A 57,671-nucleotide genomic window follows, 5' to 3' on the forward strand; every position below is an offset into this window, starting at 1 on the left:
GGGATGGGCGGGAACGGACTCGGACGCCCGGTCGGCGGGGTCGAGTTGTCCGGCGGCCGGGTGTACCCCGGAGGCACCTTCGGCGACCAGTTGCGCCCGCCGATGGCGTGGTCGATCGTGGCGCTCAGGTCCGGGTTGCCGCGCGCGCCGGGCAACGCCGCCGGGGCCTGGTGCGTGTAGAGCCTTTCCGGTTGGGCGTCACCAACCAGCCGGAACCCCGTGACCGCGCTGTCCCACTCGATCGACAGCGGCGCCGATGAGGGAACGAGCTCGGCGGTCAGGCCGGTGGGGTCGGCGAAGGTGACGGGCGAGTTGCCCGCGTACGCGTAGCCGTGCAGCTGTTGCGGCGAATCGACGTCCAGGATGGGGTCGACGGAGATGAACGCGCCGGTCTCCGGGTCGTAGTCGCGGGCTCCGAGGTGGGTGAGCCCGGTGGAGGCGTCGGTGGTGCCGCCCACGAAGCCCCGCTCTCCTGGCCAGCCGGACGGCGCGGCGCCGCGCGGGGCGCCGTAGGGCAGCCGGTGCGAGACGGTGACCGTGAGGTCGTCGGCGCTGATCGCCGCGCTCGCCGTGCCGGCGTGGTCGTCGGCGAGCCAGGCCAGCCCGGACCCGGTGCGCACGGCGACCGTGTCACCGTCCACCGTGTAGTACCGGGTGCCGGTGACCGCGCCCGTGGCGGCTTCCAGCCGTAGCTCGGTGTCGCCGAGATAGAGAGTGCTGCCGGCGGGGTCGCGCCGGATCAGCCGCTCGCCGTCCGCGTCGTACTCGAAGGTGGTGACCTTGCCGCCCGCGTCCAGCCCGGCGAACCGACCTTCCGCGGTCCAGGTCAGGGTCTGTCCCGGCCGGGTCACGGTGTTTCCGGCCGCGTCGTACGTGTAGCGGTCCACATCGGATCCGGTGGTCACGCTCTCCAGGCGGTGCGGGCCGGCCCCACCGGCCGCCGGATAGGTGTAGTCGCGGACGGTGTCGCCGCCGGCCGCGTGCCGGACCTCGCGGGTACGGTTGCCTGCGTCGTCGTACCCGTAGGAGTGCCAGTAGGGCGCCGGCCCGCCGAGCGCGGCGAGGCTGGGCCCGGCGGCACAGCCGTCGGCGGCGGTCCAGGCCTCCACCAGGCGCCGCAGCGCGTCGTGGCGGAAGCACTGGGTGTCGCCGGAGGCGGTGTCGGCGGAGGACACGACGTTGCCCGCCGGGTCGTAGCGAAGACCGAGGTTCACGGGGACCTCGCCGGTCTCCAGCTCCGTGCGCAGGCCGGTCAGCCGTCGGGTGCTCTCCTCGTAGCCGTAGGTGCGCATCACGCGGCCGTCGAGGATCCGGTAGCGGAGCTGACCGACCTTGGTGTACCCGGTCTCGATTACGTACTGCGTCAGGCCGGAGCTCACTGTGCCCACCTGGCCGAGCCCGTCGTACGCGGTGGTGACCGTCTCGGCCGGCAGGCCACCGGCGGCCGGCAGCGTGGTGGCTGTCACCTGGCCCACCTGGTTGTACTCCACGGTGGACTCGTACCGGCCGGCGAGGCCGTGTTCGCGACTGGGGATCGTCACCGCAGTACCGGTGGGCCAGCCGTGCGGGTCGTAACCGAGCGTCTCCGTGCGGTATGCCGCGCCGTCGACGTACCGGATGGCCGCCGCCGGCTCGCCCACGCCGCCGGGTGCCGTGTCGTACGTCCACTCGGTGAGCCGGCGCCCGCTCGGCGACCCCTCGAACACCCCGGTCCGCCGGTCGAGGGCGTCGTAGTTGTAGGCGAGGGTGACGCCGCGGGCGTCGCTGACCGACGTCAGCCGGTCCTTGTCGTCGTAGGTCATGGTTGCGGTGCCCTTGTCCGGGTCCTCCACCCGCACCTGCCGGCCCCGCGTGTCGTATCCGAAACGCCACACGTTGCCGGCCGGGTCGGTGATCGAGGAGCGCTGGCCGGCCTTCGTGTAGCCGTACGTGGTGGCGAGGTAGTCACCCTCGGGCTGGTCGCCCGTGTGCTGTCGCAGCTCGATCAGCCGGCCCCGCACGTCGGTGATCCGGGTGGTGGGCGTACCGCCGGCGGGCGGGTCCACACTCACCCGGTCGCCGCCGTAGCTGTAGCTGGTGCGGTGCCGCTCCGCCCCGTACCCGAGCAGGATCTCGGCGCTGGTACGCCCGGCCCCGTCGTACACGATCACCCGCTGCGACGGTACGGCGTCGTGGGCGACCAGCAGCAGCGACGTGCTGGGATCGTCGTCGTTGTGGTAGCCGGTGTTGGTGCGCGCGACCCGGCCGTGCGTGTCGTACAGGGTGTCGGTGACGATCCGGCCGCCGCCCGGCGCGGGTGCCTGGGTCTGCCGCTCCCGCAGCAGGCCGTCATACAGGATGTGGCTGGTGAGGTAGTCGCCGTTTCCGAGCAGCCGGTGGGTGGTGACCACGGCCGGCGCGTCCGTTCGGATCAGGTATTCGTGGCGCACCGTCGGGGTCTGGGTGACCGGCCGGCCGGGCTGCCACGCCGCGGTCAGCCGGCCCAGCGAATCGTAGGCGCGGGCGCCGCGGCGGCCGTTGGCGTCGACCGTGGCGAGGGTGAGGCCACGGGCGGCGTCCAGTTCGGTGACGCTCGCGTGGCCGAGCGGGTTGGTCACCGTCACCTTCGTCACCGGGCCGCCGGTCGCCGGTTGGTACGCCGTGGTCGTCTCCGCCCCCAGCGCGTCCTGCGAGGCGACGATCCGGCCGTGCTGGTCGTACGTCGCGCGCGAGACGGTCACGTATCGCGGTTGCCCGTCATCCCAGGTGGACAACCGCTCGGTCCGGGTGACGTCTCCCCTGGCCGGCGCGGCATCGACCGTGTCAGCGCCGTCGTAGTAGGTGCGCTCGTCGGAGACCACGTCGGCGGGTGCCGGCGTGACACCACACGGCACGGCGGCGGTGAGCACCCGGTTCGGCAGGTCGACCAGCCAGGCGCCGGTGTTGCGGGCGTACGACGTCGTGGTGCAGATATCGTCGCCGGGTACGGCCACGTCCCCGTGGTCGTGCACCTCGATCACACTGCCGTAGCCGTCGTACTTGGTGGTGGTCTTCGTTACCCGTGCCGCGCCGCCGGCGAGGACGGTGCGGGTCTGCACCGACTCCACTTTCAGGATGCGGGCCTCAAGCGGGCCGCTCTCGCGGTCGCGGACGGCGGTTGGATCGGACAGCCACGGCTCCTGGAATTCCGCCGAGATCTCCGCACCGGTCGCTGGGTCCCGGACGATCGTCTCGCGAGCGAACCCGGCCAGCCCCGGCTTGTCCGCGATGGGCTTGCCCTGCGAGTCCTCGACCGTCACCCGCCGGCGGGAGCCGTCCAGGAGCAGGTCGTCGTCCATGCCGCGCATGAACAGGTGTTCGGTGAGGGTCTGCTGACCATCTGGGGTGCCGGTGCGCACCCTCACCCGCTGGAAGCCGCGCCAGGAGCCCCAGGTCTTGAACCGCGCCGGCACCAACTCGGCGGCGTCGTAGCGCCAGGCGGGGCCGGTGTCCACGTACTCGTACTGGGTGACCTTGCGTGGCGCGTTGGTGACCCGGTCGACCTCGGCCACCTCACGCACCACGTACTTGTGGAACCAGCCCAGCTCGGGCGTTGTCGCGCCGTCGGGGAGCCAGTACGCCGGGAAGCAGTCCTTGGCGTTCGCGTCCTGCCGCGGCAGCGTCCCGGCGTCGCACCGCGCGGCCTGGTAGCCGACCTCGGTGACACCGCCCGTCTCGTTGTAGATCCGGGCCAGCCGCCACTTGTTCATCGGCGGCAGTCCGTCGACCGTCCTGATCCGGTTGGGCAGCCGCGCGCCGTCGAACAGCACCTCGGGCAGGTTGGTCGTGCCGCCGACGTGGCCGGTATGGAGGATCGACCGCAGCCACAGGGTGGGGCTGGTGTGGTCGCCGGTGTCCGGGAAGGTGTGACCGAGGGTCCACGAGTCGACGTCGGTGAACTGCCCGCCGGCGCGTACCTGGGTGGTGATCTTCGCGAGCCGCTTCGTCCCCCAGAAGCTGGGGCCGATCGCCGTACAGCTTCCGCCCACGCAGTTCAGGTCCCACGGGGTGTCCGGCCAGTCCGCCGGCTGGGCCTGCTGACAGGCCGAGCCCGGCAGGCAGCGCGGCGCGCTGGTGAAGACCACCCGCGCGGTCGGCTCGGCGCCGGTGCGCTGTCCGTAGTCGATGCGGATCAGGTGGCCACCCCGCACGTACGGCGTGGCGTTGCTCGCCACCCCGGCGCGGGCGTAGTGGTTCACTTCGGTGTCGTAGTGGTGCGTGATCTGGTCGCCGTGGGGGTCGGTGACGGTGTCCAGCGTCCATCGGTACGCCTGGTGGCACCACGAGGTGTCGAAGGACGGCCCGTGGCACGGCTCGCCGACGTCGTTGCCGAAGACCGGCACCGTCCACGTCGACTTCGCCGCGGCGACCAGGCCGAAGGCGTACTGGGTGCCGTCCGGCCCGGTCACCACCCAGTGCTCCCCGTCGTTGTCGCCGTTGCTGGCACCGGTGCGCAACTCCACCCGCCAGCCCTCGTCGTTGGCGACCCGCCACACCTTGCGGCCGGCGTCCCACACCAGTTCCCCGGTGATGCCGGGCAGCACCAGGTGCGCGGCCTGCCCGTCCCAGCACAGGTCTCCCTTGCCGGGCTGTCCGTCCTCGGCGCACGGTGTGTAGGCGCGCTCGATGAACCCCGGCTCGTAGCTGAACCCCTCCCCCAGCCAGGACGCCTGGTTGTTGGTGGACGCGGTCCGCCCGTCCACCACGCTCGAGGTGTACGACAGCGCCACTTTCGGGGTGAGGCCCGGCGCCGGCGGCACCCTCACCGGGTAGCTCCACGAGAAGTCGCCGGACTGAACCCCCACGGCCCAGGTGGCGGACGGCGCCAGCGAGGTCGGGGCGAAGCTGCCGGCGTTGCCGGACGTGCCGGACGTCACCGCGTACGTGGTGCCGGCGGTGGCCGCCGCCCGAAACCTGCCGGTGGCGGTGTCATGCTTCGCCGGTACGACCTTGCCGGTGCCGACGTCGACCACCCGCAACCGGGAGGCGTAGTCGCCGCCGAACGCCCGCCGCAGACCCGAGTAGTCCACCTCCACGGTCGTCGAGCGTCCAGCCTGGAAGGTCAGGCCGGTGGCGGTGCGGCGCAGCACCTTCACTTCGGGCTGTCCGGCGCCGACCGCTCGTACGGTCGGCGCGGTGGTCGCCGGTGCCCGCCGCACCGCCTTGGGGTCCAGAGCTTTGGCGTCCACTGCCAGCGCCGGCCGGGGCGCCTTCGGCGCCACGGTGCCCGCCACCGACCGCACCGGTGCCGGCTTGCGCGGTCTCCACTCGTCCGGTTTCGCCTGCGCGGGAGCCGCCACCGCCACCGAGGCCGCCACCCCCAACGCGACCGCCATCGCCAACGCCGGCCTCCGCCCGCGCACCGTCACTGTGCCCATCAACGCTCACCCACCAGGTTGTCTGAAGTGAAACCCGTACGCGGCAGTCGCCTACTTCCAGGCACTGTCGATCCAGCCGTTGGCGGCCTGACTCGCGAATATGCCGGCCACGGTGCCCGCGACGGCGCCTACGAACGCGCCAGCGGCCGTGCCGACGACAGGAAAGAAGCTTCCGGCTAGCGCGCCTAGGCCCGCGCCGGCCTTGGCACCAGCCCAGACCGTGGCCACGTCAACGCCCGTCTTGACCGCCGCCTTTCCGAGGTTGTCACCCCCGGCGACGTTGCTGTTAAACGTCATCGCCGCCCCGACAGCGCCCAGTCCGCGCCCGCTCCATTTGACGCTCGGCTTGTTCAGCGGGGGTTCCTTGCGATAGGTGTACGCGTCCCTCGAGGCCCACCAATCTTTCTTCCACTTGTCCGCCGTCTTGTCGTAGCTGGCGGCCCCGCTAGGGCCTGCACCCAGGGCTGCCGCAACGCTGCCGGCGGTGCCCAGTTTCTTGGCGGCATCGCGGCCCTTCATCTTCTTGACGTCTTTGGCGATCTTGGCGTTACTGCCATCACACTGACGCGGATTGCCGCACTTCCGCTTCGCCGCCGCGTTGCGGGCCTTCACCTTCTTTGCGTCCTTGGCGTCACATTGACGCGGGTTCGAGCAGTAGCGCTTTGCCGCCTTAGTCGCTCGAGCCTTCATCTTCTTAGCGTCTTTGGCGATCTTGGCGTTACTGCCATCACACTGACGCGGATTGCCGCACCTCGGCGTCGGCTTTGCGCTGCTCTTCTTGGTCTTGGTCTTCGGCTTTTTCGTCTTCGGCTTCTTATGACCCGGGCGGGGTTCGAGCCCATCCGGGTCACTCAGGCTCGCTGGATTGTTGTTGGCGTAGGCGTACCCGTGCATCTGTTGTGGATCGTCTACGTTGATGATCGGATCGACAGAGATGAAGCGGCCGGTCAGCGGGTCATACTCGCGTGCGCCGAGATGGGTCAGGCCCGTGGTGGCATCCATGGTGCCGCCGACGAAACCCTTCTCACCGGGCCACGCGGTAGGCGCTTGTCCACGAGGTGCGCCGTACGGCAGGTGAAGCCGGTGGCTCACCTGCTGGGTGTCGGCGTTGATGACGGTTTCGCCGGTGCCATGGTGGTCGTTGAACAGCCAGTTCAAGCCCGTGACGGTGCGAACCGCGACGGCGGCGCCGTGGAACGCGTAGTAGCGGGTGCCGCTGACACTGCCGGTCTTGGTGTCTAGGCGCAGCTCCGTCCCGCTTAGGTACAGCGTGGTCGCAGCGGGATCCCGGCGGATCAGGCGGTTTCCCTCCGCGTCGTACAGGAACGAAGTGACGTCGTCGCCCGCCGTGACCGACTCCAGGTTGCCCTCGGTGTTCCAGGTCAGGGTCTGGCCCGGGCGGCTGGTGGTGTTGCCGTCGGTGTCGTACTCGTAGGTGTCGGTGCGGGTGCCATTCGGGCCGGTCTGGGTGACCGACCGCAGGGCGTGCGGCTGCGGCGATTCCGCCGCGGGGTACGCGTACGTACGGGTCGTGTCACCTGTGGCGTCGTGCCAAGTCTCGGTGAGCCGGTTGCCGACCTTGTCGAAGGTGTACGAGTGCCAGTACAGTGCCGGACCGCCGAGCTTGTCCAGGCTCGGCCCGCCCGCGCAGTCGTCGTTGGCCGTCCATGCATCGGTGAGCCGTTGCAGGTAGTCGATCGCGAAGCACTGGGTGTCGGTGACCCGGTCCCGCGCCGCGGTCACCAGCTTTTTCAGGTTCCCGGCCGGGTCGTAGGTAAAGCTACGCTCTACCGGCGGTGTCTCGGATACCTCGTCCCGGGTCCGGGACACGGTCAGTCGCCGAGTGCCGGTCTCGTACTCGTACGACTGCTGCAGCCGCTTGCCGTCCTCTCCGCCGAGGATGTACTCGCCCAGCTCGGCCAGGTTCGTATACCCGGTCGACTCGACGTACGTCATCAGGCCGGACAGGGAGACCGGCAACCCCAGCTCGTCGTAGCCGGTCTGCAGGGTCTCAGCCGGCAGTCCGCCCACGCTGGGCAGGGTCACCGCGGTCACCTGGCCGACGTCGTTGTAGGACAATGTGGACTCGTAGCGGCCGGCGAGGGCGCCCTCGACGGCGGGTATGGTCACGGCCGCGCCGGTCACCTGCCCCCGGGCGTCGTAGCCGGTCACCTCACTGCGATAGGCGTGCCCGTTGACGTACCGATGGACGCGACCGGAAGGCCCTTGCCGCGGCTGTCGTAGGTCTGCTCGGTCAGCTTCGTCCCGCTCGTCGACCCCTCGTAGCCGGCGGTCATCCGGCCCAGCGTGTCGTAGCTGTAGGCGATCGTCCGGCCCCGCGAGTCCGTCGTGGTGAGCAACTGGTCCTCGTCGTCGTAGGTCATCGTGGCGGTTCCCTTGTCCGGGTCGTCCACGCGGATCTCGCGGCCACGCAGGTCGTAGTGGTGCCGCCAGACGTTGCCGGCCGGGTCGGTGACCGTGGCGAGTTGGCCGGCCTTGGTGTACGTGTACCGGGTTGCGTCGTACTCCGAGGCGTTCTTGTGCTGGCGCAGCTCGGTCACCCTGCCCTCGGCGTCGAACACCTCGGTGGTGGGGGTGTCGCCGGCAGGTGGGTCCTCGCGCTCCCAGTTGCCGCCGTACGTCATGGTGGTGCGCCACTGCTCGACGCCGTTCACCTTGAAGATCTCGGCGGTCTCGCGGTCGGCGCCGTCGTAGACGTACTGGGTCTGGGCGGGAACCGCGTTGTCGCTGACGGCCAGCAGCGTGGTGTCGGGGGCATCTGGGTTGTGGTACGCGGCATTGGTCTTCGCCACCCGGCCGTGCGAGTCGTAGATGGTGTCGGAGACGATCCGGCCGCCGCCCGGCGCCGGTGCCTGGCGCTGCCGGGGCCGCAGGAAGCCGTCCAGTAGAGCGTGCTCGACGCGGTAGCCGCCGGTACCGAGCAGCGTCTTGGTGGTGACCGCCGAGGGACCGCTGTTGCGGACCAGGTACTGGAACTCCACCTCGGGGTTGTCAGTCCGGGACCGGCCCGGCCCCCACGCCTTCACGAGGCGGCCGAGCGCGTCGTATGCCATCTCGGTGCGTCTGCCGTCCGCGTCAACGACCAGCACCGGCGAGCCGGTCGCCGGGTGCAGGCCGGTCACCGTCTGGTGCCCGAGCGCATTGGTCACCCGCACCTCGGTCACCGGAGAGCCGACCGCCGGCGCGTACGCAGTGGTCGTCTTGGCGCCGAGAGCGTCGTACTCTTCGATTACGCGTCCGTGCGCGTCATACACCTTGCGGCCCATCGTGGTGTAGACCGCGCCGTTCTCGCCCCAGGACGACAACTCCTCACCACGGGTCGCGTCGCCCTTGGTGGGGGCCACGCCGAGGGTGTTCGATCCGTCGTAGTAGACCCGGACATCGGCGATCACGTCTGTTGGGCGGTTCGGGTTGGTGCCGCAGGCGACACTCACCGTTTCGATGCGGTGCGACAGGCCGATTAGCCAATCGTCCAGATTGGGGGTGTAGCTGGTCCTCTGGCACCGGTCGTCGCTGGTAGTGGACAGATCGCCGCGGTCGTCGGTCATGATGTGGACGCCGTAGGAATCGTAGGAGTGAATCTCCTCGGTCTCCCGGTAGCCGCCACCGGCGAGGGCGGTGCGGGTGTAGGTCCGCTTCACCTCCGTGACGTAGGCGCTGAGATCACCCGAGGCGCGGCGGCGTACAGCGTTCGGACCGATGACCACCGGCTCGTTGAGCTCACGTTCGATCTCGGGGCCGCCGTCGCCGTTGTAGATGATCTCCTCGTGGGCGAACCCACGCAGCACCGGCAGGTCGGGCTGGCCGTTGACCTCGTCCTTCTTGGTGGTGCCGTCGAACTTCCTGTCTCCGTACATGCCCCGGAAGAAGCGGTGCTCGACCAGGGTACGGACGGTGCCCGGCGCGCCGCTGCGGACCTTGACGGTCTGGTAGCCACGCCACTGGCCCCAGGTCTTCAGCTCCGTGGGCACGAGTTCGGCGTCGTCGTGGTGCCAGGCGGCGTCGCCCACGTACTCGTACGAGGTGACCTCGTCCGGGGAACCGCCGACCCGGTCGATCTCGCGGACCTGCGTGACCAGGTACTTGTGGAACCAGTCGAGCCTGGGCTCGGTGGCACCCGGGGGCGTCCAGTAGGCCGGGAAGCACGGATGTCCGTTGGTATCGGCGGCGGGAATGCTGCCGGCCGTGCAGCCGGCCGGGGCGTATGTGACCTCGATCAGGCCGCCCGTCTCGGTCTGCACCCGGGTGAGCCGCCACTTGCGCATCGACGCAAGGCCGTCGCCGGAGGTGATCCGGTTGTCTCGCAGCACGCCGTCGAAGTTCACCTCCGGGGTGCTGAGCGTGCCGCCGACGTGCCCGGTGTGGACAATCGACTCGAGCCAGATGCTGGGACTTGTGCCGTCGTCGGTGGCCGGGAAGAGGTGGTTGAAGGTCCACGAGTTGACGTCGGTGAACTGCCCGGTGGTGCGCACCTGGGTGGTGACTCGCGCCAGGCGTTTGGTGCCGAAGAACACCGGCGACGTAGCGCTGCACACGCCACCGTCACACTGCTGGTCCCACGGCACGTCGGGCCAGTCGGCCGGCCGCGAACGCTCGCACGGCGAGCCGGGGACGCACCGGTCCGCAGCGGTGAACACGACCCGCGCGGCCGGCTCGGTCTGGCCCTCACGCAGGCCGTAGTCGATCCGGGCGAGCTGGCCGGCACGCACGTACGGGGTGGCGTTGCCGGCGGACCCGGATCGCCCATAGTGGTTGATCTCGGTGTCGTACGCGTACGCTATCGCGTCGCCGTGCCGGTCCACGACGTAGTCCAGCATCCACCGGTACGCCTGCTGGCACCATGATGCGGTGAACGACGCGGCGTTGCACGGCTCGCCGGGCTGGTTGCCGAAGACCGGCACCGTCCACGCCGACTTGGCCGGCTCGCTGCGGCCGAAGAAGTACTGGGTGCCCTCGGGGGAGGTCAGCCGCCAGTACTCGCCGTCGTTGTCGCCGTTGGGCGCACCGAACAGCTGCTCCACGCGCCAGCCGTCGTCCTCCTCCGCCCGCCAGAGCCGCTTGCCCGCGTCCCACACCAGCTCGCCGGCGATGCCCGGCAGCGCAACCACCGCGTTGGCGGACGCGTAGCACAGGTCACCGGTGGGGGCGGTGTTGTTGCCGCCGGCCATGTCGGAGCCGCAGGAGGTGTACTGACGCTCGATGAAGCCTGGTTGGAAGTCGAAGCCGTCGCCGATCCACGACGCCTGGTTGTTGGTGGAGGCAGTCCGGCCGTCGATGGCGCCGGAGGAGTACGACAGGGCCAGCGACGGCTCCATTCCGGCCACCGATGGCGCCGCCAGCGGGTAGGACCAGGTGAAGTCGCCGGACTGCAGGCCGACCTCCCACATCGCCGACGGCGCCAGCGAGGTCGGTTCGAAGCTGCCGGCGCTGCCGCTCGGGGTCGAGGCCACGGCGTACACCGCCTTCGGTCCCGCGCCGCTGGCGTTGACCGGACCGCGGATCCGGCCGGCCTTGACGTCGTTGCTGGCCGCCACTGGCGTTCCCGCCACGCACTCGGGTCGGCGCGGCGTCGACAGGGCGCAGTCGGGCATCCGGACCAGGGCCAGCCGGGCGGCGTAGTCACCGCCGAAGGCGTGCCGGAAGCCGGAGTAGTCGACGTCCACAGTGACGGCTCCGGGCGCGGAAAGGCCGTCGGTACGCCGAAGTCGGAACAGGACGCCATCCACTCCGGCCTGTTCGGCCACGGACCGGTCGAGCAGCTCCACCCGTACCCGGGCCGGAGCATCGGCGCCGCGCGGCGCGATCGAGACCGGAAGGCCGGCGGCCCGCGCCGCCGGGGCGCGCGTGCCGGCCAACGCCACCTCGGCGCTGCCCGCCTTGGGCCACGTCACAGCCGGCGCCTTCGTCACGGCGCCGGCCACCGCCGGATCGGCCGGGCGCGGCCGCGGGCGCAGGACGGTGCCCCGCACCGGCTTGGACTGCCGCACCGCCGACCAGTCCGGCGTGCGGGGTTCGGCGGCTCGGGCCGGTACGGCGAGCAGGCCGGCCACCAAGGCGAGCGTCACACCACCCGCAGTCGCCACCCGGGCACGGCTGGGCGTCGCGCGGGGTGCGAATACACGAAGACGGTGCAGCCAGGGCCATCGATGAGACGTTCGCATCCGTGGTCCTCTCCTCGTCCGCTCAGCATGGTGGGCGGCGTGGTCCGGGCCGGCGGAGGACGGTGCGGGGGGCAGCCGTTCTCCGACGACGCGGACAGTCAGCCCTGTCAATCTGAACGAGCGGCCTAGCCCAAACCTTGGGGAAAGCTTGAATGCGCTGGTGAACGGCTCTGCGCATAGTGCAGTGCCGATGTCGACCGGGCCGGGTGCACCGGTCAGGGCAGCTGGGTGAGCGCCGCCCGCACCCGGTCGGCTTCCGGATGGCGAAGCTGTTCGAGGATTTCCAGGGCCCGGCGCCAGGCGTCACGGGCCGCCGCGTGGTCGCCATCGGCCTGGCATGCCTCGGCTAGGCCACGCAGCGCGTCCGCCTCGCTGTACCGGTCGCCGAGTTCCCTGCACAGCGCCACCGCGCGCCGGTAGCAGGCGGTGGCCCGCCGGTACTCACCCCGGCGGTGGTGGACGAATCCCAGGGTGTCCCACGCGGCCGCCTCGGGATGCCGATGCGAGTCCTGGCCGAGCAGGTCCAGCGCCTCCTGGCAGTGGTCCAGCGCCTGCTGGTGGTCGCCGCTGTGCGCGCACACCCAGGCGGCGTTGTTCAACGCCATGGCCTGGCCGACCTTGTCGCCGGCCTGCCGGTACAGATCGAGGGCCCGCTGGTTGTGCGCGACCGCGTCCGCCCGCCGGCCGCGCCGCTCGCACAGCCCGCCCAGGCCGCGCCGGGCGTGCGCCTCGCCGACCGCGTCGCCAAGCGCGGCGAAAATGGCGATGGCCTGCCGGTAGAGGGCGTCCGCGTCGTCGTACCGCCGCAGCCGGGCATGGGCACGCGCGAGGCTGTAGCAGGCGTTGCCCTCCGCGGCCCGGTCGGACAACCGCCGGGCGGCCGTGACCGCCGCGCTCTGCACGGTGGTCAACTCGTCCCAGTGCCCGCCGTCCTCCAGGTGGTATCGCAGGGCGAAGGCGAGCCGGCACAGGTGAGCGTCGAACCCGGCGTCAGCCGCTTGGCGGCACAGCGCGATCAGTACGCCGTGTTCGGCCCGGAACCACGCCACCGCCTGATCGCGGTGCTGAAAGTCTCCCGGCTCGGCGGATCCGTCCGGGTCTCGCGTCCGGTCGGCGGCCTCGGCGAGCCGCGTGTAGTGCTCGAGCAGCCGGCGCAGCGCGGCGTGCCGGTCCGCCGGCGGATGCTCGTGCTGGGCGCGTTCGGCCGCGTACAGGCGTATCAGGTCGTGCAGCCGGTAGCGGTCGGGGCTGTGCTGCTCCACCAGATGCGCGTCGGTGAGCTCACCCAGCACCACCCGGCAGGTGGCCGGCGACAGGTCGGTCAGGCTGGCGATCGCCGGAGCGCTCAGATCCGGACCGGCTGGGACGCCGAGCAACGCGAACGCCCGGTCGGCCGCCGGCGTCAACGCGCGGCACGAGGCGGCGAAGACTGCGCGCAGGCTGGCCGTCAGATCGTCGGCGTGCAGCGAATCCAGCCGGGTGGCATCGTCGCGCAACTGCTGGGCCAGAGCCGCCAGCGGCAGGTGCGGGTGCGTGACCGCATGGGCGGCGACGACGCCGAGCGCCAGTGGCAGCCCGCCGCACTGGGCCAGGATCCCGGAGACGCTGTCCGGCTCGGCCGCGACGCGGCGCCGCCCCATCACGCCGGCCAGCAGGCTCGCGGCCTCCTCGTCGGCGAGCAGGCCCAGCCTGAGCGGAACGGCACCATGGGCGGTGACCAGGCCGGTGAGGTTGCGCCGGCTGGTGACCAGCACCGTGCACGTACCGACACCCGGCAGCAGCGGCACCACTTGGGCGGTGTCGCGGGCGTTGTCCAGCATGATCAGCATCCGTCGCCCCGCGACGAGGCTGCGGTAACGCCCCGCCAGCGCGTCGGCCTCCGCCGGCATCGACGCGGGCGGAACGCCGAAAGCGTCGAGAAAGCCACGCAGCGCCGTCGCGGCCGGCATCGGCTCGGCCACCGGATCAAAGCCGAGCAGGTTGACGTACAGCTGCCCGTCGGGGAACTCGGCAAGGCTGTCGCCGGCCCACCTCAACGCCAGCCAGCTCTTACCGATCCCGCCCGGCCCGCTGATTGTCACGACAGAACCCTGACCGTCCACACCGGCGGGCGGTAGCGCCACGCGCCCTAGCCGTGCGAGCTCACCGACGCGCCCCACGAACTGGGTCGGCGGCGCGGGAAGTTGCCGTGGCCCGGCCAGCCCGGGCTGCGGCGAGGCGGCCACGGAGGGGTCGGCGTTGAGAATGCGCCGGTACAGCTCCCGCAACTCCGGCTGCGGCTCGATGCCCAGCGCTTCGGACAGCTCACCGCTCAACTGGCGGTAGCGCTCCAGCGCCTCGGCTTGCTGGCCGCTGCGGTACAGGACGAGCATGAGCTGGCCGACCAGCCGCTCGTCCAGCGGGTACTCGATGCTCTGGCGGCACAGCTCGGGCAGGATCGCGCCGTGCCGGCCAAGCCGGAGCGCGGCGTCGGCGCGATCGCGCTGCGCCGCCACCCGCTCGCGGTGCAGGCCCTGCCGTTGCAGGTCGAGCCATGGCGTGTCCAGGTGCGCGAACGGCTCGCCCCGCCACAACTCCAGAGCCTCGTCGAACAGGCGTAACGCCTTCTCGTCGTCGTCTGCGGCACCGGCCCGCGCCACGAGGTCACGGAAGCGGTACAGGTCGATCGCGGCCGGGTCGACGGCGAGCAGGTACCCGCCGGACCGCCGCTCCAGGCGCACCTCGGCGGACCCGGCCAGCAGCCGCCGCAGCCGCGACAGGTACGTGTAGAGCCCGTCCCGGGCGCGCTGTGGCCCACGGCCGCCCCACACCCGCTCCAGCAGCTCGTCGGTGCGCACCACGTTGTTCGCATCGACCAGCAGTGCTGTCAGCACGCAGCGCTGGCGGGCGTGCCCCGGATCAATTAGTTGATCATGAAGGCGGATCTCGACGTCACCGAGCAGCCCGAACCGAACCGCCAACCCAGCAGCCTCCCCCGCACCGCCCGAAGCCACGCGCGCACCCTGCGAAAAGGTTCTCACAAGGCTTCGTCGCGGTGTACCCCATCGCATAGAGCGCGGTCTAACTCCACTACTCGTGCCCGCCAAACGGCGCGTCTACCCGCACCGGCGGGATGGCCGCGATGAGCGGGTGGAGTTGGGTGACGTCGTGCCGGTTACGGCCCGGGAGCAAGCTGGCGCTGTACCGGCGCCGTGCCCTTGCCAAGGACGTCGGCGTCGCTCCCGATGGCACCGGATCGCACCGGCTCACGATCGGCGGCGATGCCGGTCCTTTCACCGACCCGGACGGGTTTGCATGGGAGGCCGCATCGCTGGCACCCACGCCCTGATGTGTCACTGCTGCCTGCCCTACTGGCCGCCGATCACGCTACCTCGACCTACTGATCGGCTCCGCTCAGATCTGGGCTCAACGGATCGGTGCCGTCGGCAAAGTCGGCGACGAGCGAGTCCGGGGCACGCATGCGCCACGCGTCGGTGACGAGTTCCTTCAGGCGGTCGACGTTCACCTGCGCCAGCCGCAGCATGACCAGGGGCAGCCCGTCGTACGCGGGCGTGGTGAAGAAAGCCTCGGGCTCGCCGAGGAGTAACGCCTGCTTCTCCGCTTCGTCGCCGACGTACAGCACTGCGATATCGGTCCGGATACGGCGCGACGTACCGGGTCTGCGCTCGGGGTAGGACCAGACGAACCCTTTGTCGGCGACCCGGAAGTCGAAGCCCTCACTGTCGATCTCGACCACATGAGGCAGCGCCAGCGCCAGGTGACGGACATCGTCGGCGTCAGCCATCGCGGTTGCTCCTCGACACCGCCTTCTGCATACGCACAGGCTAACCGCTGCACCGGACCCGATCTCCGCCGGCTCGCAGACCCGACAGCGAGGCGAGGGAGGCTGGTAGCCCCTGGTCCTGCTGATCACGGAACGGTTCACGCTGATCGTCGTCGGGCAGGCATCCCTCCCCTGCGCGTTGTGGTATCGCTTGGGTACATCTGAATCTTCACTGGGCCGAAGTGGTAGTTCTGCCGCAGTTAGACAATCTTGTAGACCATGTCGGCGTGGGTGCCCCTCGGGCTGGCGACACGGCCGGCTGGAGCGGTCCCGCAGACCCGCAAGCCCCACCGATCATGACCGGCGATCGTCCCGGGGAGATCGATGAGGGTGGCGGTGCGGCGTGGCAATGGTCAGCAGGTAGGTGGAGTGAACCACGGTTGGTTCTAGTCGTGGTCGTTGCGCCTGGAGGTGTCCCGCCGTCCGGGCCCAGAATCCGGTGGCGGCGTCCAGCGTGGGGAAGTCGAAGCGTACGGCTGTTGTGGTGGTTGTGACGGTGGTTTGCTCCGGGCCGAACAGCCGGTATCCGGTCACCGGCAGTCCTCCCGCGATGTGGTGTCGGTGCTCGGCTGGAGGCGTTGCCGGGCAAGGTTCGTGGCCGCGGCGGCGGGTGTGACACCGGCCCGCGCCGCGTCGCGCAGGACTCGGGCGAGGGTGTCGCCGATGCGCAGGACGCGGGCGGCGGCTTGTTGGCTGGTTTCGTGGTGCAGTTCGACGGCGGTGGCGTGGATGATGCCCCCCGCGCTGACGACGACGTCCGGCGCCCAGACGATGCCGCGCCGGTGGAGCAGCGCGGCGGTGGCTGGCGCGTCGAGCTGGTTGTTGGCCGGACCGGCGATCGCGGCGCAGCGCAGCCGCGTGACGGTGTCGGGGGTGAAGACGCCGCCGAGTGCGGCCGGCACCAGCACGTCCACGTCGGACGCCAGGGCCTCGTCGGGAGGCAGCCAGGTGGCGCCGAGTTCGTCGGCGACGGATCGCTTGCTGGTGTCGATGTCGGTGACGACGAGTTCGGCTCGGGTGGCGGCAAGGTGCCGGGCGAGGCGGGCGCCGACCCGGCCGAGGCCGAGGATCGCGAAGCGGCGACCGGCCAGTTGCGGCGAGCCGAACACGGATTCGCATACGGCGTGCAGGGCCGCGACGACGCCGGTGGCGGTGTGGGTGGAGGAGTCGCCGCTGCCACCGGCCTCTGGTGGCCGGCAGAAGACGTACTGGGTGCGTTCGTCGATGACGGCCATGTCTTGTGGGCCGGTGCCGACGTCCGGGCCGGTCGCGTAGATGCCGTCCAGTACGGCGATCGTGTCCGCGACATCCAGCAGGACTGCCCGACGGGCGGCCGGGTCGAGGGTGTGCCCGGGTGGGATCGCGACGACGGTCTTGCCGCCGCCGTTCGGCAGGCCGGCGACGGCGCACTTGTCCGTCATCGCCGCGGACAGGCGCAGGGCGTCGCTGAGCGCATCGGTCCAGCGTGAGTAGGTGGTGAGCCGGCAGCCGCCGATCGCCTGCCCGAGGGTGGTGGAGTGTACGGCCACGATGACCGGTAGCCCGGATCGCGGCCCGCGCTGGATGTGGACTTGCTCGTGGTCGAGTGGCGTGGCGCGGTTGGCGAGATGTTGCTGGTTCACGATCGTCCTATCCGAGCAGCGGGAGGCGTTTGGTGAGCGCGGCGATCCTGTTGCGCGGGCCATGAAGGGCCACGGCGAGATACTCCAGGTCGGAGTCGGGAGCCGCGGCGAGGTCGTCGAGATAGGTGGTGTAGTCACGGGCGCGCTGGGCGATCTGCGTGAAGCCGACCGCCGTGATGTCGTCCCGGACTCGTGCCCTTGTATGCAGATCGGCTATCTGGTGCCGGTCGGCGGTGAGGATCGGGACGGGGTGGGTGTTGAGGCCGGCGTGGATGCCGCCGGAGGCGTCTTTGCCGTCGGCGCCGAGCAGGTGCGGCAGCCGGCCGCCGAGGCTCAAACCGAGCACGGCGGCGGCGTTGGTCGCGAGGTTCGGGGCGAGCCCGTCGCGGACCACTATCACGATCTTGGTTTCCAGGCCCATTAGCGATCTCCGTTACACGGTCGGCTGGCGTGCAAGAAGGTAGCCGCTCGCACGGCTAAAGTGATCACAAGCCGAACGATATTCGGCCTGCACGGGAAAGGAGTGGTCGTGGACGAACTTGATTCGGCGATCGTGCGGCACCTTCAGCGGGATGCTCGGCAGACCAACCGAGACCTGGCCAGAACCCTCGGCATCGCCCCTTCCACCTGCCTGGAAAGGGTCCGTGCGCTACGTGATCGCGGGGTGATCACCGGCTACCACGCCGAAATCAGCCTGCCGGCTCTCAACCGGCACGTGCAGGCCCTACTCCACGTCCAGATCCGGCCGCTCAGCCGACAGGTCATCGAAGGCTTCAAGCAGTACGTCACCGGGCTGCCCGAGGTGCTGTCCGTGTTCGTGGTCGCCGGCGGCGACGACTTCCTCGTTCACGTCGCCGTGCCCGGTGTCGACGCCCTGCACGCCTTCCTCATGGACAAGTTCAGCAAGCGGCGGGAGATCGTCGGCTTCCGCAGCTCGATCATCTACCAACACTCCCGCAACCACGTCATCACGCCCCTAACCAGGAGCTAACGTCGGAGAGGGTCGCCCCGAGAACTTGACACGCGTGATTGTCGACAGGAAAGGATGGGCAATGACGTCAGTCCTCTCGACGCCGCCCGCCATCTCCGCCGGCACGCTCGCCGACGGTCCGCAACCCGTGCTCTCCGCCACCGGGGGCCTGCTGCTGCGGCCCTGGGAGGCGACCGACGCCCCAGTTTTCTTCGCCGCCTATCGCGACTCCGAGATTCGGCGTTGGCACACCCGCCAACCCGTATCGGAGGACCAGGTCCGCGGATGGTTCGACCAGTATCGCCAGGACTGGGCACAGGAGAAGGGCGCGCATTGGGCGGTGATCCGCCGCGACGGTGAGGTGCTCGGGCGCATTGCAATGCGCGGAATAGATCTCGATGACGGTGTCGCTAACTGCGCCTACTGGGTACTTCCAGCCGCCCGCGGCGCAGGCGTGGCCTCCCGCGCGCTGACGGCCCTGAGCGTCTGGGCCCTTGGCGAGACTGGTTTCCACCGCCTGGAGTTGGATCACTCGACCCGCAACAAAGCCTCGTGCCGCGTCGCCACCAAGTCCGGCTTCCTGTTGGAGGGCACCAAGCGGAGCGCCGCCATCCATTCCGACGGCCGGCACGACATGCACCTGCACGCCCGCATCCGGGGTAACGAGAGGATGCCGCAGTGACCGACGGACGCCTCGGCAGGGCGCTCGACATGGGCACGCGCGCTTGGTGGTGTCTCGTCGGGCGCCGGGTGGACCTGGAAGGCGACCAGCGATGGCTGGACGCGCCTACCTGTGGTCCTGGACCGGTTGGGGCCTCCTGGCTCACCGCTGAGGCCGACCGGGTCGGCGGTGCCTTGCGCGAGAATGTGGCGGGCGGCGGGCTGTTGTCTTCCATGTCGGTTCTGGACGGTGCAGGGTTTCGCGCTGCCGATCTGGACCGGACGGTCCGTCACTTCTACGAGCACACCGCGTGCTGGCGGATGGAGGTCTGGGCGCAGTGGTCAGCCCTGTTCCAGCCGGGCGGTGAGTTGGTCAGTCGGCTCTTCGGCCGCCGCGTCCAGCAGCTCGCCCTGCCTACCCGTCCGCTCGACGTCGCACATGGCATGGACTCGCGTGTCGTGCACCTGGTCGACGCCAAAGGCGAGCAGCACGCGGCCGGCTGGCTGCGGACCCTGTCTGCCACCGGTGAGTTCGTCTACAGCGGCTGCTACTCGGCCCGGCTGCTGCCCGGCTCGGAGCAGCCCTCGGTGCACGTGGCGTTTCCGTTGGAGTCCGGCAACGTACAGGTCTTCCTGCGTCCCAGCGTCCAGGCCGACGGTTCGTTGGTGCTGTCCTCGCCTTCCGGAGTCTTCGGCGGCGACGGAGCCTATGTCGTGGTGCGGGGCGGCGGTGGCGAAGCCTACGCCGCGCGTGTCCCGATCCACGAGCGCTTCCACGTCTACCGGGATCGCCGAGGCGTGCTGCGCACCGACCACGAGTTGTGGTTCTACCGTGCGCTTGTGCTCCGCCTGCACTACCGGCTGGAACCGGTCTGACCCGTGCCGGAGGAACGGACGCCGGCGGCTCCATTGTGATCGCGGAACGGGAGGGAGACCGAGCGGGCGTCTAGCAGCGAAAACGCCTCTCGACATCTCCCACCACTCCCCCGGCCTTCCGTCGACCTCTTGCGGACCAGATGCGGACTGCGCAAGCCCGAGCGTTCGTGATCGAATACCCGTCTATGGGGTTGGACGAGTGCCTGACGGAGTTGCTGGTTCAGCTCGGGGACCGCCGTTAACGGCCCTGTAACTAGAAGATCGGATGGCTGGTTGGGTGGCTCAGCGGCCCGCGATAGGTTTCACGCTGTGACAGCACCTGAGATCACCGTCGCTACACCGGAAGACCGTGGACGCGTCATCACCTCGCTGGTCGCCGCATTCACCAAGGATCCCGTCCTGGGGTACTTGTTCCCAGACGAGGCGACCTATCCGCAGTGCGCCGCCGCCTTTTTCGGACACCTCTTCGACAAGCGGGTGCATAAGGGAACGATTTGGACGATCGAGCGCGGCGCTTCGGTCGCAATCTGGGATCCTCCCGCGGCCGAGAACGATTGGCCGGACGACATTCTTGTCGCCCAACTTCCCGCCGACGCACTGACCCGCGTCCGCGCCTACGACGAGGCGGTGCACGCCGCGCTGCCGGCTGCCCCTTTCTGGTACCTCGGCGTCCTGGGTACGCACCCTGACAACGCCGGCCGCCGATGGGGCCACGCTGTCATGAGGATGGGATTGCACCGCGCCGCCGCAGACGGCCTGCCGGCGATCCTGGAAACCAGCAATCCGGACAACGTAGAGGTGTACCGTCGCGCTGGCTGGGAGGTGGTGCACGCCCTTACGGAGCCCCTGCCTACCTGGATCATGCAGCAGTCGATTCGCTGACTTCGCGGACCTTGCGATGGCTGCGTTTGCCATCCCATTGCCGTCGGCCTATCCCCTGGTAGGCGGGCTGGCGGATCTCTGAGGAGGGTCGGGGTTCGGGGCGGAGCCCCAAGGTCTTCGTGGTCCTGGTTGTCTCAAGCGTGGCCGGCCAGCCCGGCCGATGCCGGCCGGAGGTCGCCAACAGGCCGGGGCCGGGCCGGCACGGCCCGCTGTGCGCGCCGCCTTGATCTGATAGTGCGCATTCGGCAGTTGAACGCCGTCGACGCTTGTCCTCCGTCGGCTGATGCGCGACAGTCGTCCGCCAACTGATCTGCGACGTCCGCGCGGATCGCGGCATGTGCGGACGTCAGATGTGGATGCCCGCTACCTCCCCAAAGGGAACGGCCTGGCTGCTCAGGCGGTCGGCCGGACCGCCCATGCGAGCACGTCTTCAGGTGAGGCATCGGAGCCGAGGTCGGCTTGCCGCAAGGCGGTGACCTGGTAAATCCGCCAGTCCCCTCCGGCGGCCCTGAGTACGTGTCCGGTGAAGGGACACTCACGGGAAACGAGCATGGCCACCCCTGGGGCCACCGACGCGGCGGTAAGTTCCTGCGGTTGCACGGCTCGGCGGAAGATGCGGGTGGCGGCCACCGGGCAGATGGCGTTGACCAGGATTCCCTGTGACCGGCCCTCGCCTGCGAGGGCGTTCATGAGGCCGAACTGTGATGCCTTGCTGACGCTGTAAGCAGCGACGTCAGCGCCGTCGATGGTTCGTAGCCCGTAGTCCGACGTGGTCAGCACGATCCTGCCGTAGCGTTGTGCCCGCATCAGCGGCCACACCTCCCGGCAGAGCCACCATGCGGCATCCGCATTGATCGCCATGGTCATGTCGTACTCATCCACAGGCGCTTCGCTGATGCCGTGGTAACGCACGATGGCGGCGTTGTGGGCCAGCGCGTCGATGCGTCCGTGTTCGGCGAGGACTTCAGCAATCAGGTCCTCGCAGCCACGGCGGGTCGCCAGGTTCTGCACGTGTACGGAGGCAACACCGCCCGCTTCGGTTATCGCACCAGCCACCGCACGGGCGGGGGCGGGATCATTGCCGCTGCCGTCGCGGTCAACGCCCGCATCATGCACAGCGACGTGCGCACCTCGGGCAGCCAACAGCCGGGCGTAAGACTCACCTAGGCCTCGTCCCGCGCCGGTAACCACGACAACGTGTCCTGCAAGGTCAATCACGCACACAGCGTGCCAGGACCGGCAAGCACCCGATTGCCCCCGGTGATCGGAACGAGAAAGCCTTCGCTCATCGGCGGGACCGGACGTGCCCAGATCTCGACCGTACGAAACAACGGCTTACAGGGAGTGACACGGCACGCCCCCGTCAGCGCGCCGTCGGCGGCATGAGCGGGTGTTCGCGCCGATCGCCGGCCAGCTGCACCAGTCGACTCGCGAAGGTGCCACGTTCGCGGCCAGTCAGTCGAGACAGAACTCGTTGCCCTCGATGTCCTGCATCACGAGGCACGACTCGTTGTTGCCATCGGCAGTCAGTAGTCGCACGCGTACCGCGCCGAGCGCGACCAGTCGTGCGCATTCGGCCTCAAGTGCGGCCAGGCGCTCTTCACCCACGAGCCCGGTGCCGACCCGCACGTCAAGATGCAGCCGATTCTTGACGACCTTGCCTTCGGGAACGCGCTGGAAGAACAGTCGCGGGCCCACACCTGAGGGATCAATGCATGCGAACGCTGAACCCTGATGCTCAGGCGGCAGCGCGCGATCGAAATCGTCCCAAGTAGCAAACCCTTCCGGTGGCGGCGGTACGACGTACCCCAACACCTCGCACCAGAAACGAGCGACGCGCTCAGGTTCTGCGCAGTCGAAGGTGACTTGGATCTGCTTGACCGACGCCATCGGTCCACCATAGAGGCGGGGTCTTTCGTCGTCTCCACGGGCCCGCCCCTGGCTAGTTGTGGCGCATGCGGCCCCTCGAGGGGGCGCCACGATCTTTGACGAGCCGGACCGGGTGGCCGAGGGCGCCCGCCGCTACGCCCGCCGTTACGCGGCACCACCGCCCAACCCGCCCGGCCGGGTCGTCGTGGAGATCGCGGTCGACCGGGTGTTGAGCCTCAACCTCTGACCGTTCACCAATCCTTCGGAGACAGACCGCCATGCCGACGCAGCACATCCTCGGCTCGACCATCTTCTACCGGGAGACCGGCACCGGCGTGCCCATCGTCTTCCTGCACGGCAACCCCACCTCCTCCCACCTCTGGCGGCACGTCCTTTCCGCGGTCGGCGACCGCGGACGGCGGCTGGCCCCCGACCTGTTCGGCATGGGGGACTCGGGTAAGCCGGACGTCGCCTACACGTTCGACGACCACGCCCGCTATCTCGACGCCTGGTTCGACGCGCTCGGCCTCGACAACGTCATCCTGGTCGGACACGACTGGGGCGGGGCGCTCGCCTTCGACTGGGCGGCCCGCCACCCGCGCCGGGTACGGGGGATCGCCTTCACCGAAACCATTGTCAAGCCGATGGCCTGGGAGGAGTTTCCCGAGGGCGGCCAGGCCATGTTCCGGGCCATCAAGACCCCCGGTGTGGGCGAGGCGATGATCCTCGACGACAACGCCTTCATCGAGCAGGTACTGCCCGCCACCGTCGCCACGCCCCTGTCGCCGGAAGACCTCGCCGTCTACCGCAGTCCGTACCTGACCCGCGACAGTCGGCGCCCCTTGCTGCAGTGGCCGCGGGCGATGCCGCTGGGCGGCGAGCCCGCCGATGTCGTCGCCCGCGTCGAGCGGTACGACCGGTGGCTGGCGACCAGCCCGGAGGTGCCCAAGCTCCTGATCACGTTCGAGCCGGGACCGGGCACCATGATGACGGATGCCATGCTTGACTGGTGTGTGGCCACTATCTCCGGCCTCGAGGTGGAGAAGTGTGATCTCGCCGCCGGTCACCACACGCCCGAGGACCAGCCCGACGCGGTCGGGGCCGCCATCGCCGCCTGGTTGGACCGGCACCACCTCCGGTGAAGGCGGCGGCCGACCGCACCCCGCCGATCTGGCGATGAGCGGAAACTCGATCATGCCAGCAGCGAAGCGCTTGCCCCTCACGCGGCGTCATGCCACATAGTCGTGGCGTGGAGGAGCACCTAACCGTGGGGCGTGTGGCGGAGTTGGCCGGCGTAAGCGTCCGCACACTGCATCACTATGACGAGATCGGCCTCCTGGAGCCGTCCACACGGACCGCGGCTGGGCACCGGGCCTACTCCGCCGACGACGTGGAGCGACTCCGGGAGGTGCTCGCCTACCGGCGGCTCGGCTTTGGATTGCGGGAGATCGCGGATCTGGTTGACGATCCGGCTACCGACGCAGTCGCGCACCTGTGCCGGCTGCGCGGCCTGCTGATGGACCAGCGCGACCGCGCTGCTGCCATGGTGACGGCCATAGACAGGGAACTGGACGCACGAGCAATGGGAATCAGGACGACGCCAGAGGAGCAACTGAAAGTGTTCGGCGCGCGGTTGTACGATGCCATCGGATCCGCTTACCCAGCGACGCGGCGCACTGAACCACGGATCGCCGCGCGCATCTGGCTTGCGCTGGGGGATGCACAAACGGTACTGAACGTCGGGGCCGGCACCGGCTCCTACGAACCCCCCGACCGCGACGTCACGGCGGTGGAACCTTCGGCGGTCATGCGGGCGCAGCGTCCCCCGGGCGCGGCGCCCTGCGTGGCCGCCGCTGCGGAGAGTCTGCCGTTCGAGGACCAGTCCTTCGACGCCGCGATGGCGGTCAGCACCGTTCATCACTGGCCGGACCCGGTCGCCGGGCTGCGTGAGCTGCGGCGTGTGGCCCGCCGCGTGGTGGTGTTCACGTACGACGCCGATGACACCGGCTGGCGTCAGCGGTTCTGGCTCACCCGCGACTACTTACCTGAGTTCGCAGACCTCCTCGTCGGCTGGCCGTCCCTGGCCGACCTGACCCGCGCGATCGGAGGACGCGCGGAGCCGGTGCTCGTCCCGTGGGACTGCGCTGATGGCTTCTTCGAGGCATACTGGCGCCGGCCTGAGGCGTACCTGGACGAACGTGTACGCCGCGCGGTTTCGGTGTGGACCAGAGTCGGACCGCAGGCTGAGCAACGGGCAGTCAGCACACTCCGCGAAGACCTTTCCTCAGGCCGGTGGGCCGAGCGCAACCGCGACCTCGTCGCCCTCGACACGGCAGAGCTCGGCCTCCGCCTGCTCGTAGCCTGAACCACCGTGCGCGAGAACGCCGCCAGAGAGCTGCACAGCGCAGCCATGGCTGCTAGGCCTGGGCGATTGCTTTTTCCCAGGTCACGACGTATCTAGCCGAGGCGGTTCGGGCACCGCCACATCCGGTTCCACGTTTTCCCAGCTCACGCGCTACAGGTGGACTCAATGTGGCGGAATCCGAACCGCATTTCCGCAGCTCAGGGGCCAGTCGTGACGGTTTCGCCGGTAGCCAGGCGGGTCGTCTGACGGGGGCCGGTTGGCAGGTCCATCAGGAAGATCGGTTTTTGATCTTCGCTGTGGCCAAGGGGGCGTGCCGGGTCGGGCACTGACGAGGTGCTGGTGGGCCGGAGGTACCACCATGCAAACCAGGCTGCGATCATCGTCGGTGAGGCGCTACCACTGAGATCGACCAGTTCAAGGGCCCGAGGTCGATGATCCTCGGAAAGCCGTCGTCAGGGGGCAGCGAGCAGTCGGATCTCGCAGCAGACGCCGCCGGCCTTGGCGAGCCGACCATCACCGGTCACCACCGGAGCGGCCATGATCACCGGAGTCCTGGCGCCGCCAGGCGGATCACCTCGATCTGACCGTCCAGGCGGAGCGGACCGGCGGCGTACGGAACCAGCAGCGTGTCCCCCCGCCGCAGCGACAGGTCGTCCTTCTCGCCGGTCAGTCTGCCCTCGCCTCCTACCACGACCAAGACGCTGAACCCCTGCTCCAGACGGTCGCCGCCGTGAAGTCGGCGGGCGGCGAAGAACTCGTCTGCGGCCTCGGGCAACAGCCGTTCCGCGCCCCGCAGGTGGTCGAGACGCTCCGGTGTCCACCGGCTGCGGTCAACACACTGCAGGGCCAGGTCGTAGCCGAGGCCCAGATGGCCGTCGGCGAGCCCGAAGCTCTCGTACTCGAGCAGCACGGAGAAGTCGGTCGGCTCCTGGACCTCGACCAGCAGGATGCCATCGCCGATCGCGTGTGGCAGGCCGGCGGGGCAGAGGATCGCGTCGCCGGCCGACACCGGGATCTTGTTGGTGGCGTCGAGCATCTGCTCGGTTCTCTGCCCGGTCACCCAGCCGGCCAGTTCGTCGGCGGCCACGTCTCGAGCGAAGCCGAGGTGGACGTACGCATCGGGGCGTGCCGAGACGATCACCCAGGCTTCGGTCTTTCCGTACGGCGCCGCCAGGTGGACGTTCGCGAACCGGCGGTCCGGGTGTACGTGCAGCGGCAGTCGCTGGCCGGCGTCGAGCAGCTTCACGAGCACGCCGGTGTCGGTGCGCCCCGGACCGAGCCACCAGCGCGGGTCGGCGGCGATCGCCTCCGCGAGCACGCGTCCGTCGGAGAGCGTGGACAGCCCGGACGGGCCCAGCCCGAACCGGGTGGTCACCGAGCCCACCCAGTCCTCGGGGCGATCGGGCAGCGCGGGAACGTTGCGGAATCCGGCTATCCGGCCGGCGCCCTGGTAGAACGTCTCCGGCTGGTTCGCGGGCAGCATGTCAACGGTCATCAGCCTTCCGTCCGATCGAGGGGGTGCGTGGCGTGGCTGGACGGGGGGTCCCGTTCCGAGCGAGCGCGGCGAGAAAACCGCCGACGAACGTGTCGCCCAGCCCGACCGTGGTGGGGTTCCTGACGTCGAGCGCGAACCCGGGGACGCAGTGGACCGTGTCGCCCATCCGCGAACCCAGCGCCGCGGCGAAGGCCACAGACTCGGGCCGTCGCGGTTGCCGACGCAGACGGGCGACGTCCTCGTCAGTGAAGTCGTCGCCGTGGCAGTAGCGGGTGGCGGCCATGACGGTGCCGGTGTCGAGGGCGTCGGCGTAGTCGGACGCCCGTGAGCCGAGCGCGATGGCCCAATACTTCGTGTGCAGGACCAGCGTCGGTACGGGGATGAGCGCGTGCAACGCCGTGAGCGCGGCCGCGACCTCCCCCGCCGAGAGCAGGTCGACCGGGTGCCCGAGGTACGACTGCAGCTCGTCCTCGTTGAGCCCGTACACGTCGATCGCGTCGAGCAGCGCGTCCCGGACGCGGCGGCTGAATGCGGGCTCGTGGTATGCCGCGTCCTCGAAGTAGGTCACCGCCCCGGGCGGCAGCTGCCGCATGTGTGCGCGCAGTTCGGCGAGCCGGTAGTCGAGCTGCTCCGCGGAGCGCATGGCGTTGAACCCGGAGATCAGGAACACGCCCGCCTTGCTGAGCCGGTTGCCGAGGTCGCCGCTGAGCAGCATGGCACCGTTGGCCGGGTCGTTGACGTAGATCAGCCGGTTCGGGAACGGCGCGGTGATGTCGAGTTCGCCGGTGCGGATCCGCAGGCCCTGGTCGTACTGGACGATCAGGTGCGGATAAAAGGTGTCCTCGACACCGCTGGAGAAGTAGTCGCCGTCCGGCGGCAACAGCCGGCGCACGGTGTCGTTGACGCTGACCAGGTGCAATGTCGATGGCACGTCCAGCCGGCTCATCAGGATCCCGGCCCGTACCGAAGTGCCACCCAGTGCCACCCGGTGCGGGAACCGGCCGGCGAAGGTCTCCAGCGCCGGGGCCGAGGCGACGAAGTGCTCGCCACCCCTGCCCCGGGCGACGTACCCGAGGATCGACACCACGAGGTCCCGCTCGCTGGTCACCGTCGCTGGCGACGTCAGTTCCGCGGCGGCGATGCCGTAGTTGACGACCAACTGTTCCAGGACGTCGGCGGTCAGCTTCACCTCGTAGTCGACGCAACCGCCGAGGCCGAGGACGACACGGGACGCATTCGCCATGTCAGTAGAGCGAGCCCTTGCCGGTGGCGCCGAACAGCTCGATCTTCTGGGCGGCGACCACCTTCATGGCCTCGATGCACGCGGGCTGGATGGCGTTGGGCTCGCGCGTCTTCGGGTCGTTGCCCAGCACCTCGCGCATCTTGGCGTGGTAGGCGAGCTTGATGTCGGTGGAGATATTGATCTTGTTGATGCCGATCCGCGCGGCCTCGCGGATCTCGTCGTCCGGGTTGCCGGAGCCGCCATGCAGCACCAGCGGGATCTCCACCCGGCTCTTGATCTCCTTGAGCAGGTCGAGCTTCAGCTCCGGCTTGAGGTGAGCCGGGTACATGCCGTGGAACGTGCCGATCGCCACGGCTAGGCTGTCCACGCCGGTCCGCTCAACGAACGTGACCGCGTCGTCGGGGTCGGTGTAGATGATCTCAGCGGCACCCGCCTCGGCGTAGCTGTCGTTCCCACCGATCGTGCCAAGCTCGCCCTCCACCGACACACCGAGAACGTGCGCGGAGTCGGTGACCTTCTTGGTGATCGCGATGTTCTCCTCGAACGGCTTCAGTGAGCCGTCGATCATCACCGAGGTGAAGCCGAACTGGACCGCCTGCAAGATTTGCTCGTAGGTGGCGCCGTGATCCCAGTGGATCGCGATCGGGACGCTCGCGTTGTGCGACCGCTCGATGATGCCAGTGATCATCTCGCGCCCGACGTGCCGAACCTCGTCCGGGTGAATCGCGACGATCAGGGGGGCGTTCGTCTCCTCGCTGATCTCCACGATGCCCTTGAACATCGCCCAGTCGCTGATGTTGAAGGCGGGCACGGCGAAGCTGTGCGCGTTGGCGACGTCGAGAATCGCCTTACCGGTCGTCAACATTTCCGAGTTTCTCCTTATTACTGGGTGTGTCAGGTGTTGCCGGTCAGGCCTTCACAGCGCCAGCGGTGAGCCCGCCGATGAACCGCCGCTGGAAGAAAAGGAAGAGAGCGAGGACGGGAATGGAACCGAGGATGCTCATCGCCATCATCTGGTTCCACTCGTACGAGTGCTGGCCCATGAGCAGCTGGATGCCGATGGGCACCGTGCGCATGTCGTCGGTGCGGGTCAGCGTGAGCGCGAACAGGTACTCGTTCCACGAGATCATGAACGTGTAGACACCGACCGCGATCAGGCCGGGCACCGCGGTCGGCACGAGGATCCGCCACAGCGCGGTCCAGCCGCTGCCGCCATCGACCTTGACAGACTCGTCCAGCTCTCGGGGCAGCGTGTTCAGGTACGCGGTGATCATGATGATCGCGTACGGGAGGGTGAACACCATGTGGGTGAGGATCAGGCCGAGATAGGTGTCGTACAGCCCGAGCGCGACGATGAGCCCGAAGTACGGAATGACGAGCGTGATCGGCGGCACCGCCTGGACGCTGACGATCACGGCGTTGATGGTCTTCTGGAAGGGGAAGGTGAAGCGGCTGAAGGCGTACCCGGCCAGGATGGCCACCAGCAGCGTCAGAATGGTCACCGCGAAGGCGACGATGTAGCTGTTGAGGAAGAACCGCAGCTGGGCACCGTTGCCCAGGATCGCGCGGTAGGCGTCGAGCGAGAAGCCCTCGGTGATGAGCTGCGGTGGGTTTTGGAAGACCTCACCGTTGCTCTTGACCGAGGTGGAGAGCAGCCACAGGATCGGCAGGCCGGCGAACAGTCCGCCGATGACCAGCCCGGTGACGACGCCGGCTTTCGCGAGGGTACGCCGAGTCTTGACGGTGGCCATGATCTACTGCTCCCTTTGTGAGCGTACGTAGAAGAAGGCCAGCACCATCGTGAGCAGCAGGACGATCACGGCGGCGGCGGACGCGGTAGCGAACTCGTACTCGCTGAAGGCCTGCTTGTAGGTGAAGGTGCTGAGCATCTCGGTGGAGTTCAGCGGCCCGCCGCCGGTCGTCATCCAGATCAGCGCGAACTGGTGCGAGGTCCAGATCAGGTCGAGTACCGCCATACTGATGATCACCGGCCGGAGCTGGGGCAGCGTCACGTGGAGGAACCGCTGGAACCAGTTCGTGCCGTCGACCGCGGCGGCCTCGTACAGGTCGGTGGGGATGCCCTGCAACGCGGCGAGCAGGCTGATCATGAAGAACGGATAGCCGGCCCAGATGTTGACGAACGTCACCGCCCAGAGCGCCATACCCGGGTCACTGAACCAGTTCACGCCCTCCTGGATGAGGCCCAGGGTCTGTAGCACGTGGTTGACCACGCCGGCCGGGTCGAGCAGCAGCCGCCAGATGACGGCGATCACCGCGATCGTGAACAGCCAGGGCAGGATGTAGACGATCCGGAAGATGGCCTTCGTGACGCCGCCCAGCAGTGGGGTGTTGAGCATCATCGCGAAGGCGAGGCCAAGGACCAGGTGGGCCATGGTGCTGACCGAGATGAAGACAGCGGTGTTCTTCAGCGCGGCCAGGAAGTTCGCGTCGGTGAGCACCTTGGTGTAGTTGGCGAACCCGGCGAACACCGAGTTCTCCTGGACGATGACGTTGTCTCGGAACGAGTAGCCGATCACCATGACGATGGGGACCACCATCAGGACCACGATCAGCAGCACCGTGGGGGACAGATAGCCGTACGCGACCAAGCGCCGGGCCAGGGTGGAGCGGGACCGCCCGGGGGCGGCCGGTGCGGACCGCGTCGAGGTCTCCGGTGCCGTCAAAGTCATGGCTGTCTCCTTGGTCGGGCGCCGCGCCGGCCCAGCGGCGCGGCGCCCGGGCGGGCTAACCGATTACCGAGGACCAGTTCTCCTGCGACTTGGCGAGGGCGTCGTCGACGCTCGACTTGCCGGTCAGCACGAGCTGCAACTGCTCGGCGAAGCTGCGCATCAGGTCCTCCGACTTGGGCAGGCCGACGAACTCGTTGGCCGGGTAGCCCTGCTGGTAGATGTCGAAGGCGGTCTTGAACAGCGGGTCGCTGTTGTCGAAGTCGGGCTCGGCGTTCTTGTTGCCAGGGAAGCCGTTCGCGATCGTGCTCAACTTCGCGTTCGTCTCCTGGCTCATCAGGTACGACACGAACTTGAACGCCTCGGCCTTGTGCTTGGTGGAGTCGGAGATGCCGATGCCCCACGACGCGTAGGGGATGCCGCGCTCGCCGGTGTAGCCGTCCTCGGCCGGCAGGGCCGCCACCTCGAAGTTCAGGTCCGGCTTGTTCTTCTTGATCAGGTTGATGTGCGCGAGCGAGTCGATCATCATTCCGACCTGGCCGTTGGTGAACTTCTCGACCTTGTCCTGCTCTTTCATGGTGAGCGAGCCGGGCGCGATGACGCCGGCGTCGTTCAGGCTCTTCACGTACTCGACCGTGCTCTTGACCGGCGCGCTGGTCAGGTTCGGCTTGCCGGCGGCCACCATGCTGCCGCCGGAGGCCCAGAGCCAGGACATGACGTCGTTCTGGACGCCGTTGGGCACGGCGGTGTCGAGCGGGAGCACCCAGCCCTTGACGTCGCCGCCGCTCGCGCTGATCTTCTTGGCCGCGTCGAGGAACTCCGTGCGCGTCGTGGGCACGTTCTGGACACCGGCCTTGGTGAGCAGGTCCTTGTTGACGAACAGCGGGTACACGAAGTTGACCACCGGGATCATGTACGTCTTACCCTCGACCTGCACCTGGCTGGCGAGCTGACTCGCGTCGTAGTTCGCATCGGTCATCAGCTTGGACAGGTCGGTGATCGCGCCCTGCTCGGCGAAGTCGTTGACCCAGGCGCCGTCGAGGCCCACCACGTCGGGCAGGGTCTTCGAGGCCGCGCCAGTGAGCAGTTGCTGCTTGGTCGAGGCGTACGGCGCGCTCAGCAACTTGACCTTGATGCCCGGGTTCTGCGCCGTAAAGTCATTGATGATTTTGTCGAACTCCCCGGCCGGCAACTCGGCCCCCCACCACTGGGCAAACTCCAGCGTCACGGTGCCGTCCGAGGTGGCGTCGTCCGAGCCGCACGCCACCAGGGACACGGCCATCGCCGCCACTGTCACCGTCCCCGCCAGTCGCCTCAGCCGGGTAGCACGAAACATCATGGGGAACTCCTTCTACATACAGATCTTTCTATTCTCTGCGAGGTTGGCGTCACGTTAGCAACGTGTTACAGGCAAGGACAAGAGGAGAACAGCAGAAAAACGCGGAGAGCAGCAGGGTGCCGCGTCAGGCAGTGAGCCGAACGTGCTCCTCGCGCGCCTTGTCACTGGCATGGGGAGCAGAAGGCGGGCTTCGTGGCACGCTGCTCGCCGACGCTACTCTGTGCTGTTCCATGCGGTCTACACAAGCGACCGGCGCGGGGTTATGGCATACTGCCGCATTGACAAGGGAGGGAGCATGAGCGTCGACAAGGACGAGCGGCAGCGCCACCTGCCTGCCGGACGCAAGGCTCAGCTGGCCGCGCACGTTGCCGACACCGGCCAGGTCACGGTGAGTGAGCTGGCCGAACGCTTCGGCGTCTCGATCGACACCGTCCGGCGCGACCTCGATCAGCTCAGTGCCGACGGCGTTCTCGTCCGCACGTACGGCGGTGCCGTCAGCCTCTCCACCGTCTTCCGCACCGATCGCGCCGTCGACCAGCGACTCACCCTGCAGGAGCAGGAGAAGGAAAAGATCGCGGCACTGGCCGCGTCACTGGTCCAGGACAGCTCGACAATCATGATCAACGGTGGGACCACCACCCTGGCGGTCGCCCGCAACCTCGGCCAGCACCGGGACCTCACGGTGGCCACGAACAACCTGCTGGTGCCCGGCGCGCTGCCGCCCACGGCGATCCGCGACATCTACGTCTTCGGCGGTGCGGTGCGCACCCTCACGCTCGCCACGATCGGGCCGGTGAGCTTCCGGGCCAACGGCGGCGCCGAACTCGACATCAGCTGCGACCTAGCGCTGATCGGCGTCGGCGCGGTCGCCGCGGACGCCGGTTACACGACGAGCAACCTCGCCGAAGCCGCGATGATGCAGGAGATGATCTCGCGCGCGGCTCGTGTGGCGATCCTCGCCGACTCCTCCAAGTTCGGCCGCCGGCTGTTCGCCCAGGTCTCCGAGCTGAGCAGCGCAGACTACCTGATCACCGACACCGCGCCGCCTGCCGACCTGCGGGAGGCCCTCGCCGCGAACGACGTGAAGGTCATCACCCCGGCGGCCTCACCGCGGCAGCGGGGAGCACGAAACGCCGGGTAGTCCCCTCACGTCCAGGGCAGTTGTGATCGCTCCTGCCAATACCGGGTGCCCGGCACGGCCAGGTCCGCCCATCGAGCAGGGTCGACGGTGAGCGTCTCCGCCCGCAGGTTCGAGGCCAGTTGGTCGCCGGTCGCGGCTCCGGACAGCACAATGGCCGCCCAGGGCTGACGGAGCGCCGCCGCGAGCGCGACCCCGTCGCCCACGCCCCCGCGTACGGCGAGACGGCCGTTGGCGAGCGCCTCCTTCACGAAGACCAGGCACCCCACGTCGTGCGCCTCGGCGAGCGCCGGACCGGCGCTGGGCTCCAGGAGATTCCAGGTGGCCTGCACGCTGCGGAACAACGGCTGACCGTCGACCCGTACGCCGAGCGCGCTGCGGATCACCTCGGCCTGCGCGGGTCCACTGGTGGACAGTCCGACCACGACACCCTGCTCGGCGAGATCGGCGAGCCGGCGGTGCAGGGTCGCGTCGCGCAGAGCCGGGCTGTCCGGGGTGACCGAGTGGATCTGGTAGAGGTCGAGGCGGTCGCCGAGCAGCGCACGGGTCTCGCCGTACTGCCGATCGAAGGTGGCGACGCGGTGATCCTTGACCTCGTGCGTCTCGGCCTCGACCCGCCAGCCGGCCGTGTAGGTGTAGCCCCACTTGCTCCCTACAACGACGTCGTCGATGTCCGGCCGGGCCTGCAACCACTGCGCCAGGAACTCCTCGGCCCGGCCGTACGAGCGAGCGACGTCGAAATACCTAACACCCGCCGCGTACGCCTGGTCGAGAAGTTCGCAAGCGCGGGCGCGCAGCGCCTCGACCGTCCGTTCGACCGGCAGGTCTGCGGCTCGCCCGAGATTGATGTAGCCCGGGCGACCGACGGCCGCCAGTCCCAACCCGATCCGGGAGGCGCCGGCCAGGCGGTCGATGATTGCCATGATCCCATCCAACACCGCGCGTCGCGCGCTGCCGTCGCCACCCCCGCGCAGCCTTGCCGGCCACGAGCTCTACCCGAAGCTGCTGCCAACCAGACGGGCGGAGCGCACACCGCCCGCCGGCGGACGAACTCACCGCGACGATAACCGGCCCTGCTGTCACGGCGCATCATGGCGAACTGGTTCGCACGAAAGATCAAGAGGTGGGGCGGGCGGGACTCGAACCCGCGACCGAGGGATTATGAGTCCCCTGCTCTAACCGGCTGAGCTACCGCCCCGGCACCGCGCGGATCTTAACCCTCGCAGTCTGGGCCGGCCAGGCCCGCGAGCCCCGCCAACCCGCTCCGTCAGGACTTCCGGCGCAGGAAGTTGACGAAGGGCACCGAGAGAATAACAGCGAGCACCCAACCAACCCCGATCAGGATCGACAACCCGGCCGGGTCGTCCACGTCGTCCAGGGCCGCGCCGAGGGTGCACAGGCAGGACAGGCCCGCGACCAGCAGGGCCAGCACGGCGGTGGTGATCACCGTGCCCTTGGCGGACCAGTTGACCGCGGGCGCGGAAGCCGGGCCGGCCGGAGCCGAACCGGCGGCGGCCCCCGGCGCGGCGGCCGGTTGCGGCTGCGGGATCTGCTCCGGGGACCGCGCCGGCAGGTCCACCCGCCGTCCCGCGCCGACGCGGTCGTCAACGAACCGCAGCGCCTCCGGGTGCAGGTCGAACAGGGTCGGTTCGACGCGCATCGAGATGGCGTCGTGCCCGATCAGCTGCCGGGCGCCGTCGGGCCAGGCGAGCAGCACGGCGCACTCGGCGTACCGGACGGTGAGCGGGCCGCCGGGGCCGACGTAGCTCACCCCGTCCGCGCCGATCCGCAGCTCGCCGTCGCCGTCCCTCTCCCGGTACGCGGTGCCGGTCACCGTGCCGGCGGAGCGGGTCGGCGCCTCGACGAAACCGGCCCAGTCGGCCGGGTGGCCCTCCGGCGCCATCAGCAGCGCGGTGGACATCGCCTCCTGCGCCACCTGGTGCAGGTCGGCGACGGTGACAGCCTTCAGCTCGGCCCGGTGCTCGTCGACGGTGAGGTTGCGCTCCCCGGTGAGCACGTTGCAGGCGTACGACGGAAGCCGCGCGGCGTCCACCTCGGCGGTGCCCAGGAAGTCCTCCCGCTTGGCGACGCACGCGTCCAGGTCGCCCTGCTCGATGCGCCCCACCCGCAGTTTGGCCAGCACGTCGACGAAGCCGCCGAGCACCGCGTCCTGCTTCTCGGCCGGCGCGTCGGCGAGGGCGCGCAGCGTGGCGTACCCGTCGCCACGCGGGTCGTAGCCGGCGGTGGTGGTGTAGGAGAGCCCGGCCTCCTGGCGCAGCGACCGGAACAACTCGCGCTCCAGCACGTCCGCGAAGACGCTCGCCGCGGTACGCCGCCGCACCACGGCGTCCAGCACCACGGCCCGCGAGCCGTTGAGGAAGTACGCCGGGGTCTGCGGCAGCGCCGACGAGGCGGCCGGGACGGGCTGCCGGACGCCGGTGGGCAGCGGCAGCCGCAGGCCCGCCGGCACCCGGTCACCGGCGATCCAGAGCACCGCGTTCTCCCGGGTGAAGAAGCGGCCGGCCCAGTACCGCAGATCATCCGGGGTGATCATGGATAGGCCGAACTCGGGGTAGCTGCTCAGCCCGTGGTCGCGGGCGCCGTAGCGCCACAGCGCGATCGCGTCGCCCGCCGAGCCGCCCCGGCTGCTCCACTCGGTGCGCAGGATGCCCTTCTCCACCTCCAGCCGGTCCATCGGCAGCCGGTGCAGGTTGCCGCAGACGGCGGTGAGGAACCGCGCGATGTCCTGCTCGGGGCCCTGCGTGTGGAAGGTGGTGAAGACCGGCGCGGTGGCGCCGTTGAAGTGGTAGTCGGACAGGCCGATCGGCGCGAGCGCGAGGTGTTCCAGCAGGTGGGTGATACCGCTGCGGGCGAGCGGCTCGTCGGCGGTGCCGACCCGGAAGGTCAGCCCGGCGCGCATCGGCCCGCCGGTGCGGGCGAGCAGGGTGGGCACGCCGTCCACGTCGAGGTGCTGGATCACGCGCGCCCGCCCTTCGCGTACGCCTGGTCGCGGAACCGCTGGAACTGGCCCACCGCGTCGCCGTCGAGGTAGCCGAACATCGCCTCGTCACCCAGTGGGCCCATCGCCGCGAACTGCTGCGCCGCCGGCCCGTAGTCGTCCATCAGGCAGAACGCCATGGCGAAGGTGCTACGTACCCAGAGCCAGCCCCAGCCGTGCCGGAAGTGCGGGTGCCAGACCGACCGGTGCGCCGCGCCGTGGATCTCCTGGCGCACCCGGGGGTCACGCAGGTACGCCCGGCCCTGCTCGAGGTCGTCGTGGTCGAGCGCCTGCTCCAGGTGCGCCTCCACCACCAGCACCGCGTTGGGTGCGCCGGGCGGCGCGGCGTCGGCGCACTCCCGGGCGAAGCCGTGCGCCCGCTCCCAGGTGCCGCTCCACTTCGGGCAGAACTGCTGCAGCAGCGACGCCTGCGCGGGCAGGTGGTGCGGATGGTGCCGGGCGAGCTGATCGTAGCGGCGGCGCGCCTCGGCCTGGCCGAGTTGCAGCCCCCGGGCGTTGGTGATCCGCTGCGTCCACGCGGCGGCGTCGCCCGGGTGGCGGGCGGTAACGTCGATGAGCACCTGTTCGGCGCGGCGCAGGTGGGCATGGAACTGGGCGAACTGTTCCCGGCTCACGTGCTGCGCCCGCTTCGCCGAGCGGATCCGCCAGCCGGCGCGGATCAGGTACGCCCCGAGCAGACTGCCGGCGAGCCGGTCGTGCGGCCGCTGCGCCAGCACCCCGTGGAGAAACTCCTCGATGCCCTCGGTCTCACCGACCTGGCCGACCAGGAACGTGCGCCCGTGCGGGTCCTGGCCGTCGACGACCGCGTGCAGGGCCGGCCAGTCCCGCGCCGCGAGGGCCGCGCGCACCTGACCGACCTGGGGGTACGCCGCCGCGGGGTCGAAGGTGGGTGCCGGGAGGGGTGCGGGCATGGCACAGGATCATAAGTGATCAACTACCGTGCCCGTGCCCCCCGTTCAGCCGGCACGTAGCTCCGCGAGGACCGCTCCGGCGGCGCGCCAGCCGCTGGCGAGCGCGCCCTGGATGGAGGGGCTGTCCCGGTGGTCGCCGGCCACGAAGAGGCCGTCGCCGACCGCGACCGGCTTGCGCAGCCGCCCCTGCGGCGGTGGTGCGGCGGGCAGCGCGTCGGGGATCGACACGGTGGTCAGGTGGGTCCAGTCGGCGGTGGACCGGCCGTAGAGCCGGGCCAGTTCCCGCCGGATGGTCGGCTCGGGTGGGGCCGCCGGGCCGACCACCGAGGTGGCCACCAGATGCCACCCGGCGGGTGCGTACGTCGGCGCCGCCCGGCTGACCACCACCGTGTTGGCCACGATCTCCCGCCGGTCACCGTCGACCAGCAGGATCGGCTCGTCCAGCGGCGCCTCCTCGGCGCTGTGATAGTAGGTCGTGTAGGCGTGGCTGCGTACGGCCGGCAGGGTCGGCAGCAGGGTGGCTGCCGCCGGCGGGTCGACGGCGACCACGACGGCGCGGCAGCGGATGTCGCCGGCCTGGGTGCGGACCCGGCCGGGCGCCACCTCGGCGACGGGGGTGTCCAGGTCGATCAGGTCGGCCGGCAGCGGGTCGGCGATCGCGCGGGGCAGCGCCGCCATCCCCTCGGTGGGCAGCCCGATCCGGCCGCGGGCGAAGGACCGCAGCACCATCGCCAGCACGTGGCTGGAGGTCTCCAGCTCCCGGTCCGCGAGGACGCCGGAGAGGAACGGCCGGATCAGCTCCTCGATGATCGCGGCGGAGAGGCCGGCCCGGCGCAGCGCCGCCTCGGTGGTGGTCTCCGGCGCGGCGAGCAGCCGCCCCACCGGCAGGGTGGCGCAGCCGGCGGCGAGCGTCGCGAGCCGGAGCCGGTCGACCAGCGAGCCGACGCCGGCCAGCGCGGCACCGGGCGCGCCGGCCGGCTCGCGCACCGGGTTGACCAGGCGGGCCAGCCGGTCGCCCTTGCGTACCAGAACGCCGGAGGTGAACCAGCCGAGCCGGAGCCGGTCGACGTCGAGCAGCGTTCCGAGCCGGGGGTAGGCGGTGTTGAGCACCTGGAAGCCCCGGTCCAGCAGGAAGCCGTCGACCGCGTCGGTGGCGACCCGGCCGCCGAGCCGGCCGGTGGCCTCCAGCAGCCGCCACGGCACCCCGGCTCGGTGCAGCCGTCGGGCCGCGGCCAGGCCGGCCAGGCCCCCACCGACGATCACCACGTCGGTCTCAGCGAGCATCGCGCGCCTCCCGCTCGCCGTTGATCCGGGACAGCCGGCCCGGCCACCAGATGGTCGGCCCGATGTCGTACGCGAGCGCGGGCACCAGCAGCGACCGGACCACGACGGTGTCGATCAGCACCCCGAGCGCGACGGCGACACCCAGCTCGACCAGCACCACCAGCGGGAGTACGGCCAGCGCGCTGAAAGTCGCGGCGAGCACGATGCCGGCGGAGGTGATGACGCCGCCGGTGACCGCGAGGCCGGCCAGCACGCCGGCCCGGCTGCCGCGTCGGACGGACTCCTCGCGCACCCGGCTCATCAGGAAGATGTTGTAGTCGATGCCGAGGGCGACCAGGAAGACGAAGGCGAACAGTGGGAACGAGGCATCCACCCCGGGGAAGCCGAAGATGTACTTGAAGAGCAGCGCGCAGAGGCCGAGCGTGGCGGCGAAGCTGAGCAGCACGGTCGCGATCAGCAGGACCGGCGTGAGGATCGCCCGCAGCAGCAGGGCCAGAATGATTGCGATGACCACCAGCACCACCGGGATGATCACGTTCTGGTCCCGGCGGGACGCGTCCGCGGTGTCCACGTTGATCGCGGTGAAGCCACCCACCACCGAGTCGGAGCCGGGCACCTGGTGCACCGCCGCCCGCAGGTCGCGGATGGTCCGCTCGGCGCCGTCGGAGTCCGGCGGGTCGGCGAGGGTCGCCTCCAGCTGCACCCTGCCGTCGACCACCCTGGGCGGCGCGTCGGGGTCGGGTGGGCCCGTCCGCTTCCCGTTGACCGGGCGGACCGCGGCGACCCCGGGGACACCCCGGGCCACTTCGGCGACCTGCCCGGCGGTCTGCCGGCTGGTGAAGATGGTGGCCGGGCTGCCGGTGCCGGCCGGGTAGTGCCGGGCCATCGCCTGCTGGCCGGCGACCGAATCGGTCCGCTGCGTGAACAGGTCGGTCTGGCCGAGGGTGGTCGCGCCGAGCTGGGTCAGGCCGACCGCGAACGCGGCCAGCACGAGCGCGGTGACCAGCCAGACCCGCCGGGCCCGCCGGGCGACGAAGCCGGCCACCCGACGCCAGATGCCGTTTTCGGTTCGCGGGTCGGCCTGGTCCCGCCGGGGCCGGCGCGGCCAGAACGCCCACCGGCCGCCGAGCACCAGCAGCGCGGGCAGGAAGGTGAGCATCACCAGCAGGGTGGCGGCGATGCCGATAGCGCCGACCGGGCCGAGCGCCCGGTTCGAGTTCACGTTCGACAGCAGCAGGCAGAGCAGGCTCAGGATGACCGTCCCGCCGGAGGCGATGATCGCCGGGGCGGCGCCCTTCCAGGCGGTGCGCATCGCGTCCCAGGGCCGCTCGTGCCGGTGCAGTTCCTCCCGGTGACGGGCCACCAGCAGCAGTGCGTAGTCGGTGCCGGCGCCGAAGACGAGCACCGTGAGGATGCCCTGCGCCTGGCCGTTCAGCGTGATCACGTCGGCGTCGGCGAGCCGGTGGACGAGGACCGCGGCGAGCGCGAACGACATCCCGGCGGAGAGCAGCGGGAAGGTCCAGAGGATCGGGCTGCGGTAGACGACCAGCAGGATGACCAGCACCACGCAGAGGGTGACGATCAGCAGGGTGCCGTCGATGGCGGAGAAGACCTCGATCAGGTCGGCGAGCAGCCCGGCCGGCCCGGCCACGTTGACGGTCAGCCCGTCCCGGTCGCCGCTGGTGATGTCGCGCAACTCCTCGACGACCGTGCCGATCCGCTCCCCCTCGGCGTCGTCGACGGGCACCACCACCTGTAGTGCCTGCCCGTCCTCGCTGGGGATCGGCGGCGGCACCGGGCCGACCACCCCGGGGACCTCGGCGAACCGGGCGGCGTCGGTGGCGACGCGCTGCCGGTCCGCGTCGGTGATGCCCGAGGTGCGCTCGTAGACCACCAGGGCCGGGGTGGTCTGCCGGTCGACGAACCCGCCGGCCAACTCCCGGGCGCGGGTCGCCTCGGCGTCGGCGGGCAGGAACGCGGCGTTGTCGTTGGTGGCGACCTCGCCGAGCCGCCCCGCGTACGGCCCGGCCAGCGCGCCGACGACCAGCCACCCGAGTACGACCGCGAGAGCGGCCAGCGCCGGGCCGCGGCCATCTCTACCGGACATCCGCCCCCATCCAGGGATCAACGCACCAATCGACGCAGCGGGAGTTCACGTGGACATCGCCCATCCTGCCGGGCGAGCAGCGCCCGGGTAGCCGAAACCGCCCCGACACCGGCGCCGCCCCGGCAGGCCCCTCGGGCGGCGGTAGGACCAGGCACGGCCCGGAGGGCTGGTCGGGGACGGCGAACCCGGTCGGCGCGGACCGGTCGGGGGTTGGCGGGCCTCGTCGCGCGGACCGGTCGGGGGTTGGCGACGCGCGGACCGGTCGGGAGACGGCGAACGCCCGCCGGCGGGCCGACGGGCGTCAGGAGTAAAGCTCCCCCGTTTGGACTCGAACCAAAAACCTGCCGGTTAACAGCCGGCTGCTCTGCCAATTGAGCTACGGGGGACCGCTGTAGCGCCGACGCGGATCACTCCTCGCCGTGCGACGGGGACAAGAGTACAGGACTGCGGGGGGTGGTGGTCCAGGGGGTTGGCCCATCGGTCGCACCCCGCCGGCAGCCGAATAAACCAGACAAATCGTCATCGGGGTACAAGGAGGCATGTGCGGAGAGGAGGATGGGTAGTTAGCTGCGGACAGAGGACACAGGCGCGAGTTGGTCACCTCCGGCGGGGTATGCCGCCGGGCGACGGCGCGTCAGGTACGGAAGGAGCCGCCATGCGCGGAAAGATCATGTTTCTTGGCGGGCTGGCTGCGGGATTCGTCCTGGGCGCCCGTGCCGGCCGGGAGAAGTACGAGGAGCTGGTGATCCGGGGCCGCAAGGTGCTCGACCACCCGACCGTCCAGGAGGCGGCGGGCGTCGCGCAGGCCCAGGCGTCCCGGCTCTACAGCGAGGGCAAGGACAAGCTCGGCCAGTCGAAGCTGGGCGAGAAGCTGAGCGGCAACGGCAACCGGCCGGGGCTGACCGCGGCGGACGACGCGTTCGCCGGCACACCGGCCACGGCCGGCGCGAAGTCGGGCTCCGGCTCGTCGAGCACGGGTTCGACCGGGTCAACCACCACCACGCCCCGCAGCAAGCAGTCCAGCTCGGGCACCATCACCCCCTGAGCTCACCCGTCCCGCGGGAGCCGGTCGCCTCACGGCGACCGGCTCGCTCGCGTCTGGGCACGTCAGGCGCCTCCACCGTCCGGCCGTCGCCACTTTCGCCGGTATGAAGCGAAAGTTCGCACGATCCGTTGGAAACTTCCGCCCTGGACCTCTTCTCTTTAGTCCCGAGCGCAAATATCGTCCTGCGTAGAACCTGGCCAGGCTCTTGGTACTCCCCCGCGACCTCCTCAGCGTTCTCCCAGCGCTGAGGCGGACCCGCCCGACCAGAGCGAGGTTCGATGCGCAGACCGATCGGCCGAAGGGCCGCCACCTACCTCAGTCTCCTCACCCTCGTCGGCGCGACGCTCGTCGCGACCGCCCAGCAGCAACCGGCGCCGGCACTCGCCGCGCCGGCACCGACCAGCAATGGCATCCAGTACAAGGTGCTGGTGTTCACCGGCTCCGCCGGCGGCACCGCCGCCACCGCCGCCGGGGTCGCCGCGATCCGGCAGCTCGGCAACGACCGCCGGTTCACCGTCGAGGTGACCGGCGACCCGCGCAAGTTCGACGAGTCGCACCTCAAGCAGTTCCGCGCGGTGGTCTTCCTCAACACCGCCGGCGACGTGCTCACCGACGGCCAGCAGGCCGCCTTCGAGCGGTACTACCGCGACGGCGGCGGGTTCGTCGGCGTGCACTCCGCGATCGAGGCCGAGCCCGGCTGGTCCTTCCTGGACAACGTGCTCGGCGCCCGGGCGACGGGCGCTGCCGCGCCGGCGGGCCCGGCAGCCGTCACCGTCGCCGACCGGGTGCACCCGGCCTCCGCGTCGCTGCCGGAGCGCTGGACGCACACCGACCGGTGGTACAACTTCACCACCAACGTCCGGGGCGTCTCGCACGTCCTGGCCACCGTGGACGAGAAGACGTACGCCGGTGGCACGATGGGCATCGACCACCCGATCACCTGGTGCAAGGACTACCAGGGCGGCCGGTCGTTCTACACCGGGCTCGGCGCCACCCCGGAAAGCTACGGCAGCACGGACCTGCGCGCGCACCTCGGCGGGGCGATCCAGTGGGCCGCCGGCGTGACCGACGGCGACTGCGGCGCCACCGTGCTGGCCAACTACCAGATGACGGTGATCGGGGCGCAACCCAACGTCAACGAGCCGATCGGCTTCGACGTGCTCCCCGACGGCCGGGTCATCCAGACCGACCGCCGTGGCGGCGTCCGGCTGCACGACCCGGAAGGCAACGAGACCACGGTGCTGGCCCAGATCCCGGTCTACACGCACAGCGAGGACGGGATGTACGGCCCGGCGATCGACAACGACTTCGCCACCAACCGCTGGGTCTACCTCTTCTACGCGCCCCCGCTGGACACCCCCGCCGGAGGCGCGCCGACCACCAGCACCGACCCGGCGGCGTGGGACCGGTGGAAGGGCTACTTCCAGCTGTCCCGGTTCAGGTTCGTCGACGGTGACACACCCTCGCTCGACCTGGCCACCGAGCAGAAGATCCTGCAGGTGCCGGTGGACCGGGGCGCCTGCTGCCACGTGGCCGGCGACATCGCCTTCGACTCGAAGAACAACCTCTGGCTGGTCACCGGCGACGACACCCCCGCCGGTGGCGGCGGCTCCGGCGGCTTCTCGCCGCACAACGACTCGGTGAGCGCCACCGGCGTGTACCAGGCGCCTTTCGTGGACGCCCGGCGCAGCTCCGCCAACACCAACGACCTGCGGGGCAAGATCCTGCGCGTCACTGTGCAGCCGGACGGCAGCTACACCGTGCCGGAGGGGAACATGTTCCCCGAGGCGCAGGACCCGGGCGACAAGACCCGGCCGGAGATCTACGCGATGGGCTTCCGGAACCCGTTCCGGATCACCCTCGACGCCAACGACGTCGCCTATGTCACCGACTACTCCCCGGACTCCCGCGACCCGGTTGTGGGGCGGGGCCCGGCCGGCACCGGTCGGATGATGGTGGTCGACAAGCCGGCGAACTACGGCTGGCCGATGTGCGTGCAGCCGGACCTGCCGTACATCGAGATGAACTGGACCACCAGCCCGATCTCCCCGGTCGCGCCGTTCGACTGCGCGGCGCCGCGCAACACCTCGCGGCACAACACCGGCCTGACCGACCTACCGGCGGTGGAGAAGTCGGAGCTGTGGTACTCGTTCAACGCGCCCACCCCGTGCCCGGAGTCCTATCTGTCGACACCGACGCGGACCTGCCCGGTACTCTTCCCGGAACTCGGCACCGGCGGTGTCGGGCCGCACGGCGCGGCGAGGTACGACTTCGACCCGGAGCTGAGGTCGGAGACGAAGTTCCCCGCGTACTTCGACGGCGCGATCTTCTTCGGTGAGTTCACCCGCGACACCCTCAAGGAGATCCGGCTCGACGGCCAGGGCGACATCCTGAAGATCAACAACGTGTTGAACTGCGGGGCGGGCCCGACCACGGCGGCCAAGCCGTTCCTCTGCGACAACCCGATGGACATGAAGTGGGGCGCCGACGGCAACTTCTACCTGCTGACGTACGGCGACGGGTTCTTCAACATCAACCCGGACGCGGCGATGCTCAGGTTCAGCTACGTCAAGGGCCTGCGGGCACCGAACGCCGTGCTGACGGCGACCCCGACCAACGGGACGGCGCCGCTGACCGTCGCCTTTTCCAGCGAGGGCTCCACGGACCCGGACCCCGCCGACTCCATCTCCTTCGCCTGGGACCTCGACGGCAACGGCACCACCGACTCGGTCGACCCGAACCCGAGGCACACCTACACCGCCAACGGGGTCTACACCGCACGGCTGACGGTGACCGACTCCAGCGGCAAGTCCTCGTCGGCGAACACCACCATCACGGTCGGCAACACCGCGCCCACGGTGACCGTGAACACCCCGCTGGAAGGCGGCTTCTTCAGCTGGGGTGACGGCATCCCGTGGTCGGTGACGGTCACCGACCCGGAGGACGGGCCGGTCGACTGCGCCAAGGTCGAGGTGACCTTCGTCCTCGGCCACGACGAGCACGGGCACGGCGAGGCCAACCAGTTCGGCTGCTCGGGCGTGCTGCCCACGCTGGCCGACGACGCCGCCCACGGCGGCTACATCTACGGCGTGGTCAGCGCGTCCTACACCGACGGCGGGGCCAACGGGCAGCCCGCGTTGACCACGGTCGACCAGCAGATCATCCAGGACAAGCGGCAGCAGGTGGAGTTCGCCCGGGACGAGTCCGGGACCACCGTCGGCGCCAGCGCCGACACCGGTGGCGGGCAACAACGGGGCAGCCTGGACCCGGGCGACTGGATCGCGATCAACAACACGGTCAACCTGCACGACATGGAATCGGTCACGCTGCGTACCTCCGGCGGCAGCGCCGCGACCGCCGGGCAGCCGCGCTTCGGCGTCGAGTTCCGGCTCGACTCGCCGACCGGGCCGGTGCTGGCCACCGCCACGGTCAACGCGACCACCGGGAACAACGCCTTCACCAGCACCACCGTGCCGATCACCGACCCGGGCGGCACGCACCGGCTCTACCTCGTCTTCACCACCGTCCCCGGCGGCCCGGCCGGCGGTTTCGGCAACCTCAACTGGGTCGGGTTCACCGGCCGGGGCATCGGCGTCACGCCGTGACGCCGCCGGGGCCGGGCCGCCGGTGGTGGCCCGGCCCCAATCCACTCCGCGCGCCGGGGTCACCACCGGCGACCCCGGCACCGGGCCCACTCCAGCACCGAGAAAGGCAGCAGCAGATGAATGACAGTCAGCACGGGATGAGCCGTCGCCGGATGCTCGGCGCCCTCGCCGGCGTCGCCGGCGCGGCCGCCGTGGGCGCCACCGGCTGGGCCCCGGCCGCCGCCGCCAACGGCAACGGCCTACTCGTCCCCACCGGCAAGCGCGGGATCATCCTCTACAGCGTCCGGGACCGCATCAGCGCCGTCCCCGACACCAGCGGGGTGCCGTACGGCTTCGAGCGGGTGCTCGCCCGGCTCGCCGAAATCGGCTACCGGGAGGTCGAGTTCGCCGGCTACAACCAGCACACCTCGATCCTGGGTCGGCAGATCACCGCCGCCGAGCTTCGCAAGATCCTGGACGACAACGGCCTGCGTGCCAACGGCGCCCACGCCTCCATCCCGAGCACCATCAACCCGACCACCCTGGCGGCGTTCGAGCAGCAGCTCGACATCGCCGAGACGCTGGGCATGTCGCACGTCGGTACCGGCAGCGACCCGACCGGCAGCAACTACAAGGCCGACTGGGACACCGCCGCGGAGCGCTGGAACACCCTCGGCGAGCTGGCCGCCGCCCGGGGCCTGAAGCTGTACACGCACAACCACGACGCGGCGTACAACTTCCTGCTCGACAGCGGCCCGCTGGACGCGCTGGGCCGGCCGACCCGGTCCTCCGGCGTCCGGAAGCTGGAGTACTTCATCGCCAACACCAACCCGGAGTACGTCTGGTTCGAGATGGACATCTACTGGGCGCACGTGGCTCAGCACCGCTTCCGGACCTACACCGACCCGGACGGGGTGACGCGGACCAGCATCTTCGACCCGCTGGCCGTCGTGGCGGCCCAGCCGATCCGGTTCCCGCTGTTCCACGCCAAGGACGGCGCGTTCAACCCGGCCAACAGCGCCGGCTACGACATGGTGCCGCTCGGCCAGGGCGACATCGACTACGGCAACTTCTTCGCCAACATGGGCGCCAAGGGCTACCACAACCCGATGTGGGAGCAGGACAACGCGCCCGGCGGCGCCGCCGACCCGGGCCGTTCCCTGCGGTACGCCCAGGTCAGCTACCAGCACATGTCGGGTCTGCGGGGCTGACGGACCCGAGGTGTCGAGGCGAGGGCCGGGTCCGGGTTTCACCGGGCCCGGCCCCTCGCGCCACAGGGTGGTAACACGGAGGTGGAAGACTCCGGGCCGGAGGTGGTGCAGATGATCCCCGTCCGGCCGGAGAACCGGCACCAGGCCCGGCTGCTCCGGCTGCTCCGCGACGACGGCTCCCGGTCCCGGGTCGAGCTGGGCGACGCGGTGGGGCTGTCGAGGTCGCGGCTGGCCGCGGAGGTGGAGCGTCTCGTCGAGCTGGGGCTGGTCGAGACCGCCGGCCCGGCCGCCTCCCGCGGCGGGCGCCGCTCCTCCCTGCTGCGGGTGGCCAGCACCGTCCGCTTCGCCGGCATCGTCATCGGTACGGAGCAGATCTGCGTCAGCGTCACCGACGGCGAGCTGGGCGTGCTGGCCGAGATCCGGGAGCCCAGCGACCTCCGGCTCGGTCCGGAGCCGGTGGTCGGCCGGGCCGTAGAACTCGTCGGGAAGCTCCGGGCCGAGCTGGGCCTGGCCCAGCTCGCCGGGGCCGGCGTCGGCCTGCCCGGGCCGGTCGCCGTCGGCGGCGGCGCCCCGGCCGCGCCCGCGGCGGTGCCCGGCTGGCAGGGGTTCCCGGTGCGCGACACGGTCGGCGCCGAGCTGGGCTGCCCGACGCTGGTCGACAACGACGCCAACGTGAGGGCGCTCGGCGAGCAGCACGCCGGGATCGGCCGTACCTTCGACGACTTCCTGTACGTCAAGCTCGGCACCGCGATCGGCTGCGGCCTGGTGCTCGGCGGTGACCTGCATCGGGGCGCCACCAGCAGCGCCGGCGACATCGCCCACCTGCGGCTCGGCGACGACGGCCCGACCTGCGGCTGCGGCGAGGTGGGGTGCCTGGAGGCCTACTGCGGCGACAGCGGGCTGGTCCGCGTGGCGCTCGCCGCCGCCCGCTCGGGCCGCTCGCCGGCGCTGGCCGAACGGCTGGCCGCGGCCGGCGCGCTGACCGTGGCCGACGTGGCCGCCGCGGCGGCCGCCGGCGACCCGGTGATCCAGGCGGCGGTCCGGGACGGCGGTCGCCGCCTGGGCCAGGCGCTGGTCGGGCTGGTGAGCTTCGTCAACCCCGGCATCGTGATCATCGGCGGGGCGCCGGACGGTCTCGGGCACACGCTGCTCGCCGAGGTCCGGGCGGTGGTGTACCGCCGGTCGGCCCCGCAGGCCACCGGCACGATGCCGATCGTCCTGTCCGACCTGGGCGACCGGGCGGCGGTGGTCGGCGCGGCCCGGCTGATCAGCGACCGGGTCTTCGCGCCGGACTGACCGGGGAGCCGAGGCTCCCCGGTCGGCAGGCGGTCAGTCCTTGCTGCTGAAGGCGGCGTCGAAGGCCGCCGCGGGGGCGTCGAAGGCGAGCCGGCGGACGAACTGGAGCGCCTCGGGCGCGCCGACCAGGCGGTCCATCCCGGCGTCCTCCCATTCGATCGAGATCGGCCCGTCGTAGCCGACCGCGTTCAGCGCCCGGAAGCAGTCCTCCCAGGGCACGTCGCCGTGGCCGGTGGAGACGAAGTCCCAGCCGCGCCGCATGTCCGCCCAGGGCAGGTGCGAGGCGAGCCGGCCGCGCCGGCCGTCACCGGTGCGTACCTTCGCGTCCTTGCAGTCGACGTGGTAGATCCGGTCGGCGAAGTCGAAGATGAAGTTCACCGGGTCCAACTCCTGCCACACGAAGTGGGACGGGTCCCAGTTCAGCCCGAACGCGGGCCGGTGCCCGACCGCCTCCAGCGCCCGCTTCGTCGTCCAGTAGTCGTAGGCGATCTCGCTCGGGTGCACCTCGTGCGCGAAGCGCACCCCCACCTCGTCGAAGACGTCGAGGATCGGGTTCCACCGGTCGGCGAAGTCCTGGTAGCCGCGCTCAATCATCGCCGGCGGCACCGGCGGGAACATCGCCAGGGTGTGCCAGATGGACGAGCCGGTGAAGCCGACCACGGTCGTCACCCCGAGCTTCGCCGCCGCCCGGGCGGTGTCCTTCAGCTCCTCGGCGGCCCGTCGGCGTACCCCCTCGGGCTCGCCGTCGCCCCAAATCCGCGCCGGCAGGATGCCCTGGTGCCGCTCGTCGATGGGGTGGTCGCAGACGGCCTGGCCGACCAGGTGATTGGAGATCGCGAACACCTGGAGGTTGTGCTTGGCCAGCGTGTCCCGCTTCCGGTCGACGTACGAGGCGTCCGCGAGGGCCTTGTCGACCTCGAAGTGGTCGCCCCAGCAGGCGACCTCCAGCCCGTCGTAGCCCCACTCGGAGGCGAGCCGGCAGACCTCGTCGAACGGAAGATCGGCCCACTGGCCGGTGAAGAGCGTGATGGGTCGCGCCATTGTCCTTCTCCCCTGTGGTGATGGGGATTCCTGTGCGGGACCGGGGCGAGGGTGACCGGGGCGGGCCGGTGCGCCGGCGGACCGGGCACGCGGACCGGTGGGCGCGGAGTACGCGCCTGGGCCCGACGGGTTGCGCCTCCCGCCGGGTCACCGGCCACCTGCACGGTCGCCGTCCTCACTCTAGGGCCGCGGGGACCGGCACGGAAGGGCCGGTCCCCGCGACGATCCGACCGTCAGGGCAGGGTCCACTTCTGGTTGGCGCCGCTGTGGCAGGTCCACAGGTGCACCGCCGTACCGTCGGCCGAGTTGTTGCCCGACACGTCCAGGCACTTGCCCGACTGCGGGTTCCGCACGGTCCCGTCGGCCTGCGCAGACCAGTTCTGCGCCCCCGTGCCGTTACACGTCCACAACTGGATCTTCGTACCGTCCGCCGAACCACCAGCGGAGACGTCCAGACACTTGCCCAACGCCCGGACCGTCGAGTTCGGCGTCACCGACCAGGTCTGCGCCGCCGAGCCGTTGCAGGTGTAGATCTGGATCTGGGTGCCGTCGCCGGTGCCGGCGTTGCGCACATCCAGACACTTCCCGCCGAGCCCCACGATCGGCCCGGCGCCGCCGCTCCCCTTCATCAGGGTGAAGTCGTCCACGTCGAACAGCCCGGAGCCCGAACCGGTGAAGGTCAGGTAGAGGGTCTGCGGGCCAGACGGGACGCCCGCGAGGGCGGTGGTGACGTCGGCGAAGCTGGTCCAGCTGCCGGTGTTCGGCACCGCCACCGAGCCGAGCACGGTGCCGGTGGTGGAGCCGGTACGCACCTGGATGGTGCCACCCGGGCCGCCGGAGACGATCCGCGCCCGGAACGAGGTGACCCCGGTCAGGTCGACCCCCTGGTAGGCGGCCCAGTCACCCGGGTCGATGTAGCCGAGGGTCTGGCCGCCGTTCGCGCCGGTCTTGGTGAACGGGGTGACCCCGCTGGCCGCGCTGAACGCCTCGGCCTGGACGGTGGTGTTCCCGGTCGGCGGCGGGGTGCCCAACTCCTTGATCCGGATGTTGCGGAACGACGCGTCGTCGCCGGTGCCGTGGTTCTGGATGCCGATGTGGCCGGCGAGCGAGCGGGCCGGGTCGGTGTTGGTGAAGTCGTTGATCTTCACCCCGTTCAGGAACACCTGGAGGCGCTCCCCCTCGACCAGCAGCTCGTAGGTGTTCCACTCGCCGGGCGGGTTGAGCGCCGCGTCCCGGGCGGCGATGTCGGCGGACTTGAAGGTGTAGACCGCGCCGGTGGTGCGGTCCGCCGCGTCGGTGGCGTCGATCTGGATCTCGTACCCGTTGTTCACCGCCGACCACGGGTCGCTCGACGGTGGGAAGCCGATGAAGACCCCGGAGTTGTCGTCCCCGGCGAGCCGCCAGTCCAGCTTCAGCGAGTAGTCGGTGAACTGCTTCCCGCTGTACCAGTAGAGCCCCATCCCGCCGACCGAGGTGAGGGTGGCGTCGGCGTTGCTGAAGCTGCCCGGCCCGGCCTGGGACCAGCCGCTGGTGGAGCCGTTGTAGAGGGTGGTGTAGCCGGTCTCCGGCCGGCAGTCGGCCTTGGCGCGGCCGGCCGCGTACCGGATGCCGCCGAGCAGGTGGGCCCGGAACGCCGGCTCGGCGTACGACGCCTGGGTGTGCCCACCGCCGGTGTAGAAGGCCCGGCCGCCGTTGTAGGTCTTGCACCAGGAGTGCGGGTGGTCGGCGCCCATCGAGCCGCCGGAGTAGGACGACTCGTCGAGGGTGGCCAGCACCCGGGCGGTGGAGCGGGCGTTGGTCTGGTAGTTGTACCACTCGTCGGTGCGGGTCCAGGTCTGCGGCAGGTGCGCGGTGGCGGCGTGCGCCCGGTTCTCCACCCTGACGGTGGCCTGCTGGATGTGCGGGTGCGAGGCGAAGTACGCCCCGACCAGGTTGCCGTAGAAGGACCAGCCGTACTCGGTGTCGGCGGCTGCGTGCACGCCGACGAAGCCGCCGCCGGAGCCGATGTACGACTCGAAGACGCTCTGCTGGCTGGCGTTGAGCACGTCACCGGTGGTGTTGAGGAAGACCACCGCCTCGTACTGGGCGAGGTTGCCGGTGGTGAACGCGGCGGCGTCCTCGGTAGCGGTGACGGTGAAGTTGTTCGCCGCGCCCAGGTCGCGGATGGCCTGGGTGCCGGCCGCGATGGAGTCGTGCCGGAAGCCGGCGGTCTTCGAGAAGACCAGCACGTCGTAGGCGGCGTCGGCGGCGCTGACGGGAGCGGCCTGGCTGGTGCAGGCGAGGACGGCGAGGGCGGCGGTGGCCACGCCGAGTGCGGGTCGCAGGAAACTGCGCATGTGGCTTCTCCTCAGGGAGGTCGGGAGGGACCGCCGTCACCGACGGTACGCCGGGACCGGCCCCTCCGCTCGACTCAGGGCAGGGTCCACTTCTGGTTGGCGCCGCTGTGGCAGGTCCACAGGTGCACCGCCGTACCGTCGGCCGAGTTGTTGCCCGACACGTCCAGGCACTTGCCCGACTGCGGGTTCCGCACGGTCCCGTCGGCCTGCGCAGACCAGTTCTGCGCCCCCGTGCCGTTACACGTCCACAACTGGATCTTCGTACCGTCCGCCGAACCACCAGCGGAGACGTCCAGACACTTGCCCAACGCCCGGACCGTCGAGTTCGGCGTCACCGACCAGGTCTGCGCCGCCGAGCCGTTGCAGGTGTAGATCTGGATCTGGGTGCCGTCGCCGGTGCCGGCGTTGCGCACATCCAGACACTTCCCGCCGAGCCCCACGATCGGCCCGGCGCCGCCGCTGACGGGATCGGGGTTGAAGGTGAACGAGTCCACGTCGTAGAGGGCGCCGATGCCGGACCCGGCGAAGGTCAGGTAGAGCGTGGTGGTGCCCGCCGGCGGGTTGCTGACGCTGCCGGTGACCGTGGTGAAGGCGTCCCACGCGCCGGTGACCGGGACGGTGGCGGAGCCGAGCACGGTGCCGGTCGCCGAGCCGGCCCGCACCTGGAGGGTGCCGCCGGAGCCGGCCGAGGAGACCCGGGCGCTGAACGACGTCACGTCGGTGAGCCGGTACGGCTCGAACGCGATCCAGTCCCCGTTGTTGATGTTGCCGACGGTCCGGCCGCCCTCGGCCGTCGCCTTGTCGAAGGTGGCGATGCCGGCGGAGGTCGTGAAGTGTTCCGCCTGCCGCTTCCTGGGCTGGAGGATGTGCTGCTGGTGTGTGGTCAGGCCGCCGGCGTCGGTGTACTCGGCGTCGAAGACGGCGAAGATGTTCGCCGCGTCGTCGTGCTCGCCGTCGACCGGGATGGTGATCGAGCCGGAGCAGCCGGTCGTCGAGGTGATCTGGTGGCCGTGGCTGTCGTGGCCCAGCACGTAGGTCATCTTGACCTTGGTGCAGTCGACCGCGCCGTCCTCCGGGTCGGTGACGCTGATGCTGAACGGCACGGTGTCGCCGTAGCTGAACAGCTGGCCGTGGGCGGGGCTGGTGATGGTGACCGTCGGGGCGGTGTTGCCGACCCCGATCCGGACGTTGGCGGTGCCGGTGGCGCCCTGCGGGTCGCGGACGGTCAGCGTGACCGGGTAGCTGCCGTTGGCGGTGTAGGTCTTGCTCGGGTTGGCCGCGGTCGAGCTGGTGCCGTCGCCGAAGTCCCACGAGTACGTCAGCGCGCCGCCCTCCGGGTCCGACGACCCGGCCGAGGAGAAGTTCACGGTCAACGGTGCGGTGCCGGAGGTCCTGTCGGCCGTGGCGACCGCGGTCGGCGCGCGGTTGCCGCCGGCGGTGTAGTCGTAGCGGTAGAGCGCGGAGTTGGCGTCGCCGTTGAAGTACCCGGTGCCGTAGTCGAGCACGTAGAGCGCGCCGTCGGGCCCGAACGCCATGTCCATGACCTGTTTGCCGTTCCACGGGAAGGTGTCGATGGTGCCCGGTGAGCCGTCGGCGTTGAGGTGGATCGGCTTGACCCAGCCGCGCCCCAGTTCGCCGGCGAAGAACTGCCCGTCGAAGGACTGCGGGAACTTCGTGGTGGAGGTCGACGACGCCTGGTAGCGGTAGACCGGGCCGGCCATCGGCGACTCGGAGCCGCCGCCGAACTCGGGCGGGCTGCCGGCGTCGCCGGCGTACCGGATCCAGGCCGGCTTCGCCGCCGGGAGGGTGGGCAGGCCGGTGTTGCGGAACGAGTTGTTGGCCGGCCCGCCGGCGCAGCTGAACTTCGGCCCGGCGGTGCCGGTGGCGAAGTCCCACTCCGCGTACGTCTCGGTGGTGGTGTTCGTGCCGGTGCAGTACGGCCAGCCGTAGTTGCCCGGCCCGGTGACCCGGTTGAACTCGACCTGCCCGCTCGGGCCCCGGCTGGTGGTGAAGCCGGCGTCCGGCCCGTAGTCGCCGACGTAGACGATGCCGGTGGCCTTGTCGACGCTCATCCGGAACGGGTTGCGGAAGCCCATCGCGTAGATCTCGGGCCGGGTCCGCGGGTCGGAGTCGACGAACATGTTGCCCGCCGGGACCGAGTACGACCCGTCCGCGTTGACCTTGATCCGCAGGATCTTGCCGCGCAGGTCGTTGGTGTTGGCCGCCGATCGTTGCGCGTCGTACGCCGGGTTGCGGTTGGTGCGCTCGTCGATGGGCGCGTAGCCGAAGGAGTCGAACGGGTTGGTGTCGTCGCCGGTGGAGAGGTAGAGGTTGCCGGCGGCGTCGAAGTCGATGTCGCCGCCGACGTGGCAGCACATGCCCCGGTCGGCCGGCACGTCGAGGATGTCGGCCTTACTGCCGGTGTTGATGGTGAAGTCGGCGTTCAGGGTGAACCGGGAGAGCCGGTTGACCCCCTGCCAGGCGGAGAAGTCGCTGCCGGTCGCCGGGGCGTCGCCGGTGGGGGTGGACAGCGGCGGCGCGTAGTAGAGGTAGATGTGCCGGTTGCTGGCGAAGTTCGGGTCCACCCCGATGCCTTGCAGGCCCTCCTCGTCGTGGGTGTAGACGGGGAGCGTGCCGATCACGGCGGTGGTGCCGGCGGAGTCGGTGCGGCGGACCGTGCCGTTGCGGGCGGTGTGCAGGACCGACCGGTCCGGCAGCACCGCGATGGTCATCGGCTCGCCGACCTCGGCCACGCCCTTGGCGAGGGTGACCTGCTGGAAGTCGGTGGCGGTGATGGGGTGGGCCTGGGCCGGCGCCGGGCCGCCGAGTGCGGTCGGGCCGGCGCCGAGGGCGACCGTGCCGGCGGCGACCAGGAGCAGTGCCGAGCCGGCGGAGAACCATCGTCGGGGTGTGCGGATGAAGCTGTCCGTGGTGGACATCGTTGTGCTGTCCCTTCCTGACGTGTGACTGCCAGGGCGGGGCGCGCGCCGTCGCGCCGGATGCCGTAGCGGGGATGCGATCGGCCCGCCGGGTGCCGTGCCCGGCCGGCCGTGACCACCGAGGGTTGGCGTGCCACGTGCTCGGAGGCCACCAGTCGATGGGTTCCCGCGCCGCCGGTTCACCTCGACGAAACAGCTGTGTGATGGCCACGACATTAAACGGCTGACATCGATGTGTCCATACCTTCTGCCGATCCATCGTGGACTTTTGTCCATCCCGCCAAAAGCCCGCCGGTCACACCGACGCCGGGCACGCCGCTCCTGTCACACCGACCCCGGCCCGCCGCGCCCGGACCGACAGCGGAGCGCGGGACGGGGCCACCACGCGGGCCGGTCAGAGGCGGCGGTCGACCACCTGGGCGGCGAGCCCGGTGAGGGCGGCGCGCGTCTCCCGGTCCAACGGGGCGTCCGCCAGGGCGGTCAGCGCGGCATCGGCGCGTACCCGGATCATCTGCTCGATCTTCTCCCGCGCGCCGGTACTCTCGATGATCTTCCGCAGCTCGGCGGCGCCGTCGGCGTCGAGCGCCGCGTTGCCGAACAGCTCGCGCAGCCGGACGGTCTGCGCCCGGTCGGCGGCGTCGCGGGCCAACGCCATCATCACCGTCGGCTTGCCCTCGCGCAGGTCGTCCAGGACCGACTTGCCAGTCACCGCCGGGTCGCCGAACACCCCGAGCACGTCGTCGCGGAGCTGGAACGCGTCCCCCAGCGGGTCACCGAACTCGGCCAGCGCGGCGGACAGCTCCGGCTCCGCCCCGGCCAGCGCCGCCCCGATCTGCAACGGCCGGGTCACCGTGTAGCGGGCCGCCTTCATCCGGATCACGGTCAGCGCGCTGGCCACCGAGCCGTCGCCCACCCCGGAGACCAGGTCCAGGTACTCCCCCGCGATCACCTCGGTACGCATCAGCGCGAAGACCCCGTACCCCCGGTGCACCTGCTCGGTGCTGAGCCCGCACTCGTGGAACATCTGGTCCGACCAGGCGGCGCAGAGGTCCCCGCAGAGCAGCGCGGTGTTGCGCCCGTACGCCTCCGGGTCGCCCCGCCAGGACGAGCGGGTGTGCAGGTCGGCGAAGAGCCGGTGCACCGATGGCTCGCCCCGGCGGCGGTCGCTGCCGTCGAGGATGTCGTCGTGGATCAGCGCGAACGCGTGGAACAGCTCCAGCGCGGCTGCGGCGACCACGATCGGGGCACCGTCCGGGCCGCCGGCGCCGCGCCAGCCCCAGTAGCAGAAGAGCGGGCGCAGCCGCTTCCCGCCGGCCAGCACGAACCGGTGCAGGGCGGTGAAGACCCCGCGGGGCGCCCCGTCCGGCCACTCCGGGCCCTGCCGGTCGAGGAAGGCCGCCAGTTCGGCGTCGAACCGGGCACGCAGCCCGGCCGTGTCGGTCGGCGCGACGGTCACGGTCATCGCGCCTCCAGCCCGGCCAGCTCCAGCAGCAGGCCCTTCACCTCGGTCGCCGCGACCCGGCTCCGGGCCGCGGTCGGGTCGGAGCAGAGCAGCACCGGACCGTCCGCCGGGTCGGCCGGCAGCCGCCCGTGCGAGCCGCGCACCGCCCGGGCCCCGGCGTCCAGCCCGACCACGCTCATCAGGTAGCGCATCCCGAGCTTCTTGCGGGCCAGCGCCACCGCGGCCCGACGCTTGGCCGCGCCTGGGGCGGCCGGATCGAAGAACAGCTCCGCCGGGTCGTAGCCGGGTTTGCGGTGGATCTCGACCAGGCGGGCGAAGTCCGGCGCGCGGGCGTCGTCGAGCCAGTAGTAGTAGGTGAACCAGGCGTCCGGCTCGGCCACCAGCACCAGCTCGCCGGCGCGCGGGTGGTCCAGCCCGTGCGCGGCCTTGCCGTCGGCGTCGAGCACCTCGGCCACCCCGGGCAGCCCGGCACAGAGCTTCGCCACCGCCGGCACGTCCGCCGGGTCCCGGACGTAGACGTGCGCGACCTGGTGGTCGGCGACCGCGAACGCCCGGGACGTCCACGGGTCGAGGTACTCCATCCCGGCCTGGGTGTGCACCCGCAGCAACCCTTCGGCGCGCAGCAGCCGGTTGACGTCGACCGGCCGGGACACGTCGGTGATGCCGTACTCCGAGAGCACCACCACAGTCGCGTCCCGGGCCCGGGCGGCGTCCAGCAGCGGGCCGAGCACCCCGTCCAGTTCGGCCGCCGCCGCGGCGGCCCGGGGCGAGGAGGCACCAAAGCGTTGCAGGTCGTAGTCCAGGTGCGGGACGTAGACCAGGGTCAGGTCGGGCGACTGCTCGGCGAGGATCTGCTCGGCGGCCCGGCAGATCCACCGCGACGAGGGCATCCCGGCGCCCGGCCCCCAGTAGGTGAACAGCGGGAAGGTGCCCAGCCGGTCGGTGAGCGCGTCGTGCAGCTCCGGCGGGTCGGTGTAGCAGTCCGGTTCCTTGCGCCCGTCGGCGTGGTAGACCGGCCGGGGGGTGACCGTCCAGTTCACGTCCGCGCCCATCGCGTACCACCAGCAGACGTTGGCCACCGTCCAGCCGGGCTCGGCGCGGCGGGCCGCCTGCCAGAGCTTCTCGCCGCCGACCAGGGCGTTGTGCTGCCGCCAGAGCAGCACCTCGCCGAGGTCCCGGAAGTACCACCCGTTGCCGACGATGCCGTGCCCGGCGGGGAGCGCTCCGGTGAGGAAGGTGGACTGCACCGAGCAGGTCACCGCGGGCAGCACCGTGCCGAGCTCGGCGGAGAATCCGGCGTCGGCCACCGCGCGCAGCCGGGGCATGTGCGCCAGCAGCCGTGGGGTCAGCCCGACCACGTCCAGCACCACGAGTCGCCGGCTCATCGCCGTACCTCCGCCCGGGCCGGGGTGGGGCGGTCCGCCGGCGCCAGGCCGAGCGCGACCAGCTCGTCGCGGGCGAAGGCCAGCTCGGCGGCGATCCCGGTGGCCAGCTCCCCGGCGGAACGCGGTCGCCGCGCCGCCGGCAGCACCCCCCAGGTGTACGTCTCGACGTCGAGGTGGTCGCAGCCGGCCTCCGGGCCGGAATAGAGCGCGGCGAGGGCGGCGCGCAGCACCGGCAGGGTCGAGTCCAGCGGTGGTTCCGGCGGGGCGTGCAGCGGCACGTGGTAGTGCACCCGCCACGGCCCGGGCAGCCGGGCGTCCAGTGCGGCGTCCAGGTCGTCGGCGGCGTGCGCCGGGTCGGCCGGGTCCGGCGCGCTCGCGCAGCCGGCGGCGCGGGTCTGGTGCAGGAAGCGCGGCTCCACCCACCGGCGCAGCGCGTCGGCGGAGCCGGCCGGGTCGGCGGCCTCGACGGCGGCGGAGACCTGCACCTTCACCACCGGCAGGCCGGCGGCGCGCAGCCGGCCCAACGCCTCCGCCGGTTCCTCCCAGGCGCAGGCGAGGTGCGCCAGGTCGAGACAGACCCCGAGCCGCTCGGTGTCCATACCGGACAGCATCGCGGCCTGTGCGGTGCTCTCCACCACACAGCCCGGTTCCGGCTCGAAGCCGACCCTGATCCGCCGGCCGGTATCCCGCTCGACGGCGGCGAGCCCGGCCGCGAGCTGGTCCAGCCGGCGGCGGGCTCCCGCCGCGCGGCCGGCGTCCCAGGGCTGCCGCCAGGCCAGCGGCAGGGTGGAGACCGAGCCGCGGGCGGCGTCGTCCGGCAGCAGGTCGGCCAGCACCCGGGCCAGGTCGAGGGTGTACGCGAGCCGCCGTCCGGTGGTCCAGTCCGGGTGATACACGTCGCCCTTGACCACGGGGGCCTGGAACGCCGCGTACGGGAAGCCGTTGAGCGTCACCACCTCCAGCCCTCGGGCGGTCAGCTCGGCGCGCAGCCGCCGACGGGCCCCGGGGTCGGCGGCGAGTTCGGCCGCGACCGGCGCGGCCAGCCAGAGCCCGAGGCCGAGCAGGTCGCCGCCGAGGGCCGCGCGGACGGGCACGGCGTAGGTGTCCAACTGGGTGAGGATGCCGGCGAGGTCCTCGGCCGGGTGCACGTTGGTGCAGTAGCCGAGGTGGACGGTGGTGCCGCCGGCGTGCCGCAGCCGCATCAGCTACCCCCGCGCAGGATGGAGTTGCCGGCGAAGGTGTCCCTCGGCCGGTCCACGCCGGCGAGGTCCAGGTCGGTCAGGTCGAGCCGCCCGGACTGGCCGTAGAACTCCACCGGGTTGCGCCACAGCACCCGGTCGACGTCGTCCTCGGTGAACCCGGCGACCAGCATCGCCTCCCCGGTGGCCCGGGTCAGCAGCGGGTCGGAGCGTCCCCAGTCGGCCGCCGAGTTGACCAGCATCCGCTCGGTGCCGTGCTCGCGCAGGATCTCCACCATCCGCGGCGGCGACATCTTCGTGTCGGG

At 70.7% G+C, this 57,671-nt stretch carries 38 protein-coding genes, 2 tRNA genes and 1 pseudogene (1 of these 41 running past the window's edge); 11 read left to right on the top strand and 30 right to left on the bottom strand.

The window, feature by feature from the left end; genetic code table 11:
- From C1I99_RS34480 to C1I99_RS02650, 7 genes are all read right to left on the bottom strand, one after another.
- Positions 1-5,396 (bottom strand): RHS repeat domain-containing protein (locus C1I99_RS34480; protein WP_146603870.1); only part of this gene is annotated, 5,396 nt, incomplete at its 3' end.
- Positions 5,397-5,447: 51 nt separating this feature from the next.
- Positions 5,448-7,568, bottom strand: coding sequence for an RHS repeat domain-containing protein (locus tag C1I99_RS02620; protein WP_111132556.1), 2,121 nt, complete (start codon positions 7,566-7,568; stop codon positions 5,448-5,450).
- On the bottom strand, positions 7,565-11,482 hold the full coding sequence (locus C1I99_RS02625) for a hypothetical protein (protein WP_158553933.1): 3,918 nt from the start codon (positions 11,480-11,482) through the stop codon (positions 7,565-7,567). The genes C1I99_RS02620 and C1I99_RS02625 overlap by 4 nt, the downstream gene beginning before the upstream one ends.
- A 311-nt stretch (positions 11,483-11,793) precedes the next feature.
- Positions 11,794-14,538 carry an AfsR/SARP family transcriptional regulator gene (locus C1I99_RS02630; RefSeq protein WP_199561904.1) on the bottom strand — a complete coding sequence of 915 codons (2,745 nt, stop codon included), beginning with the start codon at positions 14,536-14,538 and terminating at the stop codon, positions 11,794-11,796.
- 416 nt (positions 14,539-14,954) lie between these two features.
- Positions 14,955-15,362, bottom strand: coding sequence for an MmcQ/YjbR family DNA-binding protein (locus C1I99_RS02640; RefSeq protein ID WP_111132558.1), 408 nt, complete (start codon positions 15,360-15,362; stop codon positions 14,955-14,957).
- 569 nt (positions 15,363-15,931) lie between these two features.
- Entirely contained in the window at positions 15,932-17,023 is a 1,092-nt protein-coding gene (locus C1I99_RS02645; RefSeq protein ID WP_233512278.1) for a Glu/Leu/Phe/Val dehydrogenase family protein, read from the bottom strand.
- A 7-nt stretch (positions 17,024-17,030) separates the two neighbouring features.
- A complete protein-coding gene (locus C1I99_RS02650; RefSeq protein ID WP_111132560.1) occupies positions 17,031-17,444 on the bottom strand; it encodes a DUF2000 domain-containing protein in 414 nt (137 codons plus the stop codon).
- A gap of 108 nt (positions 17,445-17,552) precedes the next feature.
- Between C1I99_RS02650 and C1I99_RS02655 the strand changes: the two genes are divergently transcribed.
- The 4 genes from C1I99_RS02655 to C1I99_RS02670 all read left to right on the top strand — a co-directional run bounded on the left by C1I99_RS02655 (position 17,553) and on the right by C1I99_RS02670 (position 20,411).
- The gene (locus C1I99_RS02655; RefSeq protein ID WP_111132594.1) at positions 17,553-18,014 is read left to right on the top strand and encodes an Lrp/AsnC family transcriptional regulator; all 462 of its coding nucleotides are present in this window, start codon (positions 17,553-17,555) and stop codon (positions 18,012-18,014) included.
- 61 nt (positions 18,015-18,075) lie between these two features.
- Positions 18,076-18,675, top strand: a complete 600-nt coding sequence (locus C1I99_RS02660) for a GNAT family N-acetyltransferase (RefSeq protein WP_111132561.1) — start codon at positions 18,076-18,078, stop codon at positions 18,673-18,675.
- Positions 18,672-19,529: a hypothetical protein gene (locus tag C1I99_RS02665; RefSeq protein ID WP_233512279.1), complete on the top strand. Its 858-nt coding sequence runs from the start codon at positions 18,672-18,674 to the stop codon at positions 19,527-19,529. Before C1I99_RS02660 ends, C1I99_RS02665 begins: the two co-directional genes overlap by 4 nt.
- A gap of 309 nt (positions 19,530-19,838) precedes the next feature.
- Positions 19,839-20,411 (top strand): GNAT family N-acetyltransferase, encoded by a 573-nt coding sequence (locus C1I99_RS02670; RefSeq protein ID WP_111132562.1) that lies wholly within the window; start codon positions 19,839-19,841, stop codon positions 20,409-20,411.
- 393 nt (positions 20,412-20,804) lie between these two features.
- Here C1I99_RS02670 and C1I99_RS02675 read toward each other — a convergent pair whose 3' ends face one another.
- Both C1I99_RS02675 and C1I99_RS02680 read right to left on the bottom strand, forming a co-directional pair.
- Positions 20,805-21,635 (bottom strand): SDR family NAD(P)-dependent oxidoreductase, encoded by an 831-nt coding sequence (locus C1I99_RS02675; RefSeq protein WP_325049188.1) that lies wholly within the window; start codon positions 21,633-21,635, stop codon positions 20,805-20,807.
- 231 nt (positions 21,636-21,866) lie between these two features.
- The gene (locus C1I99_RS02680; protein WP_111132564.1) at positions 21,867-22,301 is read right to left on the bottom strand and encodes a VOC family protein; all 435 of its coding nucleotides are present in this window, start codon (positions 22,299-22,301) and stop codon (positions 21,867-21,869) included.
- A 257-nt stretch (positions 22,302-22,558) separates the two neighbouring features.
- On the opposite strand from C1I99_RS02680, the gene C1I99_RS02690 reads away from it, so the two are divergent.
- Positions 22,559-23,422, top strand: a complete 864-nt coding sequence (locus C1I99_RS02690) for a haloalkane dehalogenase (protein WP_111132565.1) — start codon at positions 22,559-22,561, stop codon at positions 23,420-23,422.
- A gap of 107 nt (positions 23,423-23,529) precedes the next feature.
- The gene (locus C1I99_RS02695) at positions 23,530-24,645 is read left to right on the top strand and encodes a MerR family transcriptional regulator (RefSeq protein WP_111132566.1); all 1,116 of its coding nucleotides are present in this window, start codon (positions 23,530-23,532) and stop codon (positions 24,643-24,645) included.
- A gap of 452 nt (positions 24,646-25,097) precedes the next feature.
- On the opposite strand, the pseudogene C1I99_RS34710 reads toward C1I99_RS02695, so the two are convergent.
- From C1I99_RS34710 to C1I99_RS02730, 7 genes and pseudogenes are all read right to left on the bottom strand, one after another.
- Positions 25,098-25,187: pseudogene (locus C1I99_RS34710) on the bottom strand (VapC toxin family PIN domain ribonuclease); the annotation flags it as partial.
- The gene (locus C1I99_RS02705) at positions 25,187-26,140 is read right to left on the bottom strand and encodes a class I mannose-6-phosphate isomerase (protein WP_111132567.1); all 954 of its coding nucleotides are present in this window, start codon (positions 26,138-26,140) and stop codon (positions 25,187-25,189) included. The pseudogene C1I99_RS34710 and the gene C1I99_RS02705, both read right to left, overlap by 1 nt.
- Complete coding sequence (locus tag C1I99_RS02710; protein ID WP_111132568.1) at positions 26,130-27,383, bottom strand: ADP-dependent glucokinase/phosphofructokinase; 1,254 nt, start codon at positions 27,381-27,383, stop codon at positions 26,130-26,132. The genes C1I99_RS02705 and C1I99_RS02710 overlap by 11 nt, the downstream gene beginning before the upstream one ends.
- A 1-nt stretch (position 27,384) precedes the next feature.
- The gene (locus C1I99_RS02715; protein WP_111132569.1) at positions 27,385-28,248 is read right to left on the bottom strand and encodes a ketose-bisphosphate aldolase; all 864 of its coding nucleotides are present in this window, start codon (positions 28,246-28,248) and stop codon (positions 27,385-27,387) included.
- 43 nt (positions 28,249-28,291) lie between these two features.
- Entirely contained in the window at positions 28,292-29,134 is an 843-nt protein-coding gene (locus C1I99_RS02720; protein ID WP_111132570.1) for a carbohydrate ABC transporter permease, read from the bottom strand.
- A 3-nt stretch (positions 29,135-29,137) separates the two neighbouring features.
- Complete coding sequence (locus tag C1I99_RS02725) at positions 29,138-30,073, bottom strand: carbohydrate ABC transporter permease (protein WP_111132571.1); 936 nt, start codon at positions 30,071-30,073, stop codon at positions 29,138-29,140.
- A gap of 55 nt (positions 30,074-30,128) precedes the next feature.
- Positions 30,129-31,409, bottom strand: coding sequence for an ABC transporter substrate-binding protein (locus tag C1I99_RS02730; RefSeq protein ID WP_111132572.1), 1,281 nt, complete (start codon positions 31,407-31,409; stop codon positions 30,129-30,131).
- A 295-nt stretch (positions 31,410-31,704) separates the two neighbouring features.
- On the opposite strand from C1I99_RS02730, the gene C1I99_RS02735 reads away from it, so the two are divergent.
- Entirely contained in the window at positions 31,705-32,550 is an 846-nt protein-coding gene (locus C1I99_RS02735; protein WP_111132573.1) for a DeoR/GlpR family DNA-binding transcription regulator, read from the top strand.
- A 5-nt stretch (positions 32,551-32,555) separates the two neighbouring features.
- Here the strand turns inward: C1I99_RS02735 and C1I99_RS02740 are convergent, their stop codons facing one another.
- The 7 genes from C1I99_RS02740 to C1I99_RS02770 all read right to left on the bottom strand — a co-directional run bounded on the left by C1I99_RS02740 (position 32,556) and on the right by C1I99_RS02770 (position 40,254).
- A complete protein-coding gene (locus C1I99_RS02740) occupies positions 32,556-33,470 on the bottom strand; it encodes an aldo/keto reductase (RefSeq protein ID WP_111132574.1) in 915 nt (304 codons plus the stop codon).
- 201 nt (positions 33,471-33,671) lie between these two features.
- Positions 33,672-33,745: transfer RNA gene (locus tag C1I99_RS02745), tRNA-Ile, on the bottom strand.
- A gap of 69 nt (positions 33,746-33,814) precedes the next feature.
- Complete coding sequence (locus C1I99_RS02750; protein WP_111132575.1) at positions 33,815-35,527, bottom strand: peptidase M16 family protein; 1,713 nt, start codon at positions 35,525-35,527, stop codon at positions 33,815-33,817.
- Positions 35,524-36,477, bottom strand: coding sequence for a hypothetical protein (locus C1I99_RS32555; protein ID WP_158553934.1), 954 nt, complete (start codon positions 36,475-36,477; stop codon positions 35,524-35,526). Before C1I99_RS32555 ends, C1I99_RS02750 begins: the two co-directional genes overlap by 4 nt.
- Before the next feature lie 45 nt (positions 36,478-36,522).
- A complete protein-coding gene (locus C1I99_RS02760; RefSeq protein ID WP_111132576.1) occupies positions 36,523-37,761 on the bottom strand; it encodes an NAD(P)/FAD-dependent oxidoreductase in 1,239 nt (412 codons plus the stop codon).
- Entirely contained in the window at positions 37,751-39,868 is a 2,118-nt protein-coding gene (locus C1I99_RS02765; protein WP_111132577.1) for an MMPL family transporter, read from the bottom strand. The genes C1I99_RS02760 and C1I99_RS02765 overlap by 11 nt, the downstream gene beginning before the upstream one ends.
- Before the next feature lie 313 nt (positions 39,869-40,181).
- Positions 40,182-40,254, bottom strand: a tRNA-Asn gene (locus tag C1I99_RS02770).
- 269 nt (positions 40,255-40,523) lie between these two features.
- On the opposite strand from C1I99_RS02770, the gene C1I99_RS02775 reads away from it, so the two are divergent.
- The 4 genes from C1I99_RS02775 to C1I99_RS02790 all read left to right on the top strand — a co-directional run bounded on the left by C1I99_RS02775 (position 40,524) and on the right by C1I99_RS02790 (position 47,004).
- Positions 40,524-40,913, top strand: coding sequence for a hypothetical protein (locus C1I99_RS02775; protein ID WP_111132578.1), 390 nt, complete (start codon positions 40,524-40,526; stop codon positions 40,911-40,913).
- A 278-nt stretch (positions 40,914-41,191) separates the two neighbouring features.
- Positions 41,192-44,518, top strand: coding sequence for a ThuA domain-containing protein (locus C1I99_RS02780; protein ID WP_111132579.1), 3,327 nt, complete (start codon positions 41,192-41,194; stop codon positions 44,516-44,518).
- Positions 44,519-44,634: 116 nt separating this feature from the next.
- Complete coding sequence (locus C1I99_RS02785) at positions 44,635-45,708, top strand: sugar phosphate isomerase/epimerase family protein (protein ID WP_233512281.1); 1,074 nt, start codon at positions 44,635-44,637, stop codon at positions 45,706-45,708.
- Between the two features lie 111 nt (positions 45,709-45,819).
- Positions 45,820-47,004 carry an ROK family transcriptional regulator gene (locus tag C1I99_RS02790; protein ID WP_199561908.1) on the top strand — a complete coding sequence of 395 codons (1,185 nt, stop codon included), beginning with the start codon at positions 45,820-45,822 and terminating at the stop codon, positions 47,002-47,004.
- A 33-nt stretch (positions 47,005-47,037) separates the two neighbouring features.
- Here the strand turns inward: C1I99_RS02790 and C1I99_RS02795 are convergent, their stop codons facing one another.
- The 7 genes from C1I99_RS02795 to C1I99_RS02825 form a co-directional block, all read right to left on the bottom strand.
- Positions 47,038-48,045 carry a sugar phosphate isomerase/epimerase family protein gene (locus tag C1I99_RS02795; protein WP_111132581.1) on the bottom strand — a complete coding sequence of 336 codons (1,008 nt, stop codon included), beginning with the start codon at positions 48,043-48,045 and terminating at the stop codon, positions 47,038-47,040.
- Between the two features lie 233 nt (positions 48,046-48,278).
- Positions 48,279-50,381, bottom strand: a complete 2,103-nt coding sequence (locus C1I99_RS02800; protein ID WP_111132582.1) for a ThuA domain-containing protein — start codon at positions 50,379-50,381, stop codon at positions 48,279-48,281.
- A gap of 74 nt (positions 50,382-50,455) precedes the next feature.
- Positions 50,456-53,320: a PQQ-dependent sugar dehydrogenase gene (locus C1I99_RS02805; protein ID WP_111132583.1), complete on the bottom strand. Its 2,865-nt coding sequence runs from the start codon at positions 53,318-53,320 to the stop codon at positions 50,456-50,458.
- Between the two features lie 394 nt (positions 53,321-53,714).
- Positions 53,715-54,782 carry a polyprenyl synthetase family protein gene (locus C1I99_RS02810; RefSeq protein ID WP_111132584.1) on the bottom strand — a complete coding sequence of 356 codons (1,068 nt, stop codon included), beginning with the start codon at positions 54,780-54,782 and terminating at the stop codon, positions 53,715-53,717.
- Positions 54,779-56,167, bottom strand: coding sequence for an alkaline phosphatase family protein (locus tag C1I99_RS02815; RefSeq protein WP_199561905.1), 1,389 nt, complete (start codon positions 56,165-56,167; stop codon positions 54,779-54,781). The genes C1I99_RS02810 and C1I99_RS02815 overlap by 4 nt, the downstream gene beginning before the upstream one ends.
- Positions 56,164-57,369 carry a metabolite traffic protein EboE gene (gene eboE, locus C1I99_RS02820; protein ID WP_111132585.1) on the bottom strand — a complete coding sequence of 402 codons (1,206 nt, stop codon included), beginning with the start codon at positions 57,367-57,369 and terminating at the stop codon, positions 56,164-56,166. The genes C1I99_RS02815 and eboE overlap by 4 nt, the downstream gene beginning before the upstream one ends.
- Positions 57,369-57,671: the end of a TatD family hydrolase gene (locus C1I99_RS02825; RefSeq protein WP_111132586.1), read on the bottom strand. 564 nt of this gene lie beyond the right edge of the window; the window shows 303 of its 867 coding nt (coding positions 565-867); its start codon lies beyond the right edge, outside the window; the stop codon is at positions 57,369-57,371. Before C1I99_RS02825 ends, eboE begins: the two co-directional genes overlap by 1 nt.

Origin of the sequence: Micromonospora deserti, from assembly GCF_003236335.1 — a bacterium.
Lineage (GTDB): Bacteria > Actinomycetota > Actinomycetes > Mycobacteriales > Micromonosporaceae > Micromonospora > Micromonospora deserti.

What these genes read in the sequence shown, in the direction of transcription:
- C1I99_RS02640 (WP_111132558.1), bottom strand. Translation starts at nt 15,362, where the DNA reads ATGGCTGACGCCGACGATGTCCGTCACCTGGCGCTGGCGCTGCCTCAT.
- C1I99_RS02650 (WP_111132560.1), bottom strand. Translation starts at nt 17,444, where the DNA reads ATGGGCCTGGAAACCAAGATCGTGATAGTGGTCCGCGACGGGCTCGCC.
- C1I99_RS02660 (WP_111132561.1), top strand. Translation starts at nt 18,076, where the DNA reads ATGACGTCAGTCCTCTCGACGCCGCCCGCCATCTCCGCCGGCACGCTC.
- C1I99_RS02680 (WP_111132564.1), bottom strand. Translation starts at nt 22,301, where the DNA reads ATGGCGTCGGTCAAGCAGATCCAAGTCACCTTCGACTGCGCAGAACCT.
- C1I99_RS02690 (WP_111132565.1), top strand. Translation starts at nt 22,559, where the DNA reads ATGCCGACGCAGCACATCCTCGGCTCGACCATCTTCTACCGGGAGACC.
- C1I99_RS02705 (WP_111132567.1), bottom strand. Translation starts at nt 26,140, where the DNA reads ATGACCGTTGACATGCTGCCCGCGAACCAGCCGGAGACGTTCTACCAG.
- C1I99_RS02710 (WP_111132568.1), bottom strand. Translation starts at nt 27,383, where the DNA reads ATGGCGAATGCGTCCCGTGTCGTCCTCGGCCTCGGCGGTTGCGTCGAC.
- C1I99_RS02715 (WP_111132569.1), bottom strand. Translation starts at nt 28,248, where the DNA reads ATGTTGACGACCGGTAAGGCGATTCTCGACGTCGCCAACGCGCACAGC.
- C1I99_RS02720 (WP_111132570.1), bottom strand. Translation starts at nt 29,134, where the DNA reads ATGGCCACCGTCAAGACTCGGCGTACCCTCGCGAAAGCCGGCGTCGTC.
- C1I99_RS02725 (WP_111132571.1), bottom strand. Translation starts at nt 30,073, where the DNA reads ATGACTTTGACGGCACCGGAGACCTCGACGCGGTCCGCACCGGCCGCC.
- C1I99_RS02730 (WP_111132572.1), bottom strand. Translation starts at nt 31,409, where the DNA reads ATGATGTTTCGTGCTACCCGGCTGAGGCGACTGGCGGGGACGGTGACA.
- C1I99_RS02735 (WP_111132573.1), top strand. Translation starts at nt 31,705, where the DNA reads ATGAGCGTCGACAAGGACGAGCGGCAGCGCCACCTGCCTGCCGGACGC.
- C1I99_RS02740 (WP_111132574.1), bottom strand. Translation starts at nt 33,470, where the DNA reads ATGGCAATCATCGACCGCCTGGCCGGCGCCTCCCGGATCGGGTTGGGA.
- C1I99_RS32555 (WP_158553934.1), bottom strand. Translation starts at nt 36,477, where the DNA reads ATGCCCGCACCCCTCCCGGCACCCACCTTCGACCCCGCGGCGGCGTAC.
- C1I99_RS02760 (WP_111132576.1), bottom strand. Translation starts at nt 37,761, where the DNA reads ATGCTCGCTGAGACCGACGTGGTGATCGTCGGTGGGGGCCTGGCCGGC.
- C1I99_RS02765 (WP_111132577.1), bottom strand. Translation starts at nt 39,868, where the DNA reads ATGTCCGGTAGAGATGGCCGCGGCCCGGCGCTGGCCGCTCTCGCGGTC.
- C1I99_RS02775 (WP_111132578.1), top strand. Translation starts at nt 40,524, where the DNA reads ATGCGCGGAAAGATCATGTTTCTTGGCGGGCTGGCTGCGGGATTCGTC.
- C1I99_RS02780 (WP_111132579.1), top strand. Translation starts at nt 41,192, where the DNA reads ATGCGCAGACCGATCGGCCGAAGGGCCGCCACCTACCTCAGTCTCCTC.
- C1I99_RS02785 (WP_233512281.1), top strand. Translation starts at nt 44,635, where the DNA reads ATGAATGACAGTCAGCACGGGATGAGCCGTCGCCGGATGCTCGGCGCC.
- C1I99_RS02790 (WP_199561908.1), top strand. Translation starts at nt 45,820, where the DNA reads ATGATCCCCGTCCGGCCGGAGAACCGGCACCAGGCCCGGCTGCTCCGG.
- C1I99_RS02795 (WP_111132581.1), bottom strand. Translation starts at nt 48,045, where the DNA reads ATGGCGCGACCCATCACGCTCTTCACCGGCCAGTGGGCCGATCTTCCG.
- C1I99_RS02800 (WP_111132582.1), bottom strand. Translation starts at nt 50,381, where the DNA reads ATGCGCAGTTTCCTGCGACCCGCACTCGGCGTGGCCACCGCCGCCCTC.
- C1I99_RS02805 (WP_111132583.1), bottom strand. Translation starts at nt 53,320, where the DNA reads ATGTCCACCACGGACAGCTTCATCCGCACACCCCGACGATGGTTCTCC.
- C1I99_RS02810 (WP_111132584.1), bottom strand. Translation starts at nt 54,782, where the DNA reads ATGACCGTGACCGTCGCGCCGACCGACACGGCCGGGCTGCGTGCCCGG.
- C1I99_RS02815 (WP_199561905.1), bottom strand. Translation starts at nt 56,167, where the DNA reads ATGAGCCGGCGACTCGTGGTGCTGGACGTGGTCGGGCTGACCCCACGG.
- eboE (WP_111132585.1), bottom strand. Translation starts at nt 57,369, where the DNA reads ATGCGGCTGCGGCACGCCGGCGGCACCACCGTCCACCTCGGCTACTGC.